A 46,799-nucleotide genomic window follows, 5' to 3' on the forward strand; every position below is an offset into this window, starting at 1 on the left:
CATAGCGCTTGAGCAGCGCGCACCATGCCAGCGCCAGCAGCGGCACCAGGCAACAGAAGGCCAGCGCCGCCAAGCCCAGGCCGATGAGCGCTATCGTTGCGGGCTCGTCCACCTGCAGTATCAGCACGGGAATCTGGTCCAGCGCGACGGCAATCCGGTTGCCGGCCGCATCGCCCAGCAGGATGTCGTCGGCGAACAGGATAGTATTGGCCGGTACCGGCCCGCTGGGCATCAACACCTGGAAAGCCAGCGTGGCGAGCCGGAAGCCATCGCCTTGCAGCTGGCCCAGCGTCAGTGCGTCGAGCAGCGACACCTCGTCCAGACGCAGCAGGCCGGGCGTGGCGTGGTCGGCGAACGCCAGCGCCTGGGCGCCGCCGGCCGTCTGGCCCAGCGCCGTGCCCCAGCCCGATGGCGCGCCGGGCAGATAGAACAGCAGGTCGGGGTCGTAGTACAGGTCCAAATGGAAAGCGCCCAGTTCCGTGCTCAGTCCACCGGATTGCAGGCCGGCGATGTGCAGGTCCACCAGCACCGTGCCGCCCGGCGCGATCTGATAGCCGCCGCGCGGCACCAGGGACATTTGCAGGGCCTGCGCCAGTGGCGCCCAGCTCAGGCACGCCAGCCAGAACATGGTTGCAATGCATAGCTTTTTCATGATGAGTCTCCCGTGAATCGCGTAAGCCGGTCGCCTGCGGCCGGCGTGAGAGTGCTTGCCTAGTTGCACAAGGGGTGGCTGCATCTGGCCACCAGCTTGCGCACGTCGAGCGCCGTGATCCGGCCGTCACGGTCGAGGTCGCGCGGGTCGTTCGGGTCCGACGCCAGGGTGTTCAGGCCCAGCAGAAGGATGTTCACGTCGACGCGGTCGACCGCGCCATCGTTGTTGAAGTCGCCAGGCGCGGAGCTGACGCTGGTGTAGGTGATGCTCAGCTCCGAATAATCGACCATGGTGTCGTCCGCCAGCAGCACGTCCACGCGCTTGTCGCTGACCAGCATGGGCAAGAGATTGACCACCTGGTCAGGTTGTCCGGTCACGATAGGGGAGGCAACATTGCGCAGCGGCGTCTTCGCCAGGTTCCAGATCAGGTCGTAGGTAGCGCCCGCTTGCGGCGGAAAGCCCAGCAGGTCATGCAGGGCAATCACTCTGGTGGACAGCCCCTCGTCGGTGATCATGCTCTGGTTAAACAGGAGGACGTCGTTGTCGACGATGCCGCCCGTCATCCTGATGTGCAATTTGACGGTGGCCGAGGTGATGTTGGTGGCGCCTTCCGGCACGCTGACGTCATGCGTCAGTCCCACCGACTGGTTTGTTGAGGGCTGGTCCAGGTCGATGGGGGGCGTCGGCAAGAGTCCGTCTTGCAGGTCGAGCAGGTGTTGCGACTTGGGCGTCGTGTCGGCCTCGTCGCCGGCATGGAAGTCATCCTTGTCGCCGGTCAGGCTGATCTGCGCCGGCGCCCGCGGCACCAGCGCGTCTTTCGGGTGAGAGAAATTGTAACTGTCGAAAAACACCCAGCGATATGTTCCGTTATCGGTCGCGCGGATGTCGATCTGGTTGTTGCCGAGCCGTAATGCCGGGGTCATGTCGACCGCGACGGCCGCTGGCTGTCCGTTGGGCATCATATTGTCAGCCAGGCGGTAGGTGGCGAACGTGACGCCGTTGACGATCAGGGTCATTTCGTCGTCCGCCGCCATCAGCGCGACGATTTGCGGCTTCTGGCCATTTTCCGGCTCCAGGCGGAACTGGTGCCGGAAATACGCTGAGCTTGGCGGGCTGGTGGATTCGGGGGCGCCAGGTCCGGGCCAGTACCACATCAGGTCGGCATGTATCCCGAGATTATTCAGGAAGGGATGCGGCATCGTGACCGGATTGGGATAGGGTCCGTAGGCGGGGATCCAGCCGTCGACGCCATTCGGGCTGGCCAGCCAGCCGCGGTTGGCGCCGCTCAAGAGCTCGGTGCGGGGCCCGGCGGCGTCAGCGCTCTGCGCCGCAATCAGCAAGCTGGCGGCGGCCAGCGCGATTGTTCGTACGAAGATATTCATGATGTCCTCTTTTGAAGTGCTGCGAGTGAGGGGGGAAACGGCCCCGCAGGCAGGTTACGTCTGCAGCACGTGCCAGAGCAAGAACAGGGCCATCACGCGCAAGTTCTTGATTCATATCGAAGATGATTGTGGGAAAGCGGTTGCTACAGTGACGCCTGTCAAATCCTTCGACAGACCAGCTAAGTACTGATCCGCTGCGGGTATGTTTGAGGACATCAGCTATTGAATGGTTTGAAATGCACTGAAAAATCAAGCGGATGACAGTCGCGGGCGGTTGGCAATGCCAAGCGCGCCGCCAGCCGCTAATGCGACAGCACCGAATCGCGCGACCTGTGCCCGAGGTAAGGCAGCAAGCTGATGAATCCAAGCACTGCCAGCGCGACGCCGACCCACAGCGGGGAGCGCAGGCCGTAGCCGGCGGCAATGCCGAGGCCGCCGAGCCATGAGCCGGCGCCCAGGCCGATGTTGATGACGGAGGTATGGACGGTGTTGACCAGCGGCCCGGGATGGGCGGTCTTCATCACGCGGGCGATGATGGCGGGATTCATCGACATGCCCACCAGGCCGGTGACGACCAGCAAGACGACGCTGATGGTCTTGTCGTGCGCAAAGATGGCGAATAGCGCCAGGCTGATGCTCAGGATAACCATGCCCCAGGCCATGATGGGGGTGGTGTAGCGGTCCGCATAACGGCCGACGACGCCATTGCCCACCACGTTGGCGACGCCGTAGACGCCCAGCAGCCAGGGTATCGAGGACGCTGGAAAGCCCGTCACCTCGGTCAGGATGGCTGCGAAATAGCTGAACGCCGCGAAAATCGCACCGATGATGAGGCCGCTGCTGGCATACGCTGCCCACAGGTGGCGGTTGCGGAACTCCCCCAGTTCCTTGCCGAGGCTGACGACTTCGGACGGCTTGGCGCGCGGCACCAGCACGGTGATGAGCAGCAGGCACAAGAGCGCCAGCAGCACCACCAGCCAGAAGCTGGCGCGCCATCCCAGGTGCTGGTCGATGAGCGTGGCGACCGGCACGCCCACCACGGAAGCGAGCATGAGGCCGCCGATCACGACGGCGGCGGCGCGTCCGCGCGCGTCGGGAGCGACGATGTCTGCGCAGATCGCCAGGGACAGGCCAAAGCAGGTGGCGGCCGCCACGCCCGTGACCACCCGCGCGATGGCCAGGATGTCATAGCTGGTGGCTGACGCGGCGACGGATTGGGCAACGATGTAAAAGCCCAGCAGCCACAGCAGTCCCTGCTTGTTCGGCACGCGCAGCTTGAGCAGGGCGATGGTGCTCAGCGGCCCGCCGATGACCATGCCCATGGCGTAGAGCGAGATCAGGTAGCCGATCCGCGTGACCGGCTCGTCCATGGCCAGGGCCAGCGACGGCATCATGCCCGCCACCATGAATTCGGAGGTGGTTAACGAAAAGATCGTCAACCCCAGAATGTAAACAACCAGCGGCATAGCAATATCCTTCAAGAGTAATGACTAAGACACGGGCCAGGTCTGGCGCGCGTCTTGGCCTGGTCAGGTGTTGCAAGACGTAAAGACACTGTCCGGAATGTCGCCGACAAACAGGTTGGGGAAGTCGCGTACCGACAGGTGCTGCGCGTCGTTGCCCGTGACCATGCGCAGCAGGCGGTTGCCGCCGGCCTCCAGGTAAAAGACCGAGGGCGGCTTGCCCGCCCGCTCGACTACCCAGGCGTCCGCCTCCCGGCCCAGCACGCTGTGGCGGCCGTCGTGACGGGCACTGCCGTCCTGCAGCACCGCTTGCGGCAGGAACAGGGCATGGAACGGCGTCACCTCGTCGGCCAGTGCCGTGCCCTGCAGCTGTTCGCCAGTGGCCTGCGCCTGCCTCGCGTAGGCCACTTTCTGCTTGCGGCTTTGTTCGCGCCTGGCATCGCCGATTTCCGACATCCACAGCAGGTGTCCATGTTCCTTTTCCGGCCAGGGATTGAACAGGCCATCGATGCGGCAGATGTTGCGGGCATAATCGAACCAGCAATAGCCGGACGTGACCTGGTCGTCCTCCTGCATCGGTGTCCAGTAGGAAATATAGGCGCTGCTCCATTGCAGCGGCAGCAGCGGCGGGGCGAGGGGTGTCGGCATGGTATCTCCCTTAGCGGCCCAGCGCGTAGCCGAGGCTGGCCATCAGCGCTTCCTGCAGCGACGGCAAGTCCTTGCGGCGCGCGTCGAAGCTGGCGGTCAGCTCTTCATTGCTCAGTCCGATACGCTCGCCCACGCTTTCAAACCACAGGCGGCTGCTATTGGCGTGGTCCTTGAACAATTGCACCAGGGGCACGGCGCGGGCATTGAAGCTGTCCAGGGCAGCCGCCGCGCCGGCTTCGGTATCGAGGGTTTTGACCAGCAGCAAGGCCGCCACCACCGCCATGGTGGTCCCATGGCCGATGGAAAAATGCCCCGATTGCAGCGCATCGCCGAGCAGCACGAACTTGCCGTCGCAGGCCCGGTCGTGGCTGAGGGTCATGAAGTTGCGCCAGCCCTGGCCCGGTTGGCTCTGCAACCCGTGCTCGCCGAGTTCGGCCTTGAATGTGTTGGCGATAGTCGCGGCGGCATCGCGTTCGGACAGCGCTTCCAGCCCCGCCTTGGCGTACGTCTCTTCGCTGCATTCGACGATAAAGGTGCTCATCGTGTCCGAGTATTTGTAGGCGTGGCCGATGAAAATGCCGTGTTCATTGCTGCGGAACACCAGATTCATCTGGTCGAACAGCTGGGTGGTGCCGTACCAGATGTATTTGTTGCGGCCGAAATCGATGTGCGGCGCCAGCGCGGGCGGCAAGTCCAGCGATTTGTAGTTGACGCCGTTCGACACCACCACCAGGTCGTACTCCGCAGCCAGTTGCGCCGAGTCCGCCGGCGGCGTTTCATAGCGGATGTCGATGCCGGCCGCCACGCACTTGGCGCGCAAGGCCTGCACCAGGGCCTGGCGTCCCACGCCGCACAGGGTCACGCCGGTGCTCATCAGCTTGGGCTGGTCGTGATGCACGAGCTTGAATTCTTCCAGGAACTGCGGATTGAGCCGTTCCGGCTGCTCCAGGTAAGAGAGCGGATTGGCCGGATGGCGCGGCGGCCGTCCCGGCAGCACCACGCCCCAGCCCAGCACTTCTTCCGGGGTGTTTTTTTCCGTAATGCGGATATCCCAGCCGGGCTGGGCCTGTTTCATCTGACTGGCGAAGAGCAGGCCTGCGGGTCCTGCGCCGATGACGAGAATGTTCATTAATTTACCCTTCCAAGTTTGTACCACACGTTTTGTTTCTTCTGGATTTGCTGCAATTCATCGTAGGGAACCGATGTGAAGTACAGTTTCTCCGCCATGTCGGGCGGATAAACACGGGGGAATTTCTTGTGCATGTAGCGCGTGTAGCGCGTCTGCAGGAAGAAAATCAGATTCGGATTGCTCAGCGCTTCATAGTTGGGGGACGCCATGTCCTGCATGGCGTCCGCCTGCACCTTGCGCTGCTGCGTGAACTCGGACAGGGCGGGGCCCAGGGCATTGCCGTGCTTTTCCAGCAGGGAAACGAAGACGTGGACGTCTTCCAGCGCCATGTTCATGCCTTGTCCGAGGAAGGGGGCGGTGGCATGCGCCGCATCGCCGATCAGCAGGATATTGGCCTTGTAATGGAAGGTGCTGGAGCGGACATTGATGAGGTCGTTGCTGGGCAGCGCCATGAACTGCTCCAGCATCTCCTGGCGGCGCTCCGGCGGCAGGGTGCCGAAGTAGCGGCTGAAGAAGTCGGCCATGGCTTCGCGGTTCAGTGTGCCCAGGCTGGGCGTGCCGGTGTAGGGCAGGCACAGGGCGAAGCTGATGCTGCCGTCCGGAATGGTAGCCGCGCGGCCGGCAAACAGTCCCTTGGAATCCATGCCGAAGAAGTACAGCAAATCCTTCCTGAAACCGAGATCTGCCGCGTGGGGCAACACCAGCGTCTTGTAGCCGTGGCGGAAATAACTCTGCCTGAACTCGAAACGGCGCACGCCACTTTGCATGGCGCGCCGCACGGCCGAGTGGGCGCCGTCGGCGCCAATGACCAGGTCGCCATACAACTGCTGCACGGCGCCGTCCGGGCCCTGGATCAGCACGATCTTTCTTTCCAGGTCGACATCCAGGCATTTATGCTCAAAGTAATACTTCACCTCGTGCTTGACGGCATGCCGGTTCAGCAGGCGCTGGAAGGCCGTGCGGTCCAGTGACAGGGGAAACAGGCCTTCGAGCGGGGTCAGTTCGCGTATCCGGTGCCGGCCGCCCACGCTGAATGCCATGCCGACGATGGGTTCGCCGCACTGGTCGAGTTCCTGTTTGCTGATGCCGGCACCGAGGACGGCCTTGATGCCGCGCACCGTCATGCTCACGCCAATGGCGCGCGAGTTGACCGGATCGGTGTTTGCGGCATTTTTCAGCAACGGATCGCCGCGCTTTTCGATGACGTGGACATCGTGTCCCCGTTGCGCCAGATAAATGGCGCTGAGGCTACCTGCAAGGCCTCCGCCGACGATAATGATTTTATGCATTTCAGGCCTCTCTTGACATCTTTCCCCGAGATAAATCGGTAAGTTGCTGATTAAAAAACTCCAACATTTCGATCGGTGCCATGCCGATGACGTCGCTCTCAAGGCCGCGTGCGTACTGCGCCAGCGCCAGGCATTTCTGCGCCAGCATGTCGCAGCCCTGGCTGTAGTCGCTGCTGACCCGGCTGCTGACGGACTCGGGCACGGGCGGTCCCGCATGGCGGCCGGGCACGCCCGATGGCATGTTCATCAGGGCGGCCGACAGGGGGCGCAGCAGGCCGGTCATGATGTCGATGGACGCATTCATCAGGCGCGAGCGGCGCAGGCTGCCCAGCGGCTGCTGCGCGAAATGGTGCGCCATCAGCAGGAAGGTCAGTTCGTAGCAGCCCTGATACAGCCGCATCAGCGCGCGCGCCTGCTGGTCGGTCACCACCGTGCAGTCCGCGCGCGCTTCGAGCACGGGATTCTTCAGCGCCGGCACGGCCGGCTCGAACGGCTTGCCGCAGGCGGAAAACCTGCCAGCGACGGCACGCAGGCGCTGGAAGTGCGAAGAGGCGAAATGCGGCGAATCGACGGCCACGCCTTCGCCCTGTTCCGTGACGAAGTCGATGGCGAACAGCGCGCTGTCGCGGTCGGATACTTCCAGCTGGTAGCCGGGATAGGCGCGGTTGGTCAGTTCTTTGAGGAACAGGTGGTGCTCGCCGCCGCGCTTGCCGCCGCTGCTCTCGAACAGGCCGGGCAGCTCGGCCAGGGCCTGGCGGATCGCGGTATAGAAGGTGGCAATCGATTTGCCCGGCGTGGGAATATAGTCGGGCCATTCGAAACGCACGAAGCGGGCCAGCACGTGTTCGGAAAATGGCTCAAATGCAAATTCCGTGTCCAGACCGAAACGCTGGCGCGCCTGCTGGCCCAGCAGCGGGGTGCCGCCATAATACGGTTCGCCCAGCGCCATCAGCACATTGTTGACTAGTAAGTAGTGAATCATTTCTTCATGGGCGATTTCCAGCAACATGCCGCGCGTACCGCTGTTGCGGCGCCGGTCTTCACCGCCGCAGGCCAGTTCCAACTCGGCCGGCAGCCAGCGGCCGGCCCGCACCAGCGCCGCCCCCTGCGCGTAATTGGGAATCGAATACGCGGCATACAGGTATTGCAGCATCAGCGACAATTCCAGGTCGATGGCCTTCTTCAGTTCCTCGATCAGCTCCGCCTTGCCGCCGATGACGGGCGTCGGCGCCGGTTGCGGCAGCGCGGCCCTGGCCTTTGCCTCGACCTGCGTCAGGTATTTCAGGAACAGGCGCGACTTTGGCAGCGACAGTTCGCGGGTGCTGGGCATGTAGTAGCTCTTGTCGCGGTTCTGCGGATCGCACATCTGCCACATCAGGCGCGAATACGTTTCGCACTTGCACTGGTCCGCCAGGCTGAAGACCTTGTCCGACATGAAGGGATACACGAGTTCGTAGTAGCTCATCACATGCCGGTAGAGGAAGGCGTAGTCGACCTGTTCGTCCGGTACGTCATCGAGATCCCAGTCGTCGGGCAGCACGCGCACGCCGAGGTATTGTTTGTCGTTGCCAGTGCCCAGCACGATCCTGGTCGCGCCCGGCTGGCGCCCCGTCAGGGTCAGCGCCGTGTAGCCGTGCCCGAGCGGCGAGGGCTGCCGCTGCACATCCAGCAGCGCGCCGTCCTCAGCCTGCGCCGGCAGGTCTGCGGGTGCCGCCAGCTCGCCGCGGAAGCGGCTTTGTACGGTGATGCTCAGCGGAAAATGCTCGTGCTTGTTTCTGTTCGGCGCTTCCAGGTACAGCTGGTTGCTGTCCGATTGCAGCACCCAGTCGGCTTCTTCCCACTGCGCCTGCGCGCTGCCCAGGCTGAGCGAACCCGAGGCGGGGGGCTGTTGCAGCGGTACGTCGAAGACGCCGTGGTGGCGCCAGTGATCGCGGTACAGCTGCTCGGGAATGCGGGCCAGCAAGGTGCCGTCACCGTCCTGCAGCAGCAGGTCGCCCAGCGCCTGCTTGCCGCCCAGGGCATGCGTGGGATGCTGTTCGGAAACAGCATCCGTGCCGCGCGTGGTGAACGGAATGGCGGTCGGCATGTTGAACGCGACGCGGTCCGCATGTACTTTTACCAGCACCGGCCCGAGGCTGCCCTGGCGCGGCTGCAGCAGGCGGCCGGCCGGATAGGTGGCCAGCTCGTCGCGCCGCCACAGGCCGATGCTGCCGGCCAGGTCGTAGAACACGGGCGAGTCGGGCTTCTGCGGCGTCGACATGTTGAACAGGCAATACTGCACCGTCAGGCCCAGCACCTCGTCGTCGGCCAGTGCTTGCTGCAAGGCATGCATGCTGGCCGGCAGCGCGAGGTCCGCGTTGAACAGGAAATGCGGGTCTTGCTTGGACACGGAAAACTGAAACAGCCTGGAGCGGCCGAATTCCTCGTCCAGGAAATGCCCGCTGCGCTCGGTGATATGGCCGCTGCCGAGCCAGCGCACCGAATGCGCCTGCGCGATGTCGGCGGTAAACAGTGTGGGCGTGTTGGGCGTGGCCAGCTTGTCGCTCAAGGTGAACTGGCCGGCGTAGATCAGCGTCGAGTCCGGCTGGGCAGGGTTGTTGTCGACCCACCTGGCGCGGTTGAACGTGGTGCGCAGGTACGCGTTGTAGTGGCCCCACAGGGCCAGCTTGGCGCCCACCAGCGCATCCTGCGTATCGACCTCGCCGTTGCGCAGCTGGACGCCCGTGATCCGCGCGTTTTCCCACGAGAAATGATTGTTGCCGCAAAAATTGTAGCCTGCCGCCTGGCTGAAGATGCCGTCCGGATCCGGCTTGCCCTTTGCGTTGAAGCGGGGGGCAAGCTGTTTCAGGTGCGCATGGAATTCGGCCGGCGGCCGGCTCAGGTCGACAATTTCGCCCGCCATCGATACCGTATTCGTGGCGATATCGATGTTGCCGTGCGTATTGCGATTCCCGGTCGGCACATTGGTGCGGGCAAAACCCCGAAAATGCAGGCGGGGGAAGTCAAGTAGGCTCATGCGCGCTCGGTCGAGGAAGTGATGAAGGTATCGTTGGCGGCGGCCTCCTCCCGTTGCTCCAGCCGTTGCAGCAACAGGCCGCAGGCTTGCTTGGCGCTGATCAGGCTGCCTTCCATCCAGCCGCAATGCGCGGTATAGGCATCCGAGCAGGAAATGATGCCGTCGCGGTGCAGCAGGACGGCCGGGTGCTCGGCTTCCGGCTCCACGCAAAACTCGACGCCATGCGGCCAGAACTTGTGGAAGTGCGCCTTGATCTGCGGCAGCGGCTGGCCATCGAGCGGCAGAACTTCTTCCAGGTGGCTGCGGACACGTTCCAGGTACACGTCTTCACCAAGTTCCAGGCTGTCCCGCCAGTAGGTGGCGCTTTTGCTGTCGGTATAGAACAGCACATACTTGTCGCCCTTGAAGTAGACCTTGCGCAGGGGATTGGCCGCCATCAGCACCTTGTCGGTCAGCCCCAGCGCATCCCACCAGGCCGTGTCGAAGGTGAAAAAACCCTTGAACAGGGGCAGCGAATCGTACTGGAACGGACTCCAGGCGTGCGGGAAGTCCAGGTTCAGGCGCGGCATGGCGGACGGCGGGATGGCCATCACCAGATGGCGTGTGCGGTGCATCTGCGTGTCGCCGTGGTGGCTGAAGGCGAGCACATGGTCGGCGCCGGATTTTTCTACGGACAGCAAACGGTGTTCGAGCCGGAATTCCACCCCGGCGGCCTGGGCCTGGTGCTGCAACTGGCACAGCAGCGCGTGGTAGCCGTCGGTGGCATAGCGCCACTGGTTGCCGGCGTTTTCCGTAACGTGCTGCGTTTCCGGGTGCTTCCTGATGATGTCGTAGGCCATGGCCGCCGACACCATCGGCAGCAGCAAGGCGTCATAGCCGGTCGCCTTGATGATGTGGGTGGCCTTGGCGGCGCCCAGGTAGTGGCTGACGAACTCGAGGAAGGAGTCGTTCGGATGCTCTTTCAGCATCGGGCTCAGGCCATCGAGCGTTGCCTTCAGTTCTTCCAGCACGCTATCGTGGGAGATGACCTCGGTGAACGGGTAGACCGCATGCGGCAAGCCGCTGCCCTGCATGAGTTGCTGGAAATGCGGATGCAGCTGCGGCGAGTAGCGGGCGGCGCCGAGTTCGGCGATTTCCTCGCCATTGATTTTCCGCGACTGGATGCGGCCGCCCACCGTGGCGTTCAGGTCGAATACCCGGATGCGCAGCTTCTTTTTGGCGGCGGCGTCGATCAGGCGGTTGGCGCAAGTTAAGCCGCCTATGCCGGTGCCGACGATGCAAATGTCAGAATACGTGCTCATACGAAGTTCCTTTTTAACGTTCATTAATCAAAAAGCTGCAAAATCGCTAGCAAAAGTTTCCCCGGCACGTGCAGGCGAGGGAGGAGGAACGCTGGGTGTTACCGCACTTGGCGAGCGTTTTCGGCTGGGGAATGAAGAGCCTGGCGAGAACTGGCGTTGTGTCTGGAATGGTCGATTCTTGGCAGCAGAGTTTCTGTTTCAAATCAAAGATGGCACCGACAGTAGCCCAGGCCGCGGGCGGTCAATTTGATAAATATCAATGTAGTTGTCGTCCGCCAGTCGGGCGTTGATAAAGCGGCAATGTGGCTAAGTCGCATGTGGATCAATAGCCGATGTTCTTGACACGACGCAAGCGCGGTTCCGAATCGTAACTATATAGGCAACATTTCTGTGATTTAATACAGCCTTGGACTTTTTCGCCACCAGCTGTGATCGACACGCTTCCCAGGAGCATCTCCCCCTATGTCAGCCCTGCTCAACAGCTTCACTCAAGCTACCCGCTTGCTGACGTTCAGCACGCCGATCGGCCGCGACAAGCTTCTTGCCGAATGCTTTCGCGGCGAGGAAGGACTGAGCGAGTGCTATGCATTCAAGGTCACGGCGCTCTCGACCGACGCGGGAATGACTCTCAAATCCTTGCATGGACAGCCGGTTCTGCTTGAACTGCTCACGGCCACGAGTCGCGATGACAAACGCCCGTTCCATGGCCATATCACTTCGGCTGAACGGGCCGGTGCCGACGGCGGTTTCGCGCGCTACGTTTTCACAATTGGCCCCTGGTACGCGTTCCTGGCTCATGGCCGCGACAGCCGAGTATTCCAGGACAAGACCGCATTCGACATTCTCGACGCGATCTTCGGTGCTTGGAAGAACGCGGGGCCCTTGGTGCCGGCGTGGCGCTACGACATACTTGACAGAGACGTGTATCCGATCAGATCGCTGACTTGCCAGTATCAGGAAAGTAATATGGCGTTCGTCGAACGCCTGATGCGGGAAGAGGGCTTGTTTTACTATTTCGAGCACACCGGCAATGCTGAAAGCGCCACCCTTGGCTCCCACACAATGGTCATCGCCGACCATAATGGCAGTTTCAAACCGAACGCTCAGGCCACGATCAATTTCACGCAGCCTGGCGCGGTAATGAAAGAGGACAGCATCGACCGCTGGCGCACCAGCGTGTGTTTGCAAACGAACGCCATCGAGTTGTCGAGTTGGGACTACCGCACGACCGGATCGCGACCGGTGAGTTCGGTCAGTGCCAATGGTGACGGCGGGAATCCGCTGGTCAGCCGCGACACGCCCGGCGCATATGCCTACGCGTCGAAAGAGCAGGGCCAGCGCATCGCCAACAACCAGATGCAGGCGCTGGACGCGCTGCGTGAATCGAACGTAGCGACATCATGATCCCCGGACCCGGGGGCGATGACGTTCAATGCCAGCATGAAGCCAAATTCGACCTGGTCCTGGCACTGGTGGGCTGGATACCGGGCGCGGGCGGCGGCGTCAAGAAAATTGAGCACCTGCATGAGCACGGTGCGCTCCCAGTTGCCGGCCATGGTGATGCTTGTCACGCTCAAGCTGACTCACTGGAAGACCAAGCAACGCAACAATGCGGCGCAAGCCGCCGGTCCGCAAGGCAAGGTCAATCCAGCGGAAAAAAAGCCGGAAAAGAAGGATCCCAAAGTCGCTGAAACCGGCCACAACGCCCCTACGCTTACCGCATCGAACAATACGGTCAATGCCTCGATCGGTACCAGCGTCGCCGAAGGTGTCAGCAAGAGCCAGACCGGCATTGTAGGTGAGCATATTACCGATTATTTTCTGTATGAAAAATACGGTTGGGGCAAGGACTGGAGCCGGCACGACATGGGCATGCAAGGCGAGTGGAAGGAAAAGCCCAGCAAGACCTTTCCTGGCAAACTCAACGAAGCGACCCGGCTCAATCCATTGTTCGCCCTGAAAGCGCATGGCACAGGCATTGATGGCGTGTGGAAAGTGCAAATCGGGGACCCGCACAATGGCGGCAAGCCGTATGCGATTGTGGAGTCGAAGGCGTCGAAGGTGGGAAAGGCACCGAAGAATGCCGCCAGTAAGCCGGGCGTAAAGGGCAAGCTGTTGGACAATGCCCGGCGGATCAAGGACGCGGCGCTGCCAAAGTCAGAGGAACTGTTGGAGCCGGATACGAGCGAGGGCAGTGATTCCGCTGGGGCGGGGAAACCAGGCGGCAAACCGGGCGGAAAGCCAGGTTGGAAAGAAGGCAAGGGGAATGGGAAGCCTTCGGGTGGCGGTAAGCAAGCGCAGCCGAAGCAGGATGCGCCGGTTGGTGTAGCGTCAATTACATCGAAGAGTGATGCGGAGCAACCTCTTGTGCAGATGAGTCAGGAGTGGATTTCAAAGAATATCCGCATTGCAGTTAAGGATGAGGCAATTGCTTTAGACATAATTAGTAAGCGAACGAAAGTCTACTCTCGCCATTTATTCTATACGCCATTTTATCTACCTTCAGCCGCAGCGCATGAGAAGGCACTGCTGGAGGATGAACGAGAGAAACACGAGAAACATGCCGATCAACGCATCGTCACGACGAACAAGAAGTGAGAGCGGCTGTTAATCATAAGCATACTAAACTTGGTTTGGCACTTGAGCCATAGAACAATTCCGCATCTAGCACCGATCATAATCAGGTAAATATTATGCAATTTCATGAAAAACGTAGGCAGCAATTCTTAAATGAAACGGCTTTTGAAAAAACGACGACTTTTTTTATCACTACTGCGCACGCGGAATTGTCACGCGAACTAGGCGATCCAAGTAATGATGCACTGGGCCGCAGTCTTGTGTCAGCAGCAATCGCCGACTATACGTTTACAAATTATTTATTGAGCTACACCGCAGGCGAATCATTGCATGTGTTGCGTGAGAATTTTACCGAAACTATAAAGGTTCATGAGCAATCAACTAAATATGTTAGGGAATATCAACATGACTCAGCGTTTCCGCCGTTGCGCTTTGCCGAAATAGACGATTACGAGCGCGCAATGCAACTCATTGGCCTTTGCTATCTTCTACATCGCCGTGACTTATTGCCACGACTGGCGGCGATGCTTGACGGCGCATTTGCCGGCAAAGACACGCTCTATGAGGATTTGTTTGCCTATGAACTCAAGGATCGTTACGAAGTCGACGAGTGGTACCACGACGCGCCGTATCGCGACATCATCAATAGCTTTTATCGTGACACGCCAGAGGAAAGCATTCAGGACATCGAGGCCTATCTGAAGGTTTGGTATAAGTCCATGAAAAAGGCGCCTTGGCACGACAGTCATTTGAGCATGAGCGCAGAAGGTTGCGGTCCTTATTTTGGCTATTGGGCCATCGAAGCTGCAGCAGCAGTATATCTTTTGGAACTGGACGACCGCAGTTTCCGTGACCACATTGTGTATCCCAAAGACCTGGTGGACTACGCCAGAAAGCTCGATAAACAAGCTGGACCTATGTCCACAGCGCCAGAAAAACTGCGTGTTGAAGGCGGCAGCCCATGTCCCCAGGCTGGGTACTGGTTCACCCCTGCTATACCCGGCAGTCTTCGTCATTTCGAACAAGGCGAGATCATGCCGGTATCCGCCGATACACAGTATGGCGCGACCATCTGGCAATGGGATACTGAGCAATGAATGGACGATCCCCTTGTTGTAAGGAAAAAACCCATCAATAGCCAATAAGGTGATAGCCAAACAGTTATTTTGTATACAGTCATCCGCAGATTCGAAGTATGGCGCCACCATGTGGTAATGGAGTGCAGAATACAATTCCCGCTTATGAAATTCCATGAAAAACGTCGCCAACAATTCCTGAATGAACTGGCCTACAACAATGAAATTAAATATTTCAATGAAAAAGGACTTCCTCGGATTTTGCAAGCTTTATCCGAACCAAGCAACGACGCAAACGACCGAAGCCGTATTTCATCTGTGCTCGCCGATGACACATTTTCAAACTTTTTGTTGAGCTACACGGCTGGCGAGTCGCTGGATATTTTGCGTAATGATCTTGCGAAAGTCGTTGATGCGTTTGAGAGAAATGCCAAATACGAACAGGAATATGCAAACGACCCACTTTTCCCACCCTTACGCTTTGCCGAAATAGACGATTACGAGCGCGCAATGCAACTCATTGGCCTTTGCTATCTTCTACATCGCCGTGACTTATTGCCACGACTGGCAGCGATGCTTGACGGCGCATTTGCCGGCAATGATACGCTCTATGAGGATTTGTTTGGCTATGAACTCAAGGATCGTTACGAAGTCGACGAGTGGTACCACGACGCGCCCTATCGCGACATCATCAATAGTTTTTATCGTGACACGCCAGAGGAAAGCATTCAGGACATCGAGGCCTATCTGAAGGTTTGGTATAAGTCCATGAAAAAGGCGCCTTGGCACGACAGTCATTTGAGCATGAGCGCAGAAGGTTGCGGTCCTTATTTTGGCTATTGGGCCATCGAAGCTGCAGCAGCAGTATATCTTTTGGAACTGGACGACCGCAGTTTCCGTGACCACATTGTGTATCCCAAAGACCTGGTGGACTACGCCAGAAAGCTCGATAAACAAGCTGCACCTTTGTCCACAGCGCCAGAAAAACTGCGTGTTGAAGGCGGCAGCCCATGTCCCCAGGCTGGGTACTGGTTCACCCCTGCCATACCGGATAGCCTTCGTCATTTTGAACAAGGCGAGATCATGCCGGTGTACGCCGATTCGCAGTATGGCGCGACCATCTGGCAATGGAGTAGTGAGCAATTATCTCCCCCAAGCCAGCAGTAAAACGTATCTTTCTTTACTTTGGTCAAGCGATTTGTGCACATGCCTAATAAAAAATTTTTCAGGTGAGTCTTATGCAGTTTCAGAAAAACGCAGACAGCAATTTTTGAACGAACCGTATTGTCGACTGGAGTCGCATGTGGTGGCTATAAAGTTTTATTGTGAAGCGATCGGTGTATTGCGAACGGTTGTCAATCAGCAGCTTGAGCCAGTTTGAGCCACCTGGCAGCCGTGGCATGGGTGATTTTGAAATCATGGCGGCCTGCCGGTCGGCCAGTCCGGGATTCTTGATTTCCTGCCGGATTATCGGGGTGGTTCGGGCTTGGGGGCTTGATCGTGCTGAACGTTTGCCTGGCGCTGACGAATGTGCGCGGCATCGTCAAGAACCGGTGCCCGTGACGTCGCTCGCATATGGATATTGTCAATATTGAATGCTTCTGCATGGCCGCATACATGCCGCGCCACTGTCTTTCGGCCATTTCAATGCGGAAAATGGCCATCCGGGTCCTCCAGCTCCAGATATTTGCTGTCTTATATAAGATTCGTCGCCATCGGATACACAAACAGCGGCTGGACAGTCTAAAATACGTGGTGGGCAAGCACGGCGTCACCGCCGGCACACTAGCCGTCCAAAGCAAGGCTAACCGTCCTGTGTTTGGAATGAAGAAAGTTAACCACCAGGCATCACCGCATACAAGGGAATGAACATGGCAACACAAAAATCCAAAATCATCTACACGCTGACTGACGAGGCGCCGCTGCTCGCGACGTATTCCCTGCTGCCGATTATCAAAAAATTCACCGCGCCGGCCGGCGTGGACGTCGTCTCCAGCGATATTTCGGTGGCGGCACGTGTACTGGCTGAATTTCCCGAATTCCTGACGGACGCGCAAAAAGTCCCGAACACCCTGGCTGAACTGGGCAAATTGACCCAGAATCCAGACACCAACATCATCAAACTGCCGAACATCAGCGCCTCGCAAGGCCAGTTGATCGCTTGCGTGCGCGAATTGCAAGGCCGCGGCTACAAGCTGCCCGACTATCCGGAAGACGCGAAGACGGACGAAGAAAAAGCCCTGAAAGCCCGCTACGGCAAGTGCATCGGCAGCTCGGTCAATCCGGTTCTGCGTGAAGGCAATTCCGACCGCCGCGCACCAAAGGCCGTCAAAGAGTATGCGCGCAAGCACCCGCATTCGATGGGCGAGTGGAGCCAATCGTCGCAAACGCACGTCTCGCACATGCATCATGGCGACTTCTACCACGGCGAAAAGTCGCTGACGCTGGAAAAGGCGCGCGATGTCAAGATGGAACTGGTCACGGCCTCGGGCAAGACCATCGTGCTGAAACCGAAGGTTTCCCTGCAAGCGGGCGAAATCATCGACAGCATGTTCATGAGCAAGAAAGCGCTGCTGGAGTTCTACGAGAAGGAAATCGACGACGCCTTCAAGACGGGCGTGATGTTCTCGCTGCACGTCAAGGCCACCATGATGAAAGTGTCGCACCCGATCGTCTTCGGTCACTGCGTGCGCATTTTCTACAAGGACGCGTTCGCCAAGCACGCGGCGCTGTTCGACAAGCTGGGCGTGAATGTCAACAATGGCATGAGCAACTTGTACGACAAGATCGAGACCCTGCCAGCGTCGCAAAAAGATGAAGTGTTGAAAGATTTGCATGCTTGCCACGCGAATCGCCCGGAACTGGCCATGGTCGACTCGGCCAAGGGCATCACCAACTTCCATTCGCCGAACGACATCATCGTCGACGCGTCGATGCCCGCCATGATCCGTATCGGCGGCAAGATGTGGGGCGCCGATGGCCGTCCGAAGGATGTCAAGGCAGTCATGCCGGAATCGACGTTCGCACGCATCTACCAGGAAATGATCGGTTTCTGCAAATGGCATGGCAACTTTGATCCGAAGACCATGGGCACTGTGCCGAACGTGGGCCTGATGGCGCAGCAAGCGGAAGAATACGGTTCGCACGACAAGACGTTTGAAGTGCCGGAAGGCGGCATCGCCAACATCACCGACCTGGAAACGGGCGAAGTGCTGCTGACGCAAACGGTGGAAGAGGGCGATATCTGGCGCATGTGCCAGGTCAAGGACGCACCGATCCGCGACTGGGTCAAGCTGGCCGTCACGCGCGCGCGCAACTCGGGCATGCCTGCCGTGTTCTGGCTCGATTCCTATCGTCCGCATGAGAACGAAGTCATCAAGAAGGTCCAGGTGTATCTGAAGGATCACGACACGAGCGGCCTGGACATTCAGATCATGTCGCAGACGCGCGCCATGCGCTACACGCTGGAACGTGCCTTCCGCGGCCTGGACACCATCTCCGTGACCGGCAACATCCTGCGCGACTACCTGACCGATTTGTTCCCGATCCTGGAACTGGGCACGTCCGCCAAGATGCTGTCGATCGTGCCGTTGATGGCCGGTGGCGGCATGTACGAAACGGGCGCCGGCGGTTCGGCACCGAAACACGTCAAGCAGCTGGTGGAAGAAAACCATCTGCGCTGGGATTCGCTGGGCGAGTTCCTGGCCCTGGCCGTGTCGCTGGAAGACATGGGCATCAAGACGGGCAATGCGAAGGCTAAAATCCTCGCGAAAACCCTGGACGAAGCCACCGGCAAGCTGCTGGACAACAACAAGTCGCCATCGCCACGCACCGGCGAGCTGGACAACCGCGGCAGCCATTTCTACCTGGCCATGTACTGGGCGCAAGCCCTGGCAGCGCAGAAGGACGACGCGGAACTGGCGGCGCACTTCGCTCCAGTGGCAAAAGCCCTGGCCGACAACGAAGAAAAGATCGTTGCCGAGCTGAAAGCAGTGCAAGGCAAGGAAACGGATATCGGCGGTTACTACCTGCCCGATCCGGCGAAGACGGAAGCCGTCATGCGTCCTAGCGCCAGCCTGAATGCCGTGCTCGACAGCATCTGATGCAATCTTGACAGGCAGTAAGTTCTTTACTGCCTGACACAAAAAAACGCCGCCGGAAGCGATTCCGACGGCGTTTTTCATTTCCCCTCAGGGTTATTGGTAGTGCTTGTAGACTTCGGTGCTGCCATTGTTCTTGACCAGCAAGACGTCGTACGGGTCCTTGCGCGGTCCTTCCATACCTGGCGAGCCCATCGGCATTGCCGGCACGGCCAGGCCTTTCGCCTTGGGTTTTTCGCGCAGCAACTGCTTGATGTCGCTGGCCGGCACGTGGCCTTCGATGGCGTAGCCGTTGACGAGGCCCGTATGGCAGGAACCGAGCGCGTCGGGAATGCCGGACAGCTTGCGGTATTGCGCCGGCATCTCGACATTTTTCGCGCGTACCGTAAAACCGTTCGCTTCCAGGTGCTTGATCCAGTCGGAACAGCAGCCGCACGAAGCGCTCTTGTAGACTTCAATGACGGGCAGGGCCGCCATGGCGAACGTGGGCAGGCCCAGCATGGCGGCGAAGGTGCCGCGCAGTATGTAGTGTTTGATCATGTGTTGCTTTCAGACGAATAGAGTCAATTGTGGCCACACGGGTGGCCTGCTTGGGGCGAGCTTGGAATTTATGCGGAAAGCGGCCTCGGGGGCCGGCGCGGGCCGTCGGGAATGAATCCTGTCAGCAAGGCGGTAGCGGCGATGGCGGCATGTTCCGCGCCATTCAGGGCGGCGGCGGGAGGGGCGAGGCAAGGCGGCATCAGCGCGCCCAGGCAAAAGCTGGCGCAGGCGCCGCAGGCGGGGTGTTTGGCAGGGGTCTTGTTGTCTTCCGGCGTGCCGGCGCTGTCCGCGACGGCCGATGACCGTGCAGCGTGATGCGGGCAAGTTGTTGCCATCGCGGCGGCAGGCGATGCATGCACCGGGGCGAGCGGTGCGCACAGCCGCATGGAACCCGCAATGGCCGCTTGCAGCGGCACCGCCGTGATCAACAGCAGGATCAGCCATGTTTTGAAGAGTCTGAGCATCGCCTGAAAGTATAGCATAGGGGCAATTTCTTCCAGGAGCAGGCGTCCGCTAGCGCGAGGCGGCGGCCAGCACTTTCGAGGCGTACATGGCCCTGTCCGCATGGCGCAGCAGCAGCTGCATGCTGTCGCCGTCTTCCGGATAGTGGGCGACGCCGATGCTGACGGCGATATGCAACTGGTGCCCGTTGCCCAGGTGCAGCGGTACGGCCAGCGCCGCGTGGATTTTTTGCTCGATCAGGCTGACGTCCGCCGGCGTGGCATTGCTTTCCAGAAGCACAACGAATTCATCGCCGCCCATCCTGGCCAAGGTATCTGTTTCTCGCATGCAATCGCGCAGGCGGCTCGCCACCGTTTGCAGCAGCAGGTCGCCACAGGCATGGCCGTGGTCGTCGTTGACGCGCTTGAAGTTGTCGAGGTCAAGGAACAGCAGCGACAGCCGGCCTTCCTGGCGGTGCGCGCGCGCGAAGGCCGTGTGCAGGCGGTCGTGGAACAGGCGGCGGTTCGGCAAGCGGGTCAGCTCGTCATGCATGGCCATGAACTGCATTTGCGTCTGCAATTGCCGGCGTTCGATGGCGGTGGCCAGTTGCTTTGCGACAAATTGCAGCAAATCCTGGTCTTGCTCCGTGCCGATAACGGCATCCGGGGCGCCTTGCAAGGCCAGCACGCCGATGCTGCCGATGGACGAGTACAGCGGCACGGCCAGCCAGCACGAGGACAGGGCGCAGGCTGCCGTTTGCAGCGCCAGCGGCAAACCGGCCAGCTGTCCCGCCTGCAGCAGCAGGGGGCGGCCGCTGCGCAGAACCTCTTCGCACAGCAGGCTGGCCAGCGACGACGTGGACTGGAGGGCGCTGTCGTCGGCATGGCAGGTCATGGGGGGCTGCGCGCCCTGTTCGTCATGCAGCAGCAAGGTCAGGCTGCGTGTCGGCAAGTGTTCGCCGATGATGTGCTGGATGCGGTGCAGCAGGGCGGGCAAGTCCTGCGTCGCCTGCATGGCTTCGGAAATGGCGTACAGCGCCGCCTGCTTTGCCTGCGCCTGTTTCAGCAAGGTGATGTCGCGCGCCACCGCCACGCGCAGCTGGTCGGCCGCGGACCAGCGCGCCGACCACATGATGTGCGCCAGGCTGCCGTCCTTGCGCAGGTAGCGGTTTTCAAAGTGCGTCTGTGCATGGCCGTCCATGATGGCCCGCGCGGCCGCCACAGTGCGCGCGCGGTCGGCGGGGGCGACCATGTCAAGCATGAGCTTGCCGATCATTTCCTGCTGCGTGTAGCCGAAGATGCGTTCGCACGCCGCGCTGACGAAGACAAAGCGGCCATCCACGTCGACCATGCACACGGCGTCGAGCAGTAAGTCGGTAAAGCTGGCCAGCGGCGCGCGCAAAATCTTGTGTTCCATAATGGCATTTTAATAGACATTCCCGGCAGGGATTGAACTTGTTGGGGGTAGGCGAGGCTGCTGGCATGAAAATGTTTCATTTCCCCGACGCTCATGCTTTGCGATTTCTTGCCGTTAAAACAGTATTGCCATGCAATCGCTTGCCAACACCTTCGATACGTGGCGGTGCAGGATTGCGGGCACAGGCAGGATTGCCAGAAAATTAAAATGGGCAATATTTTATCCATGTATCTGTTTTCGTTTTACAAGGCCACATCACCATGACTTCCGTCTCCCCGATCCCGAGCTGGAATCCGACCCCGTCCCGTGTGCAAGGCGCCGCGGCGAGCCGGGCGGACGTGCCAGCCGTGCCGGCGTCCACGCCGTCGACCATCGTTGCCTTTGGTGCGGAGGGCGGGGAGCAGCCCGCCATTTCCTACCTGTTGCCGTCGCCGAAAGTGTGGGAAAGCCCGTCGCACGACGCCGTCAGCGAGCTGATGACGAAGAATTTTGCGCCGTACTATTCGTATGGCGGGCGCTTCGGAGGCCTGGGGGCGGCCATGCTGGACCAGCTCAAGGGCGGCGTGCGCAATATTTCGCAAGCGCTGCTGCAGCCGCCGCCGCGCACGCAACCGGGTCCCTACGCCGAGGCTGCCGGCATTGCGCCGGCCAGCCTGCACGGCAATGGCGAAGACAAGGTCAGCCTCAGCATCACCACCAAAAGCGGCGTCGAGGTCAAGCTGTCTCTCGACAGCCAGGATGACGGCCTGGCCGTGCGCATGACCACCAGCGGCGAACTCAGCGACGCAGAGGTGAAGGCCCTGGGCGACCTGTCCGAAGCGTTCCAGGAAGCCATCGACGGCATGGCGCAGGGCACGCCGAAGGTCAGGCTGGCCGGTTTGATGCAGTTCGACCAGGAAGTGCTGACATCGGTGAACCTGCACGCGGAAGTGCTGGTGCGTGGCGAGCAGAAAAGCACGCAAACCCTGGATTTCCAGGCCGACAGCACGCAACGCAAGGTCAGCTTCGCGGGCGTGGCCGGCTCGCTGGACGTGAAAGTTGACGCCAGCCAGCTGCACGCGCTGGGCAGCAAGGAGCGGCAGGCGAAAGCCCTTGGCAACTATACCAAGCAGATCGACCAGGCAGCCTCGCGCGGCCATGGCGATGCCGGGCTGATGGCCATGTTCAAGGATACGTTGACGGCCTTGCACAGCAATGCGCCCGTGCCGCCAGCCAATGCCGGCCTGCCGGAAGACAGCAAGTGGCGGCTGGCCGCCGAAGACCGGGCCATGCTGACGGGCTTGTCCGACTTCAGCGCGTCAGTGTCGCAAACGGTGAAGTTCAGCAATCCCATGCGTGCATCGGAAAGGGATGGCTTCCATTACGAGCTGTCGCAAAAGACCAGCGTGAGCGGCACCAGCCAGGATGACCGCTCGCTGCGCCAGCAGCAGCAATCGAAGCTGAGCGCCAGTTTCCACCAGTCGCTGGTGCCGGGCTTGCCCCTGCGGCTGACCGACAAGGTGGAGTCGCAAAACTACACGTATCATCAGATCGAGGATACGGCCAGCAGCGATGCGCAAATGGCTTACAAGGATGGCAAGCTGGTCAAGGCCAGCCTGCAGCAGGAAGCCAGCCAGTCGACGCACATCATGAAGTATGTGCTGGCCAAGGTGGAATCGGACGTCACCACGCCGACCAGCCATTCGCTGATGCGCGACCTCGTCGCCGATCTGGGGCCGTACAAGACGGGCGAGCTGGGCATGACGCCGGAGAAGAAGGCGGAGCAGCGCCAGCAGTTGCTGCAGACGCTGAGTGAAGATGTGCTGCTGCAATCGTATCCGGGCCAGACCATCAGCCTGTGGCAAGCCGACGTGTTGCCGGAAGAGGGCGAGGCCGCCGCCGCTTAGAGAGGGACAGCGCCCAATGCAAAAAGCCCGTCTGCGAAGACGGGCTTTTTGTTTGCTTATTGCTTATTGTTTATTCCGGCGCAAGGCAGCTTATGCCCTGGCCTTGTTTTGCTTGATCCAGTAGCCGACGCCCAGCGCCGCCAGCCACACGGGAATCAGGTAGACGGAGATGCGCAGGCCCGGCGTCAGGTACATGATCACCAGGATGCCGGCCAGGAAGACCAGGCACAGGTAGTTGGTGAACGGATAGCCCAGGCTACGGAACAGTGTCGTCTTGCCCTCGGCCTTCTTTTGCGCGCGGAAGCGCAAATGGATCCAGCTGATCATGGCCCAGTTGATGATCAGCGCCGAGACGACCAGGCCCATGAGCACTTCGAACGCTTCGCCCGGCATGAAGTAATTGACCACCACGCAGGCGCCCGTCGCCAGCGCGGACACGCCCAGGGCGACGAGCGGCACGCCGCGGCGGTTCAGGTGCAGCAGCGCGCGCGGCGCATTGCCTTGCCTGGCCAGGCCGAACAGCATGCGCGTGTTGCAGTACACGCCGCTGTTGTAGACGGACAGGGCCGCCGTCAGCACCACCACGTTCAGGGCCGTGGCCACCAGGTTGCTGTCGAGCGCATGGAAGATCAGGACAAAAGGGCTGCCGCCGGTGACGACGTTTTGCCACGGGTACAGCGACAATAAAATGCCCAGCGCGCCGATGTAAAAGATCAGGATGCGGTAGATGGCCTGGTTGGTGGCGCGCGGAATCGTCGTGCTCGGGTCATCCGCTTCGGCGGCCGTGATGCCCACCAGTTCCAGGCCGCCGAACGAGAACATGATGACGGCCATGGCCATCACCAGCCCCTGCCAGCCATTCGGGAAGAAGCCGCCATGCTGCCACAGGTTGGCGACCGAGGCCTGCGGCCCCGCATCGCCGGAAGCGAGCAGGTAGGCGCCGAAGACGATCATGCCGATGATGGCGACCACCTTGATGATGGCGAACCAGAATTCCATTTCACCAAACGCTTTGACATTCAGCAAACTGATGGCGTTAATCACGCAAAAGAAGACCAGCGCCGAGACCCAGGTGGGCACGCCCGGCCACCAGTACTGCACGTAGATGCCGACGGCCGTCAGTTCGGCCATGCTGACGAGCACATACAGCACCCAGTAATTCCAGCCCGACAAAAAGCCGGGCAGGTGGCCGCAGTATTTGTCGGCAAAATAGCTGAAGGAGCCGGCGACGGGCTCGTCGACGACCATCTCGCCCAGCTGGCGCATGATCAAAAAGGCGATGACGCCGGCAATGCCATAGCCGAGCAGGACCGAGGGGCCGGCCATCTTGATGGTTTGCGCGATGCCCAGAAACAGGCCGGTGCCGATGGCGCCGCCCAGGGCGATGAGCTGGATGTGGCGGCTTTTCAGGCCGCGCTTGAGCTCTTGTGGTTCGGTATTCCCGACTGCCGTCATATGTTTTATCCTGTTTTTACGGGGCTGAGGTCGCTGATTCTAAAGCATGCACGGGCAAAGCAGGAGCGAAATGCATGTTGCACTGCGGAGGCGCAAGAAAAGCCCCGCATCTTCGCCGAACGGCGTGCAAATCCGCCGCCGCCCGCGATGGCGGCACGGTATCATGATGGCCAATTTCAAGGAGTGTGTATGAATCTTGCGCAGCGCAGCCGTTTGCAGGGCATCAGCCTGGGCTTTTTGGCCGGCTATGTCGATACCCTGGGCTTTGTCGCCCTGTTTGGCCTGTTCACGGCCCACGTGACGGGCAACTTCGTGCTGATCGGCGCGGCGCTGGCCAATGCCACGCATGCTTCGATCGCCCTCAAGCTGCTGGCGTTTCCCGCGTTCATACTGGGCGTGGCGGCGGCGCGGCTGTTGACGGTGGCGGCCGAGCGCCGCGGCGGCCCGGCGCTGCGCCTGGCGTTGCTGCTGGAGCTGGCGCTGCTGCTCGGTTTCATGGTGTCTGGCGTGCTGGCCGAGCCGCTGGGGCCCGAGCCGGGCGCGCTGGCCATGACGGCCGGCCTGTTCGGCGCGGGGGCCATGGGCGCGCACAGCGCCATCAGCCGGCTGCTGCTGGCTCATTTGGCGCCCACGTCCATGATGACGGGCAACGTCACGCAAATCGTCATCGACACGGTCGACGTGCTGCGCGGCGCGGCCGACGGCGCCACGCGCGAACGCTGCGTGAAATTCTTCTGGCCCCTGCTGGGCTTTGCCGTGGGCGCCATCCTGGCCGCCTTTGCCTACCTGGCCGTGGGCTTTGCCGCGCTGGCCGTGCCGCTGGCCATCCTGCTGGTGCTGATCGCGCTGGAACCGGCGCGCCTGCCTGCCTAGCTCAGGCCGTCGCGACGATGGCCGGTTCGTATGCGGCCAGGAACTCGGGCGGCAAACGGCGCGCGCGGCCGCTGCTCAATTCGATGCAGATCAAGTCCCAGCGTCCGCGCACGACGGTGGCGCCGTCGCTGTCGCGCACCAGCTGGAAGCGCCGTTCCATGCTGGAGCGCCCATCGCTGGCGCACAGCCAGGTGGCCAGGGTCAGCGCTTCGCCGGCCCGCGTCGGCAGCAGGTAGTCGTACTCGCCGCGGCGTATCGCCATGGCCCGGTCCAGGCGCCGGTAATCGTCGAGGTCCAGCCCCAGCGCGGCCGAGTGGTGCCAGGCGATGTGCTCGCACCAGCGCACGTAGACGGCGTTGTTGGTGTGCTGCAAGCCGTCGATGTCGCCTGGTTCCGGCGTGACGGGCAGGGTGTGGGCGTGCGGATAATCCCAGTTCAAGTGCGCTCCTTTCGAGATGGTGGCGGCCGATTGTACGTGCTCGCGGCCGTTTGCGCTGGTGCCGCGCACGGTATGAAACAGTGTTTTTTATTTTGATGTATGATGCATCATAACTTCAAACGATCAAAAACACGCATGAATCAGCAATTGGACACTCTGCAGCACGTCAACCTGGGCAAGTCCGTGTACGCCATGCTGCGCGACGCGCTGGCGGCCGGGCGTTTCCAGCCGAACGACCGCCTGCGCATCCGCGAGCTGGCGCTGCAGCTGGGTACCAGCGTCACGCCCGTGCGCGACGCCATGCTGCAGCTGGTGCAGGAAGAGGCGCTGGTGCTGCGCTCGCCGCGCGACTTCCGCGTGCCCGTGCTGAGCGTGGCGCGCTACCTGGAAATCCGCGCGCTGCGCCTGGAACTGGAAGGGCTGGGCGCGTTCGAGGCGGCGCAGCGCATCGACGCCGCCAGCCTGGCCGACCTGGAACGCCTGCTGCAGGCGAACGAAGAGGCGATTGCGCGGCACGACCTGGCGGCGGCCCTGCAATGCAACCAGGCGTTTCACCTGGGCCTGGCGCAGGCGGCCGGCATGCCGACGTTAAAACGCTTCGTCGAGCACCTGTGGATGCAGACGGCGCCCCTGATCGCCGCCGGCTATGCCAGTTTTTCGCCCGACATGCGGGTCGGCCACCATCACGCCATCATCAGCGCGCTGCGCCAGCGCGACGGCGCGGCCGCGCGGCGCGCCATCGAACAGGACATCCTCGACGGCGGCACGCAGATGCTGGCGTATGTGATGCGCCAGGAGCGCATCCACGCCGGCGCAACCGAACAAGAACAGAACAAGGAAGAACATGAGTGAACAAAAAACCGCCATCGTCACGGGCGCCAGCCGCGGCATCGGCCACGCCGTGGCCGAGCGCTTCCGCAGCCTGGGCTGGCGGGTGATTACCGTCTCGCGCAGCCCGATACCGGGCGGCTGCCCGCGCAGCCAGGAGCGCAACACGCATGTGTGCATGGATTTGTCGGATCTGAGCCAGATCGGGCAGATGGTCGACACCCTGCGCCCCATGCTGGGTGACGCCAAATTGCACGCGCTGGTGAACAATGCGGGCGTGTCGCCGAAGGGGCCGGGCGGTACGCGCGTCAATTCGCTGACCACCGACATGCAGACGTGGCAGGAAATGTACAACACGAATTTCTTTGCGCCGCTGGCCCTGACGCGCGGTTTTGCGCAGGAATTATCGAATGCACACGGCTCCGTCGTGAACCTGTGCTCGATCGCCGGCTACCGCGTGCACCCGTTCGCCGGCTCCGCCTACGCCAGTTCGAAGGCGGCGCTGGCGTCCTTGACGCGCGAAATGGCCAACGACATGGCGCCGCTGAACGTGCGCGTGAATGCGATCGCGCCGGGCGAGATCGACACGGCGATTCTGTCGCCCGGTACTTCGCACATCGTCGACACGCAAATCCCCCTGCGCCGCCTGGGCACGACGGCAGAAGTGGCGGATCTGGTGGAGTTTTTATGCAGCGAGCGCGCCTCGTACATCACGGGCGCGGAAATTCCCATCGACGGCGGCCAGCGCATTTGAGGAAACTCATGGTGTTCGGGTCGCTGGCGCCCCGTTGCCGCAGCACTGGCTGCGACGCCGTGAGCGCGCGCCGCCTGGCTATTTATTCAGCTGCGTGTCCAATTGCGCCTGCAAGGCGGCCACCACCAGCGCGTGGTCGTCCGCCTGCGCCAGGCCGGACACGGTGACCGTGCCGACCAGTCCCACGCCGCGTATCAGCAACGGGAAAGCGCCGCCATGGCCCGCATACTCGACGTCATCGAGGTATTTCACGTCTTCGAAGGTGCTGCCGCGGCTTTTATACGAGATGCCCATATAGTAGGAGCTGCGGCAAAAGCGCTGCACCGTGTTGTTCTTGCGGCGTATCCAGTCCGCCTGGTCCGCCGTGGCGCCCGTCATGGCGTGGTGGAACAGGACCTGGCCGTTGCGCGTGATATTCACGGTGACGGCCTTGCCCCGCTTGCGTACCTCTTCCACGATCCACAGGCCCACGGCCAGCGCGGCGTCGTTGTCGAAGCGTTCGAATTGCAGGGTTTCTTCCTGCTGCGCCAGGGTGTGCAGCAAATCGGCGTAATGATCCATCGTGGGGGCGGGTGGTAGTGGCTGGAAGCGCTACTGTAGCGCACCATGGGGGCTTTTTGGGTAATGCGGCTAAAATAGGCGGCATGACCCTGTCCCTGTTTGCCGATGAAGACCAGGCCCCGGCCGGCCCCGCGCCGCTGGTGCCGGGTTCGTCCGCGTCGGTGCTGCTGCGCGCTTTCGCGCTGCCGTATCTGCCCGAACTGCTGCCGGCGCTGGACGCCATCGTGCTGGCGGCGCCCCCGCGCCATATGGCCACGCCGGGCGGCTTGCGCATGTCCGTTGCCATGAGCAATTGCGGCGCCCTGGGCTGGGTCACGGATGGACGCGGCTACCGCTATGCGCGCGTCGATCCGGCCAGCGGTTTGCCTTGGCCGCCGATGCCGCCCGTGTTCCTGTGCCTGGCGCGGGAGGCGGCGCTGGCGGCCGGCTATGCGGGCTTTGTCCCCGACGCCTGCCTGGTCAACCGCTATGCGCCTGGTGCGCGCATGGCCCTGCACCAGGACCGCGACGAATGCGATTTCACCGCGCCCATCGTTTCCGTTTCGCTCGGTCTGCCCGCCACCTTTTTGTTCGGCGGGGCGCAGCGGGCCGACAAGGCTGCCCGCATCCCCCTGCTGCATGGCGACGTGGTGGTGTGGGGCGGCGCCGACCGCCTGCGCTTCCACGGCGTGGCGCCCCTGAAAGAGGGCGAGCACGCGGTGCTGGGCGCGCAGCGCATCAATCTGACGTTTCGCAAGGCCGGCTGATCTGTCGTTAATGCCTCATTAATGCAAGATACTTGCAAATACGGCGCTTTTTCTCCATGATATGCAACTTGTTTGCATATGGAGCCATGACCATGAAGCGCGATTCCCTTTCCACGCCCCTGCCCGACGTGGCGGCCGGCCCCCACCTGGGCCACCCCTTGCCACTGGAATGGGTCGGCATGCACGGCATCGCCTTGCCGCTGTGGCTGGAAGAGGGCGGGCAGGCGCAGCAAGTGCATGCCTGGGCCGACGTCCAAGTCGACTTACCCGATCCGCAAGTGAAGGGCATCCACATGTCGCGTTTGTATCTGCTGCTCGATGCGTTTGCCGCCGCGCAGCCGCTCGATGCGGGCGCGCTGGCCGCCGTGTTGCGGCGCATGATCGGCAGCCACGCCGATTGCGGCAGCACGCAGGCGCGCCTGGCGCTGGCGTTTCCCGTGCTGCGGCGCCAGCCGGCGCTGCTGACGGCGGGGCTGGCGGGCTGGAAATCGTATCCCGTGCGCCTGCAAGCCAGTGTTTCTCCGCAGGGCTTTGCCCTGACCCTGACGGTGGAGATCGGCTACTCGTCGACCTGTCCGTGTTCGGCGGCGCTGGCGCGTCAATTGCTCGCCGATGCCTTTGCGGCGCGGTTCGGCGCGGGCGGCATCGATGGCGCGGCCGCCCGCGACTGGCTGCGGGAACACGCCAGCCTGGCCACGCCGCACAGCCAGCGCAGCACGGCGACGGTCACCGTGGCATTGACGGAGCAGGCGGAGCTGGACCTGTTTCCCCTGATTGACCTGGTGGAAGCGGCGCTGGCCACGCCCTTGCAGACGGCCGTGAAACGGGCCGACGAGCAGGCGTTCGCGCGCCTGAATGGTGCTAACCTGATGTACGTGGAAGACGCGGCCCGGCGCGTGCAGGCGGCGCTGGCGTCACTGGCGCCACATCATGCGCAGGCGCGTGTTACCGTACGGCATATGGAAAGCCTGCATCCGCACGATGCCGTGGCGCAGGCGGGCCAGCTTGCCTGAGCTTTTCACTCAACCACCGTGGAGGAAGACAGCATGCCGGAAAAAATCACGCAGGAGCCTGGCGAAGGCGCCCTGGAAGAGGAACTGGAGCGCGAACGGCGCGAACGTGCGCTGATCGACGAGGAAAAGCTGGGCATGGACGAGCTGGAAGAAGAACATTTGAAGCGGGAGCGCCAGCCGGGCGCGCCGGCAGGGCGCTAGAGTCAAGGCGGCGTTATCATCGCTGGCATCGCGCCGCGCTGCCCGGTACAATTTCGCTTTGTCATTCTCCCCCAACCCCGGAGGCCCATGAAATATCGCGCATTATTCCAGTTCATCCTCGGCCTGACAGGCGCCGTCCTGGCAGCCTCGCATGCCCAGTCCGCCACCATCTGCACCGCCATGGCCGACGCCAGAACGGGCGCCGTCTTGTTGCAAGAGGGTAATTGCCTCGATCGTGTCACCCCCGCCTCCACGTTCAAGATCGCGCTCAGCCTGATGGGCTATGACGCCGGTTTCCTCAAGGACGAGCACAAGCCCAGCTTGCCATTTCGCCAGGGCTATGTGGACTGGGGCGGCGAAGCGTGGCGCCAGGATACGGACCCGTCGCGCTGGATGCAGTACTCGGTGGTCTGGTATTCGCAGCAGATCACGCAGGCGCTGGGCGCCGAGCGCTTCCAGAAATACGCCAAGGCTTTGCGCTATGGCAATGCGGATGTATCGGGCGACCCGGGCAAGGACAATAGTCTGGAACGCTCGTGGATCAGCTCTTCGCTGAAGATCTCTCCGCTGGAACAGCTGGGCTTCTTGCGCAAGCTGGTCAATGATCAGCTGCCCGTGACGAAACAGGCGATGGAACAGACGCGGCGCCTGACCCGTCTGGCCGACGTGGACGGCTGGCAAGTGCATGGCAAGACGGGCGCGGCCTTCCCGCGCAAGGCCGACGGCAGCTTCGACGAAGCGCATGGCTACGGCTGGTTCGTGGGCTGGGCCAGCAAGGGCGAGCGCAGCATCGTGTTTGCGCGCCTGGTGCAGGATGAGCAGAAGGGGCAGCAGTCCGCGGGCTTGCGCACGCGCGAGGCCATGCTGAAGGAATTGCCGGCCCTGCTGGAGCAGGCGCAGAAGTGACGCAGCCTGCCGTCACGGCCACCTTCATCGCGACCGAGGGCGACTACCTGGAAGCCGTCATCGAGGTGGACGGCCAGCGCCTGCACGTGATGGACGAGTTCGGCGGTGCCCAGATGGCCGCCGGCACGCAATTCCAGGCCGAACTGTGGCCCATGGCCAGCGAAAACGACGATTGGGACGCCATCTTCGACGCCAATCCCGGTCGGGAAAAGCGCCTGCTGCGCCTCGATGGCTGGCGCTACCTGGCGCTCGGCGTCGTGACCCAGGTCGACCCCGTCGTCTGCGACTGCGGCCTGCTGCAGGTCGAAGACGCTTTCCATACGCGCGACGAACGCTGCGTGGGCGCGTATGTGGGCGTCACGCTGGCGCGCCTCGATGCTTGCTTGGCGTAAATTCCGGCCCGCTTTGTTGCCCGCCCTATATACTTGCTGAAACGGATCATCCGGCATCAGACAAGGTTATAAGCATGGCATCAGGCATGGAGCAGTTTCAGGAAAAAGCACGGCAAGCGTTCATGCGGGCGCGCGCGCAGGCGGTGCGCGTGGCGGGAGTGGCATGGGTCAAGGCGGTGGCGCTGTGCCGGCGCGGCCATGCGCACTTGATGACCTTGCCCCCCGTGCGGCGCGCGCTGGTGCTGGCCTTGTGGTCGTTCCTGGCCCTGCTGGCGCTGGTGATCCTGTACATGCTGTTGCTGATCCCCCTGACGCCGAGCATCCACGACTTGCGCCAGGCGCGCGCGGCCGCACCGAGCACCATGGTCAGCGCGGACGGCAAGGAACTGGCGCGTTTCGACCAGGGCTTGCAGGAGCGCGTTACGCTGCAGCAGATTTCACCGAACGTGATCAGCGCCCTGATTGCGACGGAAGACCACCGCTTCTACCAGCACCACGGCGTCGATTTCACGCGCACGGCCGGCGCCATCCTGCATACGGCAGGGGGCAACCCGCAGGGCGGCTCCACCATCACGCAGCAGCTGGCGCGCAATATGTTCCCCGAGGAAATCGGCCGCTCGCGCAACCTGAACCGCAAGCTCAAGGAATTGATCACGGCGCTGAAGATCGAGGCTACCTACAGCAAGACGGAAATCCTGGAAGCCTACCTGAACACGGTTCCCTTCCTGTACAACACCTACGGCATCGAAATGGCGGCCCGCACCTACTTCGACAAGCCCGCCGCGCGGCTCGATATCCTGGAAAGCGCCACCCTGGTCGGCATGCTCAAGGGCACGAATTACTACAATCCCGTCGGTAATCCCGAACGTTCCTTGCATCGGCGCAATGTGGTGCTGGGGCAAATGCGCAAACATGAGGTTATCGACGAGGCGCGCTACAAGCAGTTGATCAAGCGTCCGCTGCGCCTGCATTTCGAGCGCCAGAGCGAGCGGGCGCAGTCGGACAGCCATTTCACGGCGTATGTGCGCAAGTGGCTGATCGACTGGGCCGACGAAAACGACTACAACCTGGAACTCGACGCCCTGGTGGTGCACACCACGCTCGACTACGATTTGCAGCAGGCGGCCGAGCGCGCCGTCGAGCGCCAGGCGAATGCCTTGCAGGCGATTGCCGACGTGGAGTGGAGCCGCGCGGGCGTGCCGTCATCGACCTCGACGGGCATGTACGCGGGCATGCAGGCTGGCAGCGTGGCCTTCGATTATTTCTGGAAATCGCATCCGGCCCTGCTCGACGCCTTCGTGCGCGAGTCCGCCGACTACCGCAAGCTGACGGCGGCCGGCGGCACGCCGGAAGCGGCGCTGGCCCAGCTGAAGGGTGACCGCGCCTTCATGGCGGCCCTGCGCAAGTCGAAGACGCGGCTGGAAGCGGGCTTTGCGGCCATGGACCCGGCCACGGGCGCCGTGCGCGCCTGGGTGGGCAGCCGCGACTTTGCGCGCGAACAGTTCGATCACGTATCGCAGGCGGCGCGCCAGCCCGGTTCCACCTTCAAGCCCATCGTGTATGGCGCGGCGCTGGAAAAGGGCCTCAGCCCCGACCACGTCTACCGCGATGAAGTGATGGATATCAAGGCGGCCGACGGCACCAAATGGCGCCCGACGGACATGAGCGGCACGACGGGCCGCGACATGACCATGCGCGACGGTCTCGTGTACTCCAAAAACACCATCACGGCGCAAGTGATGCAGGACGTGGGCTTGCCGCCGATCATCAAGCTGGCGCGCGCGCTCGGCATCCGTGACAGCAAGCTGGAAAAAGTGCCGTCCTTGGCACTGGGCACCAGTCCCGTCACCTTGCTGGAAATGGTCAACGCCTACGCCAGCATCGCGGCCCAGGGCGAAGCCCGTTTGCCGTTCGTCGTCACGCACATCACGGACCGCGAAGGCAAGGTCATCGCCCGCTTCGGCGAAGACAAGCCCAAGCGCGCCATGCAGGCCGAATCGGCCGCCACCCTGACGGACATGATGCGCGGCGTCATCGACCGGGGCACGGGCACGGCCATCCGCAGCCGCTTCGGCATCCGCTCCGACGTGGCCGGCAAGAGCGGCACCACGCAAAACAATGCGGACGGCTGGTTCATCCTGATGCACCCGGAACTCGTCGGCGGCGCCTGGGTGGGTTTCAACGACGCACGCGTCACCATGCGCAGCAATTACTGGGGCCAGGGCGGCCACAACGCCGTGCTGGTGGTGGGCGACTTCTTCAAGACGGCGCTCGACACGGGCAAGCTGTCGCGCGACGCCATCTTCCCCGGCGGCAAGCCACCACCGCCGCTGCGCCATGTGGAACCCGTCGAGGAGCCAGAAGACGAACCGGTGGAAGAGCCGGGCGACTTGCTGCAGGAAGGCGCGCCGCCGGCGCCGCTGGCCGTGCCGGCGGAAGAGGGCGGGCAGGAAGCGCATGGCAAGGCGGTGCCGGAACCGGTGCCCGCGCCCGCGCCTGCTCCTATGCCGCAGCCGGTGCCTCAAGGCTGACGGGAGGAGTTGATTCGCGAGTTAGCAGCGCTGCCTGATTGACGTTAGTCCCAAAATGGGACTAAAATCAATCCATGCGCATCCTGGCCAAGCCAACGCTGATTGCTTTCTATGAGCAGGTCACCTACGCGGATTCGAAGGGACCGCTGTTGTCGTGGTATGGTCATGTGCTCAGGGCGTCGTGGTCCGGCCCCGCAGCGCTGAAGTCGGACTTTGCCACGGCAAGCATATTGAAAGAGGGGCGGGTGGTGTTCAATATTGGCGGTAATAAATACCGGCTCGTTGCATCGATCAACTATTCATATGGCATCTTGTACATCAAATTTGTCGGCACGCACCGGCAATATGACGCCATCAACGCACAGACTGTTTAATGCAAGATGATGCACATCAAACCTATCCGTACGGAAGATGATTACCGCGCCGCGTTGCTGGAAGTCGAGTCCTTGATGTCGGCCCGGCTCGGCACCCCCGAGGGTGACCGTCTGGATGTGCTCGCCACGCTCGTGGATGCCTATGAGACGCGCCACTTTGTCATGGAATTTCCTGACCCAGTCGACGCCATCAAATTCAGCATGGAGCAGAAGTCGCTGTCGCCGAAGGATCTTGAGCCGATGATAGGGCGCTTGAACCGCGTTTACGAAATTCTCAATGGTACGCGCCAGCTGACCTTGCCGATGATCCGCCGCCTGCATGAGGAACTGGGCATTCCGGCCGAGGTACTGATACGGCCTGCGGCAGCCCAGGCATAGTTGCCAGGCCTGCCTTTACACCGTATTGCGCCGCAACCCCGCTTCCCGCACGAACACCTGCAACGCCGGCATGGTCTGCTGGTGCAGCGCTTCCAGTTCCGTGCGCAACGTGGGTGTGATGGCCAGGTTGCCGTTCGCCTGCTGGCGCACGGGCAGGCCCAGCGCCTGCGCCATTTCCACCGGGTAATTCGTGAAGTCGCCATACGGGCGCTTGCCGTCGACGGACGGCGTGGGCCAATAGCCTTCGGCCAAATAGTCTTCCGCCTCCATACCCAGCATGTCCAGCGGCATCCACGATTGCTGGCGCAGCAGCGTCAGATGCCGCGCAGTCAGGGTGAACGGCGCCTTGCCGTTGGCATAGCTGCCCGGTTTCAGGTCGGCCATCTGCACGAAATGGGGCAGCAGCAGCGCCGCTTCCATCAGCCGTTGCGCGGCCAGCGCCGCATCCTGGCTGGCGATCGCTTGCATGGCCAGTTTCAGGGTATCTCCCTTGCCCAGCGGGTACGCCGGATTGAGCATGGGTGCGCCATTTTCCACAGGCGACCAGCCGATGTTGAAACGCCGTATCAGCGCCAGATGCTGCACATTGAGCACGGTGGGCAGCGGTGCGTCGAGGGTGGCCACGATGCGCTGGCGCACGGCGCGCGGCAGGCCGTTGTCGGCCGCGCGCGCAAGCACGGGCGAGCACAGCAGGGCGCCGGCCAGGCGCAGCAGCTGGCGCCGCAGGGGCAGGATCAGGCGCGCCATCACGGTGCCGTCAAGTCCTGGCGCTGGAATTCGATGCGGTTTTCCTGGTAGGTCCACTTGGTATAGGGGCCGAACACGCGCCGGTTTTCCTTGCTGTCGGCATTCGATTGCTCGCGCTTCATGCGCCGCACGAGGGCGGTATCGACCAGCGGTTCGGTCGTCGTGCCGAACACTTCGTGGCGCACGCTTTGCTTGGCGTCGGCGCCGCGCGAAATGATGGTGAGCTTGCGCGTGGCGGGATCGAAGTACAGGCGCATGGCAAACGTGTTCATGTCCTGCAGGTACAGGCCATCGTCGCGCTGCTGGGCATAGAAATAGTCGCCGCAGACGGCCTTCGGCTCGCGTTTCCACTCGCAGGACAGGACGATCAGCAGATGCCGCTCATCGAGTTGCCTGACCGAGATGCGTCCCTTGGAATAGCCCCAGTTGCTGGGCGGTACGGTCTTCGACGAGAGCAGATTGTATTCGCCCACCAGCTTGGTCAGGGGAAGGGGCGCTTGGGCGAAGGCGCCAGCGCAGAGTGTCAAGGCGGCTGCCGCTGCGGCGCCGCGTATCGCGGAAAGTGTCGTCATGATGGCCATAAAGAAAAGTTGCCACATTATAGATGGCAACTTGCCAAGATGGCCGCGCGCTTGCGCAGCGCGCCGCTTGTTACTTGAGCTTGCTCAGTTCCGCGATGTCGATCTTTGTTACCTTGTCGCCCACGGCGGCGACCAGGGTCTTGAAGTGGGGCGTCGCTTCATGCGCCGTGTGGCCTGCCTTGTCCATCCATTCTTCCAGCATGATGAAGCGCGTGGGAATCTTGTTGTCGAGGTGCAACTCGTAGCGCAGGCAGGCGCCTTCCGCGCGGCTCGGCGGCACGACGGCTTCCAGGGCGGCGCGCACGGCGTCGATATGTTGGGCTTGGGCATCGATGGTGGCGACGATGATCAGGGTCATGCTGGTCCTTGTAGAGTGGGGGACGATGCAGCTTAGCGCAGTTTGCCCATTCTTGCCCGCCATGCCCAGTCTGGCTGCGCCGAAACAGTTTCCGCCGCAGCCGGAAAATCAAGCCGAACATACCGGAAAAATTAGCCGATTGGCAACGCTGTCGCGTCGCCGGCCCCAAACAGCTGCGCCATGGTCTGGCGCAGCCAGCGGTTCGACGCATCCTGGTGGTAGCGCTCGTGCCAGTGCTGCTTGACTGAAAAGCTGGGCAGCTGCACGGGCAGGGGCAGGATGCGGAACGCTTCGTGGTCCTGCATTTGCAGCGCGTAGCGGTACGGTACCGTGACGATGTACTCGGTTTCGGCGACGATGCGCGACACGCCCAGGAAGCTGGGCAGTTTCAGCACGATGCGCCGCTGCACGCCGGCCGCCGCCAGCACTTTTTCCACGATGGAGTGGCCCGTGCCCGAGCTTTTCACTTCGATATGCCCCTCCTGCAGGAACTCTTCCACCGTAATCGTGTCGCGGATGCGCGGGTGGCCGCTGGCCACCAGGCAGACGAAATGCTGGTCGAACAGTTTCTGCTGATAAAACCCCGATTCCAGGTGCGGCATGAAGCCCACGGCCAGGTCCACTTCGCCGCCCTCCAGCCGCGCCGGCGTGTCGGTGGCGATCTTCGACACGTCCAGCGTGATGCCGGGTCCCGTCTGCTGCAGGTGGTTGAGCAGGGTGGGCAGCAGCACGATTTCGCTGATGTCCGTCATGCAGATGGCAAATTCGCGCGTGCTGGCGGCCGGGTCGAACACGGGCTGGTCGGCCAGCGCATGCTGCCAGGCGGCAATTGCCGCGCGCACATCCTGCACGGCGTTTTGCGCGCGCGGCGTCGGCTCCATGCCTTTCGAGGTGCGCGCGAACAGGCGGTCGCCGAAATGCGTGCGTAATTTCCCCAGGCCGATGCTCACCGTCGACTGGGGCAAGCCCAGGTTTTCCGCCGCGCGCGTCACGTTGCGGCTTTTATAGATCTCGTCAAAGATGAACAGCAATTCGATATCGAAGCGCGACATAAGAGGATTCCACTATTATTTAAAAACGTGATTGTGGCTATTGTATTCCATCGCTTTACCAAATATTGACCTGTCGGCACACTGCTTGCCATACCAAGAGCACAGCAAACGTGCTGAACGCAAGCACACAGATCAATTGGAGGAGAGAAATGGAAACTAACCACAAGCCGTCCGTGCTGATCGTCGGCGGCGGCATCGGCGGCATGGCCGCCGCGCTGTCCCTGTCGCGCCTGGGGCTGGCCGTCACCGTGCTGGAACAGGCATCGACCCTGGGCGAGATCGGCGCCGGCATCCAGCTGGCGCCCAACGCCTTCGCCGCGCTCGACGCGCTGGGCGTGGGCGAGCGCACCAGGGCCCGCGCCGTGTTCACGGAACGCCTGGTGATGATGGACGCCGTCGACGCCACCGAAGTGGGCACCTTCGTCGTCGACGCGGCCTTCCGCCAGCGTTTCGCCAACCCCTACGCCGTGATCCACCGCGCCGACATCCACGGCGCCATCCTCGACGCCGTGCGCACATCGCCCCTGATCACGTTTGTCACATCCTCGCAGGTGACGGACGTGGCGGAAGATGCCGACGGCGTCACCGTCACGGACGCGGCGGGGCGCAGCTTCCGCGCCGATGTGCTGATCGGCTGCGATGGCGTCAAGTCCGTCATCCGCGAGCGCATCGTGGGTGACCAGGTGCGCGTTTCCGGCCACGTGGTGTACCGCGCCGTCGTGCCGGCCGCCGACATGCCGGCCGACCTGCGCTGGAACGCGCCCGTCGTCTGGGCCGGTCCGAACTGCCACCTCGTGCACTACCCGCTGCGCAACGGCGAGCAATACAACCTGGTGGTGACCTTCCACAGCCGCGAGCAGGAAGCGTGGAGCGTCACGGACGGCAGCAAGGAAGAAGTGCTGTCCTACTTCGACGGCATCCATGCGCAGCCGCGCCAGCTGCTGCACAAGCCGACCAGTTGGAAACGCTGGAGCACGGCCGACCGCGACCCCGTCGCCAACTGGAGCACCAGGCGCATGACCTTGCTGGGCGATTCGGCCCACCCGATGCTGCAATACCTGGCGCAGGGCGCCTGCATGGCGCTGGAAGATGCCGTGACCCTGGGCGAAGCCGTGCGCGCCTGCGACTTCGACATGGCCGCCGCCTTTGCGCTGTATCAAACCTCGCGCATCGCGCGCACGGCGCGGGTCGTGCTGTCGGCCCGCGAAATGGGCCGGCTGTACCACGCCAAGGGCGTCGAACGCCTGGTGCGCAACGACTTGTGGCGCGGCCGCACGCCGGCGCAATTCTATGAAGCGCTGGCCTGGCTGTACGGCTGGACGGCGCAAACCTGCCTGGCCGCCACCGAAAAGGAGGCAGCATGACTTCCCAGCAAACGCCTGAACGCGAGGCTTTATATGAGGCCCTGAGCGGCATGCATCTGTCGCCCCTGTGGCAATCCTTGCACACGCTGGTGCCGCCCCATCCGACGGCGCCGTATGCGGCGGCCCTGTGGCGCTATGCCGATATCGCGCCGCAGCTGGCGCGCGCCGGCGAAGTGATCACGGCCCACGAAGCCGTGCGCAGGGTTCTCGTGCTGGAAAACCCGGCCTTGCCGGGCCGCTCGTCGATCACGCAATCGCTGTACGCGGGCCTGCAGCTGATCCTGCCCGGCGAAGTGGCGCCATCGCACCGCCACAGCCAGTCCGCGCTGCGCTTCGTCGTGAGCGGGCAGGGCGCCTATACGACGGTGGCGGGCGAGCGCACCACCATGCACCCGGGCGACTTCATCATCACGCCGTCGTGGACCTGGCATGACCATGGCAATGTGGGTATCGATGGCGTCTGCGAGCCTGTCGTCTGGCTCGATGGCCTCGACATTCCCATGCTGCGCTATTTCGATTCCGGTTTCGCGGAAAACGATACGCAGGACAGCCAGACGGTCAGCCGCCCGGAAGGCCAGAGCTTCGCCCGCTACGGCTACAACATGGCGCCCGTAAAACCCCTGCACCAGGGCGCCACCTCGCCCATCTTCAACTACCCGTATGCCCGTTCGCGCGAGGCGCTGGAACTGCTGTCGCGCACGGACGCCATCGACGGCTGGCACGGCTACAAGCTCAAATACGTGAACCCGCTGACGGGCGGCTCGCCCATGCCGACCATGGCCACCTTCATGCAGCTGCTGCCCAGGGGTTTCAAGGGCAAGCGGGCGCGCAGCACGGACGGCACCATCTACAGCGTCGTCGAGGGGCAAGGCACGGTGACGATAGGCGGGCAGGTGTTTGATTTCGCCCCGCGCGACACCTTCGTCGTGCCGTCGTGGGCTCTTGTCTCCTTCGACTGCCCGCAGGAAGACGTCGTGCTGTTCAGTTTTTCCGACCGCCCCGTGCAGCAAGCGATGGGCGTGCTGCGCGAGCAGTTTTTGACCGATTGATTTTTTTCACAGGACTTCACCATGACCAACTTCATCTTCGCCCCCCAAGCCATCGCCGGCCTGCCCATCGTCGGCAGCGACAGCCAGTTCCCCGTGCGCCGCATCTACTGCGTGGGCCGCAACTACGCCGCCCATGCGCGCGAAATGGGTTTTGACCCGGACCGCGAACCGCCATTCTTCTTTTGCAAGCCGAATGACGACAAGTCCGTCGTCCCCGTCTTCCCCGGCGTGACGGCCACGGTGCCGTATCCGGCGCAGACGTCGAATTACCACCATGAGATCGAGCTGGTGGTCGCCATCGGCAAGGGCGGCAGCAATATCGCCCTGGAAGACGCGGCTTCGCACATCTTCGGCTATGGCGTGGGCCTGGACATGACGCGGCGCGACCTGCAGATGCGCATGCGCGAGCAGGGCCGTCCCTGGGAAATCGGCAAGGCCTTCGACTATTCGGCGCCCATCGGCGCGCTCACGCCGATTGCGGCGTCCGGCGAGATCAGCACGGGCGCCATCGTGCTGGAAGTCGACGGAAAAATCGTGCAGACGAGCGATTTGACGCACCTGATCTGGTCCGTCAATGAAGTCATCGCCAACCTGTCGACCCTGTTCGAGCTGCAGCCGGGCGACATCATCATGACGGGCACGCCCGAAGGCGTGGGCGCCGTCACCGCCGGCCAGACCATGGAGGCGCGCATAGACGGTTTGACGCCGATCAAGGTCGCCGTGCAGTAAACATCCCGGGGCCAGCGCGGCACAGACCGCGCAGCCCAAACGAACAATAACAACGGAGACAAGATAATGACTACCCACGCCGGCACCGACGTCCAGCACTTCCTCGACAGCCACCCGTTTTCCCGCTACCAGAAGCTGATCCTCTGGCTATGCTTCCTCATCGTCGCCATCGACGGCTTCGACACGGCCTCGATCGGCTTCATCGCGCCCGCCATCCGCGCCGAATGGGGCTTGACGCCCGCCGCGCTGGCGCCCCTGTTCGGCGCGGGCCTGTTTGGGCTGATGGCAGGCTCTTTTCTGTTCGGCCCCCTGGCGGACCGCTACGGCCGCCGCCCCGTGCTGATCGTCTCCGTCGCGTTTTTCGGCGCGGCCAGCCTGCTTTCGGCCTGGTCGACGGATCTGACGATGCTGCTGGTGCTGCGCTTCTTGACGGGGCTGGGCTTGGGCGGCGCCATGCCCACTTCCGTGACCATGACGTCCGAATACTGCCCGCAGCAGCGCCGTTCCGGCCTGGTCACCATGATGTTCTGCGGCTTTACCATCGGTTCCGCGCTCGGTGGCCTGGCCTCGGCGCAGCTGCTGCACCTGATCGGCTGGCGCGGCGTGCTGATGCTGGGTGGCGCCTTGCCGCTGCTGCTGGTGCCCGTGCTGCTGCTGGCGCTGCCCGAATCCTTGCGCTGGCTGGTGCTGAAAGGCCGCGACGGCAGCCAGACCATCATGCGCCGCATCGCGCCCACCGTGGCCGCCTTACCGCGCCTGGTCGTCAGCGACAAGAAGCTGGCCGGCTCGCCCATGGCGGAACTGTTCCGCCCCGGCGTCATCGGCGGCACCTTGCTGCTGTGGTCCACGTTTTTCATGAGTTTACTGATCATCTATCTGCTGTCGAGCTGGATGCCGACTTTGCTGAACGGCAATGGCCTGTCCCTGTCGAATGCCTCGCTGGTGACGATGATGTTCCAGGTGGGCGGCACGGTCGGCGCCATCTTGCTGGGCCGCTGGATGGATCGCTACAGCCCGCATAAAGTGCTGAGCATCGCCTACCTGGCCGCCGCCGGCTGCATCGTCGTCGTGGCCTTGTCGGGCAGCAGCCTGGCCTTGCTGGTGCTGGCCGTCTTTGGCGTGGGCTTTGGCGTGAGCGGCTCGCAAGTGGGCGCCAATGCGCTGGCCGCCGCGTTTTACCCCACGTCGAGCCGCGCCACGGGCGTCAGCTGGGCCGCTGCCGTGGGCCGCAGCGGGTCCGTGCTCGGTTCCATGGCCGGCGGCCTGATGCTGACCCTGAAACTCGATAACGAAACCATCTTCTTTTTGCTGGCCATTCCGGCCGTGCTGGCATCCCTGGCCTTGCTGGCCATGGGACGTTTGATGCGCGCCCGGACTGCGGCCGGCGCCGTTCCCGCCCCCCTGAAAGAGAGCACCGTATGAAATTGCATGGCTATTACCGCAGTTCCGCGTCCTACCGCGTGCGCATCGCGCTGAACCTGAAACAGCTGCACCCCGACACGGCCTATGTGCACCTGAGCCGCAATGGCGGCGAGCAGTTCACGCCAGCGTTTTCCAGCCTGAACCCGCAGCACCTGCTGCCCGTGCTGGAGGATGGCGGCGCCGTGCTGACGCAATCCCTGGCCATCATCGAATACCTGGACGAGACGCAGGCGGGGCAAAAGCTGCTGCCCGCCGATGCCCTGGGCCGCGCCCGCGTGCGCCAGCTGGCCATGGTGTGCGCCTGCGACATCCATCCGCTGAACAACCTGCGCGTCCTGAATTACCTGACGGGGCCCCTGGCCCTGTCGCCGGAGCAGAAGAACGCGTGGTACCAGCACTGGACCCATCTGGGACTGGCCGCGCTGGAAGCGGAGCTGGCGCAAAGTCGGCACACGGGCCGCTTCTGCCATGGCGACACGCCGACCCTGGCCGATTGCTGCCTGGTGCCGCAGGTGTACAACGCGCGGCGCTTCCAGTGCGACCTGACGCCGTATCCCACGATCCTGCGCATCGTCGCGCAGTGCGAGGCGTTGCCGGCGTTCCAGCAGGCGCATCCGGATACACAGCCAGACGCAGAATAAAAACCACAAAAAACGGAGACAAGCATGAGAAAAATCAACGCCATCACCATGGCGCTGCTGGGCGCGTGCGCCTGCGGCACCGCATCCGCGCAAAGCGGCGTCACCCTGTACGGAGTGCTCGATAGCTCCGTGGCTTACACGAGCAATGTCAATGCGGCCGGCGACAGCCAGGTGAAAATGCCGACGCTCACGGGCTCATTGCCGTCGCGCTTCGGCGTCAAGGGCGTGGAAGACCTGGGTGGCGGCCTGCAGGCGATCTTTGCGCTGGAATCGGGCTTCGGCGTCGACACGGGCATCGCGGGGCAGGGCGGGAGACTGTTTGGCCGCCAGTCGTGGGTGGGCCTGAAGGGGCGCTATGGCAGCGTGATGCTGGGGCGGCAAATGAATATGTCGTTTTGGGCCACGCAAAAGTCCGACATCATGGGTCCGGCCCTGTTTTCCATCAGCAGCCTCGATCTGTACCTGCCGAATGCGCGCAGCGACAACGCCATCGGCTACCTGGGCACGTTCTCGAACGTGACGGTGGGCGCCACCTACAGCCTGGGGCGCGACGCCTCGGCGGCGGGCGGGCCGGCCGCCACGGGCTGCGCGGGCGAATTGGCGGGCAATGCGAAGGCTTGCCGCCAGATTACGGCCTTGCTGGGCTACGACACGGGCCGCTACGGCGCCACGGCCTCGTACGACATCCTGTACGGCAACGCGGGCGCGGCCAACGGCCTCACGTCGAGCCGCCATTTCGACCGCCGCGTGATCGCCAGCGCCTACGCCATGGCCGGCCAGCTGAAAATCGGCGGCGGCATCATCGACCGCAGCATCCGCGCCGCCACGGGGCCAGTCGATTCGCAACTGCTGTATGTCGGCGCCGCGTATCCGCTGGCGCCCGCGCTGGTGCTCGACGGGCAGCTCGCCAGACTGGCCATCAAGGACAGCCCGAACGATGCCACCCTGGCCACCGCGCGCCTGACGTATCACCTGTCCAAACGCACGGCCATCTACGCCGCCATCGGCCGCATGGACAACGACGGCGCGGCGGCCGTGGCGCTGGACGCGGGCGGCACCGTGGGCGCGGGGCGTACGCAGAACGGCGTGATGGCGGGGATGCGCCACTTTTTCTGAGCGCCGTCCCGGCTTTACCGCGCCGCCAGGGCCGCGGGCGCGGGCGCCTGCCAGCCGCCGCCCAGCGCCTTGTAGGTGGCGACCGCCGCGCGTGCGGCGGCCGTTTGCGCCTGCGCGCGCGCATCCTCGGCCTGCAACAGCTGGGCGTCGGCCTGCAGCACATCGTGGCGGCTGGCCGCGCCCTTGTGGAAGGCCGCCAGCGCCGAGGCGCGCGCGTGCTCCAGCGCAGCGACGCCCTGCGCCAGCAGACCTGCCTGCTGTTCGTATCCGAGCAGTGCCGAACAGGCATTCTCCACGTCTTCCGTGGCATGCAGCACAGCGAGCCGGTAGGCCGCCAGCAGCTCGGCTTCCTGGCCACGCGAAGCCTCGATCTGCGCATCGATGCGGCCGAAATCGAACAGGCGCCAGCGCAGGCCCAGCATGCCGGCGGCCTGGCCGGAGCCGCTGCCGAACAGAGCGCCGCCGGCCGTGGCGCTGCCAAACAAGGCGCCAAAATTGAATTTCGGGTAGTACTCGGCAACGGCCGCGCCGGTGCGCGCGCTGGCGGCGGCCAGGCGCCGCTCGGCGGCGATCAGGTCGGGCCGGCGCCGCAGCAGTTCGCCCGGCGCACCGCCGCCCGCGATGCGCGGCGCGGCCGCGATGATGCCGCTGGCGGGCAGTTCGTGGCCATGGGTGCCGGGTGCCGCGCCCAGCATCACGTCGAGCGCATGCAGCGCCACCTCGCGCGCCGTTTCCAGGCCGGGAACGGCGGCGCGCGCCTGCGCCAGCGATGCTTCGGCCTGCCGCAGGGCCGGCTCGTTCGCCAATCCCTTGTCGTATAGCAGCGTGGCGAGTTCCAGCAGCGCCGCGTCGGTGTCGACCTGCCGGCGTGCGAGGTCGAGCCGCGCCTGCAGACCCTGGATGGACAGGTAAAGGTCCGCCGTTTGCGCCGCCACGGCCAGGCGCGTTGCGGCCCATCCAGCCTCGCTGGCCTCGTAATCGGCACGCGCCGCTTCACGTTCGCGGCGCAGGCCGCCGAACAGGTCGAGTTCCCACGACGCTTGCAGGTTCAATTCCCGCGCGCTGCCGGCGCGGTCATAGCCTGGCGTGGCGTTCAGGACCTGGCCCAGCGGCGTTTGCACCGACTGGTAGGCGCGCGCCGCCTGGCCGCCGATGCTGGCCGACGGCAGCAGCGTGGCGTCGGCCGCCCCGGTGGCGGCGCGCGCCTGCCTGACCCTGGCCTGCGCCTGCTCCAGGTCGAGGTTTTGCGCCAGCGCCACCGTTACCAGACGGGTCAGGCGCGGATCGCCGAAGGCCGTCCACCACTGCCGCAGTTCGGCAGCGTCAGCAGTGTTGGCACCCTCGCGCGCGCCGAGCGCTGCCTGGTGCAGATACTGCGCCGCTTGCGGCATTTCGGGCCGGCGGTAGTCCAGGCCAGCAGTGCAGCCGGTGGCGGCAAGGCCGGCGGCGATCAGCAGAAAGGGGAGGCGCAGGCGAGGCAATGGCATGGTGGTCTTCCAGTTCAAAAGAGAATAATGAGTGACTATAATGCATATTGGTCACTTATTGTGCATTCCGTCGCGGCGCGTTAAGCTGTCGCCATGAATTCCACCACACCCGACACACCAAGCCCGGCACGCGGCCCCGCCGGCCACGACGTGCGCGACCAGATCGTTGCCGCCGCCACCGATTACTTCAGCCGCTACGGCTATGAAAAGACGACTGTTTCCGACCTGGCCAGGGCGATCGGCTTTTCCAAGGCGTATATCTACAAGTTCTTCGAGTCCAAGCAGGCCATCGGCGAGCATATCTGCGCCAGCTGCCTGCGCCAGATCGAAACCGAGGTAAGAAGTGCGGTGGCGGCGGCCGGCCAGCCGCCTGAGCAGCTGCGGCGCATGTTCCGGGCCAGCGTCGAGGCCAGCTTGCGGCTGTTTTTCCAGGACCGCAAGCTGTACGACATCGCCGCCTCGGCCGCCACCGGGCGCTGGCCTGCCGTGCAAGCCTACGAGCTGGCCATGGGCGCCTTGCTGCAGGATATCTTGCTGCAGGGGCGCAAGACGGGCGACTTCGAGCGCAAGACGCCGCTCGACGAGACGGCCAGCGCGATCTACCTGGTGATGCGCCCCTACGTCAATCCCTTGCTGCTGCAACACAGCGTCGACAGCAGCGAAACGGCGGTGCTGCAACTGTCCAGCCTGGTGTTGCGCAGCCTGTCGCCATAGCTTCGCATTAATTTGTGACTGTTGACTTATTTGGTCACTGGTACCAGAATGAGAATCCTGATCACTCATTCATGGGATTCTTATGCGCTGGCGCCGCCTCGCTTCATCTGTAGTCATCTCCACCTTGCCCCTGGCCATGAGTGCCTGCGCCGACAAGGCGCCGTCCGATCCGCGCACCGCCGCGCCGCTGGTGCGCGCCGTCCCGGTGCAGGGCGCCAAAGCGGGCACGCGCAGCTTCACGGGCGTGGTCGCGCCGCGCGTGCAAAGCGATCTTGGTTTTCGCGTGGCCGGCAAGGTGCGCGAACGGCTGGTCGACGCCGGCCAGGCCGTGCGCCGTGGCCAGCCATTGATGCGCCTCGACGCCGACGACCTGCAGCTGCTGGCGCAGGCGCGGCAGGAGTCCGTCACGGCCGACCGCGCCCGCGCGCGCCAGGCGGCGGACGAGGAAGCGCGCTACCGCGACTTGCGCGGCACCGGCGCCATCTCGGCATCGAACTACGACCAGGTAAAGGCGGCGGCTGACGCTGCCGGCGCCCAATTGAAGGCGTCCGAAGCCCTGGCCGGGGTGGCGCGCAATGCGCTGCAGTACGCGCTGCTGCTGGCCGACGCCGACGGCGTCGTGATGGACACCCTGGCCGAACCGGGCCAGGTGGTCGCGGCCGGGCAGGTGGTGGTGCGCCTGGCCCATGACGGCCGGCGCGAAGCGGCGATCCAGCTGCCGGAAACCGTGCGCCCCGCGCTCGGCTCCACGGGCCAGGCCATCCTGTTCGGCAGGCCCGGCGCCGGCGTGCCGGCCACCTTGCGCCAGCTGGCGCAGACGGCGGACCGGCAAACGCGTACCTTCGAGGCGCGCTATGTGCTCGACGCGGCGCTCTCAAACGCACCGCTTGGCGCCACCGTCACCCTGCGCCTGCCCGGCGCGCATGCCGCCAGCGGCACCGTGCAAGTGCCGCTGGCGGCCCTGCACGATGCGGGCAAGGGGCCAGGCGTGTGGGTGATCGCCGGTACGCCGGCGCAAGTGGCCTGGCGTCCGGTGAAGGTGCACGGGCTGCACGATGACGGCGCCGACGTCGGTGGCCTGAAGGCGGGCGAACGCATCGTCGCGCTGGGCGCCCATCTGCTGCACCAGGGGGAGCGGGTCAGGGTCGAACCGGCGCCCGCGGGCGCCGGTT

At 63.1% G+C, this 46,799-nt stretch carries 45 protein-coding genes; 25 read left to right on the forward strand and 20 right to left on the reverse strand.

Going from position 1 to position 46,799, the window contains the following annotated elements:
* From AC07X6_RS25910 to vioA, 8 genes are all read right to left on the reverse strand, one after another.
* Positions 1-652 (reverse strand): hypothetical protein (locus AC07X6_RS25910; RefSeq protein ID WP_494792853.1); only part of this gene is annotated, 652 nt, incomplete at its 3' end.
* A 59-nt stretch (positions 653-711) separates the two neighbouring features.
* Entirely contained in the window at positions 712-2,034 is a 1,323-nt protein-coding gene (locus AC07X6_RS25915) for a dockerin type I domain-containing protein (RefSeq protein WP_494792854.1), read from the reverse strand.
* Between the two features lie 302 nt (positions 2,035-2,336).
* Positions 2,337-3,500 (reverse strand): MFS transporter, encoded by a 1,164-nt coding sequence (locus AC07X6_RS25920; protein WP_494792855.1) that lies wholly within the window; start codon positions 3,498-3,500, stop codon positions 2,337-2,339.
* A gap of 63 nt (positions 3,501-3,563) precedes the next feature.
* Positions 3,564-4,145: a violacein biosynthesis enzyme VioE gene (gene vioE, locus AC07X6_RS25925; protein WP_494792856.1), complete on the reverse strand. Its 582-nt coding sequence runs from the start codon at positions 4,143-4,145 to the stop codon at positions 3,564-3,566.
* Positions 4,146-4,155: 10 nt separating this feature from the next.
* The gene (gene vioD, locus AC07X6_RS25930; protein WP_494792857.1) at positions 4,156-5,274 is read right to left on the reverse strand and encodes a flavin-dependent violacein biosynthesis monooxygenase VioD; all 1,119 of its coding nucleotides are present in this window, start codon (positions 5,272-5,274) and stop codon (positions 4,156-4,158) included.
* Positions 5,274-6,563, reverse strand: a complete 1,290-nt coding sequence (gene vioC / locus AC07X6_RS25935; protein ID WP_494792858.1) for an NADP-dependent violacein biosynthesis oxygenase VioC — start codon at positions 6,561-6,563, stop codon at positions 5,274-5,276. Before vioC ends, vioD begins: the two co-directional genes overlap by 1 nt.
* Position 6,564: 1 nt before the next feature.
* A complete protein-coding gene (gene vioB, locus AC07X6_RS25940; RefSeq protein WP_494792859.1) occupies positions 6,565-9,579 on the reverse strand; it encodes an iminophenyl-pyruvate dimer synthase VioB in 3,015 nt (1,004 codons plus the stop codon).
* Positions 9,576-10,880: a flavin-dependent violacein biosynthesis tryptophan-2 monooxygenase VioA gene (vioA, locus tag AC07X6_RS25945; RefSeq protein ID WP_494792860.1), complete on the reverse strand. Its 1,305-nt coding sequence runs from the start codon at positions 10,878-10,880 to the stop codon at positions 9,576-9,578. Before vioA ends, vioB begins: the two co-directional genes overlap by 4 nt.
* A gap of 462 nt (positions 10,881-11,342) precedes the next feature.
* Between vioA and AC07X6_RS25950 the strand changes: the two genes are divergently transcribed.
* The 4 genes from AC07X6_RS25950 (at position 11,343) to AC07X6_RS25965 (ending at position 15,700) form a co-directional block, all read left to right on the forward strand.
* A complete protein-coding gene (locus tag AC07X6_RS25950) occupies positions 11,343-12,284 on the forward strand; it encodes a type VI secretion system Vgr family protein (protein ID WP_494792861.1) in 942 nt (313 codons plus the stop codon).
* A 120-nt stretch (positions 12,285-12,404) separates the two neighbouring features.
* Positions 12,405-13,478 (forward strand): hypothetical protein, encoded by a 1,074-nt coding sequence (locus AC07X6_RS25955; RefSeq protein ID WP_494792862.1) that lies wholly within the window; start codon positions 12,405-12,407, stop codon positions 13,476-13,478.
* 95 nt (positions 13,479-13,573) lie between these two features.
* Positions 13,574-14,554, forward strand: coding sequence for a PoNe immunity protein domain-containing protein (locus AC07X6_RS25960; RefSeq protein ID WP_494792863.1), 981 nt, complete (start codon positions 13,574-13,576; stop codon positions 14,552-14,554).
* A gap of 144 nt (positions 14,555-14,698) precedes the next feature.
* Positions 14,699-15,700 (forward strand): PoNe immunity protein domain-containing protein, encoded by a 1,002-nt coding sequence (locus tag AC07X6_RS25965; RefSeq protein WP_494792864.1) that lies wholly within the window; start codon positions 14,699-14,701, stop codon positions 15,698-15,700.
* Between the two features lie 188 nt (positions 15,701-15,888).
* Here the strand turns inward: AC07X6_RS25965 and AC07X6_RS25970 are convergent, their stop codons facing one another.
* Positions 15,889-16,197 carry a hypothetical protein gene (locus AC07X6_RS25970; protein WP_494792865.1) on the reverse strand — a complete coding sequence of 103 codons (309 nt, stop codon included), beginning with the start codon at positions 16,195-16,197 and terminating at the stop codon, positions 15,889-15,891.
* A 207-nt stretch (positions 16,198-16,404) separates the two neighbouring features.
* On the opposite strand from AC07X6_RS25970, the gene AC07X6_RS25975 reads away from it, so the two are divergent.
* Positions 16,405-18,636 (forward strand): NADP-dependent isocitrate dehydrogenase, encoded by a 2,232-nt coding sequence (locus AC07X6_RS25975; RefSeq protein ID WP_494792866.1) that lies wholly within the window; start codon positions 16,405-16,407, stop codon positions 18,634-18,636.
* 93 nt (positions 18,637-18,729) lie between these two features.
* On the opposite strand, the gene AC07X6_RS25980 is transcribed toward AC07X6_RS25975, so the two are convergent.
* From AC07X6_RS25980 to AC07X6_RS25990, 3 genes are all read right to left on the reverse strand, one after another.
* A complete protein-coding gene (locus tag AC07X6_RS25980) occupies positions 18,730-19,173 on the reverse strand; it encodes a DUF411 domain-containing protein (protein ID WP_474291627.1) in 444 nt (147 codons plus the stop codon).
* Positions 19,174-19,241: 68 nt separating this feature from the next.
* Complete coding sequence (locus AC07X6_RS25985) at positions 19,242-19,637, reverse strand: hypothetical protein (protein WP_494792867.1); 396 nt, start codon at positions 19,635-19,637, stop codon at positions 19,242-19,244.
* A gap of 49 nt (positions 19,638-19,686) precedes the next feature.
* Entirely contained in the window at positions 19,687-21,030 is a 1,344-nt protein-coding gene (locus tag AC07X6_RS25990) for a sensor domain-containing protein (RefSeq protein WP_230539597.1), read from the reverse strand.
* A gap of 260 nt (positions 21,031-21,290) precedes the next feature.
* Between AC07X6_RS25990 and AC07X6_RS25995 the strand changes: the two genes are divergently transcribed.
* Positions 21,291-22,916, forward strand: a complete 1,626-nt coding sequence (locus AC07X6_RS25995) for a hypothetical protein (protein WP_494792868.1) — start codon at positions 21,291-21,293, stop codon at positions 22,914-22,916.
* A 90-nt stretch (positions 22,917-23,006) separates the two neighbouring features.
* Here AC07X6_RS25995 and AC07X6_RS26000 read toward each other — a convergent pair whose 3' ends face one another.
* Complete coding sequence (locus AC07X6_RS26000) at positions 23,007-24,371, reverse strand: amino acid permease (RefSeq protein WP_474291623.1); 1,365 nt, start codon at positions 24,369-24,371, stop codon at positions 23,007-23,009.
* Between the two features lie 189 nt (positions 24,372-24,560).
* Here AC07X6_RS26000 and AC07X6_RS26005 point away from each other — a divergent pair, with 189 nt between their 5' ends.
* Complete coding sequence (locus AC07X6_RS26005; RefSeq protein ID WP_230539600.1) at positions 24,561-25,244, forward strand: YoaK family protein; 684 nt, start codon at positions 24,561-24,563, stop codon at positions 25,242-25,244.
* Position 25,245: 1 nt separating this feature from the next.
* On the opposite strand, the gene AC07X6_RS26010 is transcribed toward AC07X6_RS26005, so the two are convergent.
* Entirely contained in the window at positions 25,246-25,683 is a 438-nt protein-coding gene (locus AC07X6_RS26010) for an acyl-CoA thioesterase (protein ID WP_474291622.1), read from the reverse strand.
* Between the two features lie 135 nt (positions 25,684-25,818).
* Between AC07X6_RS26010 and AC07X6_RS26015 the strand changes: the two genes are divergently transcribed.
* Together AC07X6_RS26015 and AC07X6_RS26020 are read left to right on the forward strand one after the other, a co-directional pair.
* Complete coding sequence (locus tag AC07X6_RS26015; protein ID WP_494792869.1) at positions 25,819-26,535, forward strand: GntR family transcriptional regulator; 717 nt, start codon at positions 25,819-25,821, stop codon at positions 26,533-26,535.
* Positions 26,528-27,265 (forward strand): SDR family NAD(P)-dependent oxidoreductase, encoded by a 738-nt coding sequence (locus AC07X6_RS26020; protein WP_494792870.1) that lies wholly within the window; start codon positions 26,528-26,530, stop codon positions 27,263-27,265. The genes AC07X6_RS26015 and AC07X6_RS26020 overlap by 8 nt, the downstream gene beginning before the upstream one ends.
* A gap of 78 nt (positions 27,266-27,343) precedes the next feature.
* Here AC07X6_RS26020 and AC07X6_RS26025 read toward each other — a convergent pair whose 3' ends face one another.
* Entirely contained in the window at positions 27,344-27,826 is a 483-nt protein-coding gene (locus tag AC07X6_RS26025) for a heme-degrading domain-containing protein (RefSeq protein WP_494792871.1), read from the reverse strand.
* An 83-nt stretch (positions 27,827-27,909) separates the two neighbouring features.
* Here AC07X6_RS26025 and alkB point away from each other — a divergent pair, with 83 nt between their 5' ends.
* From alkB to AC07X6_RS26065, 8 genes are all read left to right on the forward strand, one after another.
* Positions 27,910-28,572 carry a DNA oxidative demethylase AlkB gene (gene alkB / locus AC07X6_RS26030; protein WP_494792872.1) on the forward strand — a complete coding sequence of 221 codons (663 nt, stop codon included), beginning with the start codon at positions 27,910-27,912 and terminating at the stop codon, positions 28,570-28,572.
* Positions 28,573-28,658: 86 nt separating this feature from the next.
* Positions 28,659-29,585 carry a GTP cyclohydrolase FolE2 gene (gene folE2, locus AC07X6_RS26035; RefSeq protein ID WP_494792873.1) on the forward strand — a complete coding sequence of 309 codons (927 nt, stop codon included), beginning with the start codon at positions 28,659-28,661 and terminating at the stop codon, positions 29,583-29,585.
* Between the two features lie 33 nt (positions 29,586-29,618).
* On the forward strand, positions 29,619-29,786 hold the full coding sequence (locus AC07X6_RS26040) for a hypothetical protein (protein ID WP_494792874.1): 168 nt from the start codon (positions 29,619-29,621) through the stop codon (positions 29,784-29,786).
* Between the two features lie 87 nt (positions 29,787-29,873).
* On the forward strand, positions 29,874-30,692 hold the full coding sequence (gene blaOXA, locus AC07X6_RS26045; protein WP_494792875.1) for a class D beta-lactamase: 819 nt from the start codon (positions 29,874-29,876) through the stop codon (positions 30,690-30,692).
* Positions 30,689-31,084, forward strand: coding sequence for a hypothetical protein (locus AC07X6_RS26050; protein ID WP_494792876.1), 396 nt, complete (start codon positions 30,689-30,691; stop codon positions 31,082-31,084). The genes blaOXA and AC07X6_RS26050 overlap by 4 nt, the downstream gene beginning before the upstream one ends.
* Positions 31,085-31,158: 74 nt before the next feature.
* The gene (locus AC07X6_RS26055; RefSeq protein ID WP_494792877.1) at positions 31,159-33,615 is read left to right on the forward strand and encodes a penicillin-binding protein 1A; all 2,457 of its coding nucleotides are present in this window, start codon (positions 31,159-31,161) and stop codon (positions 33,613-33,615) included.
* Between the two features lie 74 nt (positions 33,616-33,689).
* Complete coding sequence (locus AC07X6_RS26060; protein WP_494792878.1) at positions 33,690-33,989, forward strand: type II toxin-antitoxin system HigB family toxin; 300 nt, start codon at positions 33,690-33,692, stop codon at positions 33,987-33,989.
* A gap of 9 nt (positions 33,990-33,998) precedes the next feature.
* Entirely contained in the window at positions 33,999-34,367 is a 369-nt protein-coding gene (locus AC07X6_RS26065; RefSeq protein WP_230539645.1) for a helix-turn-helix domain-containing protein, read from the forward strand.
* 15 nt (positions 34,368-34,382) lie between these two features.
* On the opposite strand, the gene AC07X6_RS26070 is transcribed toward AC07X6_RS26065, so the two are convergent.
* The 4 genes from AC07X6_RS26070 to AC07X6_RS26085 all read right to left on the reverse strand — a co-directional run bounded on the left by AC07X6_RS26070 (position 34,383) and on the right by AC07X6_RS26085 (position 37,105).
* Positions 34,383-35,114: a hypothetical protein gene (locus tag AC07X6_RS26070; RefSeq protein WP_494792879.1), complete on the reverse strand. Its 732-nt coding sequence runs from the start codon at positions 35,112-35,114 to the stop codon at positions 34,383-34,385.
* Positions 35,114-35,686 carry a hypothetical protein gene (locus tag AC07X6_RS26075; RefSeq protein ID WP_494792880.1) on the reverse strand — a complete coding sequence of 191 codons (573 nt, stop codon included), beginning with the start codon at positions 35,684-35,686 and terminating at the stop codon, positions 35,114-35,116. Before AC07X6_RS26075 ends, AC07X6_RS26070 begins: the two co-directional genes overlap by 1 nt.
* 79 nt (positions 35,687-35,765) lie before the next feature.
* A complete protein-coding gene (locus AC07X6_RS26080) occupies positions 35,766-36,053 on the reverse strand; it encodes a putative quinol monooxygenase (protein WP_494792881.1) in 288 nt (95 codons plus the stop codon).
* A 131-nt stretch (positions 36,054-36,184) separates the two neighbouring features.
* Positions 36,185-37,105, reverse strand: a complete 921-nt coding sequence (locus AC07X6_RS26085) for a LysR family transcriptional regulator (RefSeq protein ID WP_494792882.1) — start codon at positions 37,103-37,105, stop codon at positions 36,185-36,187.
* Between the two features lie 149 nt (positions 37,106-37,254).
* On the opposite strand from AC07X6_RS26085, the gene AC07X6_RS26090 reads away from it, so the two are divergent.
* The 6 genes from AC07X6_RS26090 (at position 37,255) to AC07X6_RS26115 (ending at position 43,426) form a co-directional block, all read left to right on the forward strand.
* Positions 37,255-38,469 (forward strand): 3-hydroxybenzoate 6-monooxygenase, encoded by a 1,215-nt coding sequence (locus tag AC07X6_RS26090; protein WP_474291607.1) that lies wholly within the window; start codon positions 37,255-37,257, stop codon positions 38,467-38,469.
* Positions 38,466-39,518, forward strand: coding sequence for a gentisate 1,2-dioxygenase (gene gtdA / locus AC07X6_RS26095; RefSeq protein ID WP_494792883.1), 1,053 nt, complete (start codon positions 38,466-38,468; stop codon positions 39,516-39,518). Before AC07X6_RS26090 ends, gtdA begins: the two co-directional genes overlap by 4 nt.
* Positions 39,519-39,539: 21 nt before the next feature.
* Positions 39,540-40,247 carry a fumarylacetoacetate hydrolase family protein gene (locus AC07X6_RS26100; protein ID WP_494792884.1) on the forward strand — a complete coding sequence of 236 codons (708 nt, stop codon included), beginning with the start codon at positions 39,540-39,542 and terminating at the stop codon, positions 40,245-40,247.
* A gap of 66 nt (positions 40,248-40,313) precedes the next feature.
* A complete protein-coding gene (locus tag AC07X6_RS26105) occupies positions 40,314-41,669 on the forward strand; it encodes an MFS transporter (protein ID WP_494792885.1) in 1,356 nt (451 codons plus the stop codon).
* Positions 41,666-42,310 (forward strand): maleylacetoacetate isomerase, encoded by a 645-nt coding sequence (gene maiA / locus AC07X6_RS26110; RefSeq protein WP_494792886.1) that lies wholly within the window; start codon positions 41,666-41,668, stop codon positions 42,308-42,310. The genes AC07X6_RS26105 and maiA overlap by 4 nt, the downstream gene beginning before the upstream one ends.
* A 24-nt stretch (positions 42,311-42,334) precedes the next feature.
* Positions 42,335-43,426, forward strand: a complete 1,092-nt coding sequence (locus AC07X6_RS26115) for a porin (RefSeq protein WP_494792887.1) — start codon at positions 42,335-42,337, stop codon at positions 43,424-43,426.
* Positions 43,427-43,440: 14 nt separating this feature from the next.
* Here AC07X6_RS26115 and AC07X6_RS26120 read toward each other — a convergent pair whose 3' ends face one another.
* Entirely contained in the window at positions 43,441-44,913 is a 1,473-nt protein-coding gene (locus AC07X6_RS26120; RefSeq protein WP_494792888.1) for an efflux transporter outer membrane subunit, read from the reverse strand.
* Positions 44,914-45,006: 93 nt separating this feature from the next.
* Here AC07X6_RS26120 and AC07X6_RS26125 point away from each other — a divergent pair, with 93 nt between their 5' ends.
* Together AC07X6_RS26125 and AC07X6_RS26130 are read left to right on the forward strand one after the other, a co-directional pair.
* Complete coding sequence (locus AC07X6_RS26125) at positions 45,007-45,627, forward strand: TetR/AcrR family transcriptional regulator (protein ID WP_494792889.1); 621 nt, start codon at positions 45,007-45,009, stop codon at positions 45,625-45,627.
* A gap of 82 nt (positions 45,628-45,709) precedes the next feature.
* Positions 45,710-46,799: efflux RND transporter periplasmic adaptor subunit (locus AC07X6_RS26130; protein WP_494792890.1), on the forward strand; the 1,090-nt coding region annotated here is incomplete at its 3' end.

The sequence above is a fragment of the Janthinobacterium sp. GW460-12-1-14-LB5 genome, from assembly GCF_059423585.1.

What these genes read in the sequence shown, in the direction of transcription:
- AC07X6_RS25915 (WP_494792854.1), bottom strand. Translation starts at nt 2,034, where the DNA reads ATGAATATCTTCGTACGAACAATCGCGCTGGCCGCCGCCAGCTTGCTG.
- AC07X6_RS25920 (WP_494792855.1), bottom strand. Translation starts at nt 3,500, where the DNA reads ATGCCGCTGGTTGTTTACATTCTGGGGTTGACGATCTTTTCGTTAACC.
- vioE (WP_494792856.1), bottom strand. Translation starts at nt 4,145, where the DNA reads ATGCCGACACCCCTCGCCCCGCCGCTGCTGCCGCTGCAATGGAGCAGC.
- vioD (WP_494792857.1), bottom strand. Translation starts at nt 5,274, where the DNA reads ATGAACATTCTCGTCATCGGCGCAGGACCCGCAGGCCTGCTCTTCGCC.
- vioC (WP_494792858.1), bottom strand. Translation starts at nt 6,563, where the DNA reads ATGCATAAAATCATTATCGTCGGCGGAGGCCTTGCAGGTAGCCTCAGC.
- vioB (WP_494792859.1), bottom strand. Translation starts at nt 9,579, where the DNA reads ATGAGCCTACTTGACTTCCCCCGCCTGCATTTTCGGGGTTTTGCCCGC.
- vioA (WP_494792860.1), bottom strand. Translation starts at nt 10,880, where the DNA reads ATGAGCACGTATTCTGACATTTGCATCGTCGGCACCGGCATAGGCGGC.
- AC07X6_RS25950 (WP_494792861.1), top strand. Translation starts at nt 11,343, where the DNA reads ATGTCAGCCCTGCTCAACAGCTTCACTCAAGCTACCCGCTTGCTGACG.
- AC07X6_RS25955 (WP_494792862.1), top strand. Translation starts at nt 12,405, where the DNA reads ATGAGCACGGTGCGCTCCCAGTTGCCGGCCATGGTGATGCTTGTCACG.
- AC07X6_RS25960 (WP_494792863.1), top strand. Translation starts at nt 13,574, where the DNA reads ATGCAATTTCATGAAAAACGTAGGCAGCAATTCTTAAATGAAACGGCT.
- AC07X6_RS25965 (WP_494792864.1), top strand. Translation starts at nt 14,699, where the DNA reads ATGAAATTCCATGAAAAACGTCGCCAACAATTCCTGAATGAACTGGCC.
- AC07X6_RS25970 (WP_494792865.1), bottom strand. Translation starts at nt 16,197, where the DNA reads ATGGCCATTTTCCGCATTGAAATGGCCGAAAGACAGTGGCGCGGCATG.
- AC07X6_RS25975 (WP_494792866.1), top strand. Translation starts at nt 16,405, where the DNA reads ATGGCAACACAAAAATCCAAAATCATCTACACGCTGACTGACGAGGCG.
- AC07X6_RS25980 (WP_474291627.1), bottom strand. Translation starts at nt 19,173, where the DNA reads ATGATCAAACACTACATACTGCGCGGCACCTTCGCCGCCATGCTGGGC.
- AC07X6_RS25985 (WP_494792867.1), bottom strand. Translation starts at nt 19,637, where the DNA reads ATGCTCAGACTCTTCAAAACATGGCTGATCCTGCTGTTGATCACGGCG.
- AC07X6_RS25990 (WP_230539597.1), bottom strand. Translation starts at nt 21,030, where the DNA reads ATGGAACACAAGATTTTGCGCGCGCCGCTGGCCAGCTTTACCGACTTA.
- AC07X6_RS25995 (WP_494792868.1), top strand. Translation starts at nt 21,291, where the DNA reads ATGACTTCCGTCTCCCCGATCCCGAGCTGGAATCCGACCCCGTCCCGT.
- AC07X6_RS26000 (WP_474291623.1), bottom strand. Translation starts at nt 24,371, where the DNA reads ATGACGGCAGTCGGGAATACCGAACCACAAGAGCTCAAGCGCGGCCTG.
- AC07X6_RS26005 (WP_230539600.1), top strand. Translation starts at nt 24,561, where the DNA reads ATGAATCTTGCGCAGCGCAGCCGTTTGCAGGGCATCAGCCTGGGCTTT.
- AC07X6_RS26015 (WP_494792869.1), top strand. Translation starts at nt 25,819, where the DNA reads ATGAATCAGCAATTGGACACTCTGCAGCACGTCAACCTGGGCAAGTCC.
- AC07X6_RS26020 (WP_494792870.1), top strand. Translation starts at nt 26,528, where the DNA reads ATGAGTGAACAAAAAACCGCCATCGTCACGGGCGCCAGCCGCGGCATC.
- AC07X6_RS26025 (WP_494792871.1), bottom strand. Translation starts at nt 27,826, where the DNA reads ATGGATCATTACGCCGATTTGCTGCACACCCTGGCGCAGCAGGAAGAA.
- alkB (WP_494792872.1), top strand. Translation starts at nt 27,910, where the DNA reads ATGACCCTGTCCCTGTTTGCCGATGAAGACCAGGCCCCGGCCGGCCCC.
- folE2 (WP_494792873.1), top strand. Translation starts at nt 28,659, where the DNA reads ATGACCATGAAGCGCGATTCCCTTTCCACGCCCCTGCCCGACGTGGCG.
- AC07X6_RS26040 (WP_494792874.1), top strand. Translation starts at nt 29,619, where the DNA reads ATGCCGGAAAAAATCACGCAGGAGCCTGGCGAAGGCGCCCTGGAAGAG.
- blaOXA (WP_494792875.1), top strand. Translation starts at nt 29,874, where the DNA reads ATGAAATATCGCGCATTATTCCAGTTCATCCTCGGCCTGACAGGCGCC.
- AC07X6_RS26055 (WP_494792877.1), top strand. Translation starts at nt 31,159, where the DNA reads ATGGCATCAGGCATGGAGCAGTTTCAGGAAAAAGCACGGCAAGCGTTC.
- AC07X6_RS26060 (WP_494792878.1), top strand. Translation starts at nt 33,690, where the DNA reads ATGCGCATCCTGGCCAAGCCAACGCTGATTGCTTTCTATGAGCAGGTC.
- AC07X6_RS26065 (WP_230539645.1), top strand. Translation starts at nt 33,999, where the DNA reads ATGCACATCAAACCTATCCGTACGGAAGATGATTACCGCGCCGCGTTG.
- AC07X6_RS26070 (WP_494792879.1), bottom strand. Translation starts at nt 35,114, where the DNA reads ATGGCGCGCCTGATCCTGCCCCTGCGGCGCCAGCTGCTGCGCCTGGCC.
- AC07X6_RS26075 (WP_494792880.1), bottom strand. Translation starts at nt 35,686, where the DNA reads ATGACGACACTTTCCGCGATACGCGGCGCCGCAGCGGCAGCCGCCTTG.
- AC07X6_RS26080 (WP_494792881.1), bottom strand. Translation starts at nt 36,053, where the DNA reads ATGACCCTGATCATCGTCGCCACCATCGATGCCCAAGCCCAACATATC.
- AC07X6_RS26085 (WP_494792882.1), bottom strand. Translation starts at nt 37,105, where the DNA reads ATGTCGCGCTTCGATATCGAATTGCTGTTCATCTTTGACGAGATCTAT.
- AC07X6_RS26090 (WP_474291607.1), top strand. Translation starts at nt 37,255, where the DNA reads ATGGAAACTAACCACAAGCCGTCCGTGCTGATCGTCGGCGGCGGCATC.
- gtdA (WP_494792883.1), top strand. Translation starts at nt 38,466, where the DNA reads ATGACTTCCCAGCAAACGCCTGAACGCGAGGCTTTATATGAGGCCCTG.
- AC07X6_RS26100 (WP_494792884.1), top strand. Translation starts at nt 39,540, where the DNA reads ATGACCAACTTCATCTTCGCCCCCCAAGCCATCGCCGGCCTGCCCATC.
- AC07X6_RS26105 (WP_494792885.1), top strand. Translation starts at nt 40,314, where the DNA reads ATGACTACCCACGCCGGCACCGACGTCCAGCACTTCCTCGACAGCCAC.
- maiA (WP_494792886.1), top strand. Translation starts at nt 41,666, where the DNA reads ATGAAATTGCATGGCTATTACCGCAGTTCCGCGTCCTACCGCGTGCGC.
- AC07X6_RS26115 (WP_494792887.1), top strand. Translation starts at nt 42,335, where the DNA reads ATGAGAAAAATCAACGCCATCACCATGGCGCTGCTGGGCGCGTGCGCC.
- AC07X6_RS26120 (WP_494792888.1), bottom strand. Translation starts at nt 44,913, where the DNA reads ATGCCATTGCCTCGCCTGCGCCTCCCCTTTCTGCTGATCGCCGCCGGC.
- AC07X6_RS26125 (WP_494792889.1), top strand. Translation starts at nt 45,007, where the DNA reads ATGAATTCCACCACACCCGACACACCAAGCCCGGCACGCGGCCCCGCC.